38 protein-coding genes and 1 tRNA gene (1 of these 39 only partly in view) are annotated in these 57671 nt (G+C 41.2%); 18 read left to right on the plus strand and 21 right to left on the minus strand.

Going from position 1 to position 57671, the window contains the following annotated elements; all coding sequences use genetic code 11:
• Together JMX96_RS10595 and JMX96_RS10600 are read left to right on the plus strand one after the other, a co-directional pair.
• Positions 1–317, plus strand: the 3' end of a protein-coding gene (locus JMX96_RS10595; protein ID WP_201568973.1) for a sterol desaturase family protein. Its footprint begins 655 nt before the window's first position; only the last 317 of its 972 coding nucleotides appear in the window; the start codon falls outside the window, past its left edge; the stop codon is at positions 315–317.
• A 239-nt stretch (positions 318–556) separates the two neighbouring features.
• Positions 557–2233, plus strand: a complete 1677-nt coding sequence (locus JMX96_RS10600; protein ID WP_201568974.1) for a DUF3482 domain-containing protein — start codon at positions 557–559, stop codon at positions 2231–2233.
• Between the two features lie 25 nt (positions 2234–2258).
• Here JMX96_RS10600 and JMX96_RS10605 read toward each other — a convergent pair whose 3' ends face one another.
• The 3 genes from JMX96_RS10605 to JMX96_RS10615 form a co-directional block, all read right to left on the minus strand.
• Complete coding sequence (locus JMX96_RS10605) at positions 2259–3275, minus strand: ArsA family ATPase (protein WP_201568975.1); 1017 nt, start codon at positions 3273–3275, stop codon at positions 2259–2261.
• A 72-nt stretch (positions 3276–3347) separates the two neighbouring features.
• The gene (locus JMX96_RS10610) at positions 3348–3659 is read right to left on the minus strand and encodes a cory-CC-star protein (protein WP_201568976.1); all 312 of its coding nucleotides are present in this window, start codon (positions 3657–3659) and stop codon (positions 3348–3350) included.
• Positions 3660–3774: 115 nt separating this feature from the next.
• Complete coding sequence (locus JMX96_RS10615; protein WP_191113583.1) at positions 3775–5457, minus strand: carbon starvation protein A; 1683 nt, start codon at positions 5455–5457, stop codon at positions 3775–3777.
• A 302-nt stretch (positions 5458–5759) separates the two neighbouring features.
• Here JMX96_RS10615 and JMX96_RS10620 point away from each other — a divergent pair, with 302 nt between their 5' ends.
• Both JMX96_RS10620 and JMX96_RS10625 read left to right on the plus strand, forming a co-directional pair.
• Positions 5760–6428 carry a hypothetical protein gene (locus JMX96_RS10620; RefSeq protein WP_160021771.1) on the plus strand — a complete coding sequence of 223 codons (669 nt, stop codon included), beginning with the start codon at positions 5760–5762 and terminating at the stop codon, positions 6426–6428.
• Between the two features lie 102 nt (positions 6429–6530).
• The gene (locus JMX96_RS10625) at positions 6531–7094 is read left to right on the plus strand and encodes a hypoxanthine-guanine phosphoribosyltransferase (RefSeq protein WP_057760160.1); all 564 of its coding nucleotides are present in this window, start codon (positions 6531–6533) and stop codon (positions 7092–7094) included.
• A gap of 106 nt (positions 7095–7200) precedes the next feature.
• Here the strand turns inward: JMX96_RS10625 and recD are convergent, their stop codons facing one another.
• From recD to JMX96_RS10640, 3 genes are all read right to left on the minus strand, one after another.
• Entirely contained in the window at positions 7201–9411 is a 2211-nt protein-coding gene (gene recD, locus JMX96_RS10630) for an exodeoxyribonuclease V subunit alpha (protein ID WP_201568977.1), read from the minus strand.
• Between the two features lie 74 nt (positions 9412–9485).
• On the minus strand, positions 9486–14009 hold the full coding sequence (locus tag JMX96_RS10635; RefSeq protein WP_201568978.1) for a UvrD-helicase domain-containing protein: 4524 nt from the start codon (positions 14007–14009) through the stop codon (positions 9486–9488).
• Between the two features lie 248 nt (positions 14010–14257).
• On the minus strand, positions 14258–18817 hold the full coding sequence (locus tag JMX96_RS10640) for an exodeoxyribonuclease V subunit gamma (RefSeq protein ID WP_201568979.1): 4560 nt from the start codon (positions 18815–18817) through the stop codon (positions 14258–14260).
• 440 nt (positions 18818–19257) lie between these two features.
• On the opposite strand from JMX96_RS10640, the gene JMX96_RS10645 reads away from it, so the two are divergent.
• The 9 genes from JMX96_RS10645 (at position 19258) to JMX96_RS10685 (ending at position 27580) form a co-directional block, all read left to right on the plus strand.
• On the plus strand, positions 19258–19785 hold the full coding sequence (locus tag JMX96_RS10645; protein ID WP_201568980.1) for a hypothetical protein: 528 nt from the start codon (positions 19258–19260) through the stop codon (positions 19783–19785).
• A gap of 66 nt (positions 19786–19851) precedes the next feature.
• On the plus strand, positions 19852–20658 hold the full coding sequence (locus JMX96_RS10650) for a hypothetical protein (protein ID WP_201568981.1): 807 nt from the start codon (positions 19852–19854) through the stop codon (positions 20656–20658).
• 73 nt (positions 20659–20731) lie between these two features.
• A tRNA-Arg gene (locus tag JMX96_RS10655) sits at positions 20732–20807 on the plus strand.
• A gap of 213 nt (positions 20808–21020) precedes the next feature.
• On the plus strand, positions 21021–22487 hold the full coding sequence (locus JMX96_RS10660) for a tyrosine-type recombinase/integrase (protein ID WP_201568982.1): 1467 nt from the start codon (positions 21021–21023) through the stop codon (positions 22485–22487).
• Positions 22488–22655: 168 nt separating this feature from the next.
• The gene (locus JMX96_RS10665) at positions 22656–23669 is read left to right on the plus strand and encodes a hypothetical protein (protein WP_201568983.1); all 1014 of its coding nucleotides are present in this window, start codon (positions 22656–22658) and stop codon (positions 23667–23669) included.
• A 136-nt stretch (positions 23670–23805) separates the two neighbouring features.
• Positions 23806–24090 carry a helix-turn-helix transcriptional regulator gene (locus JMX96_RS10670; RefSeq protein ID WP_201568984.1) on the plus strand — a complete coding sequence of 95 codons (285 nt, stop codon included), beginning with the start codon at positions 23806–23808 and terminating at the stop codon, positions 24088–24090.
• Positions 24087–24365, plus strand: a complete 279-nt coding sequence (locus tag JMX96_RS10675; protein WP_201568985.1) for a hypothetical protein — start codon at positions 24087–24089, stop codon at positions 24363–24365. Before JMX96_RS10670 ends, JMX96_RS10675 begins: the two co-directional genes overlap by 4 nt.
• Positions 24358–24732 carry a hypothetical protein gene (locus JMX96_RS10680; RefSeq protein WP_201568986.1) on the plus strand — a complete coding sequence of 125 codons (375 nt, stop codon included), beginning with the start codon at positions 24358–24360 and terminating at the stop codon, positions 24730–24732. Before JMX96_RS10675 ends, JMX96_RS10680 begins: the two co-directional genes overlap by 8 nt.
• A 106-nt stretch (positions 24733–24838) precedes the next feature.
• Positions 24839–27580, plus strand: coding sequence for a DUF927 domain-containing protein (locus tag JMX96_RS10685; RefSeq protein WP_201568987.1), 2742 nt, complete (start codon positions 24839–24841; stop codon positions 27578–27580).
• A 593-nt stretch (positions 27581–28173) separates the two neighbouring features.
• On the opposite strand, the gene JMX96_RS10690 is transcribed toward JMX96_RS10685, so the two are convergent.
• From JMX96_RS10690 to JMX96_RS10715, 6 genes are all read right to left on the minus strand, one after another.
• Entirely contained in the window at positions 28174–29424 is a 1251-nt protein-coding gene (locus JMX96_RS10690) for a hypothetical protein (protein WP_201568988.1), read from the minus strand.
• A 28-nt stretch (positions 29425–29452) separates the two neighbouring features.
• Positions 29453–32725, minus strand: a complete 3273-nt coding sequence (locus JMX96_RS10695) for a type I restriction endonuclease subunit R (protein WP_201568989.1) — start codon at positions 32723–32725, stop codon at positions 29453–29455.
• A gap of 162 nt (positions 32726–32887) precedes the next feature.
• Positions 32888–34054, minus strand: a complete 1167-nt coding sequence (locus tag JMX96_RS10700; protein WP_201568990.1) for a tetratricopeptide repeat protein — start codon at positions 34052–34054, stop codon at positions 32888–32890.
• Positions 34055–34163: 109 nt separating this feature from the next.
• Positions 34164–35090, minus strand: coding sequence for a hypothetical protein (locus JMX96_RS10705; protein WP_201568991.1), 927 nt, complete (start codon positions 35088–35090; stop codon positions 34164–34166).
• A 236-nt stretch (positions 35091–35326) separates the two neighbouring features.
• The gene (locus tag JMX96_RS10710) at positions 35327–35467 is read right to left on the minus strand and encodes a hypothetical protein (RefSeq protein WP_201568992.1); all 141 of its coding nucleotides are present in this window, start codon (positions 35465–35467) and stop codon (positions 35327–35329) included.
• 66 nt (positions 35468–35533) lie between these two features.
• Positions 35534–36301 carry a hypothetical protein gene (locus tag JMX96_RS10715; RefSeq protein ID WP_201568993.1) on the minus strand — a complete coding sequence of 256 codons (768 nt, stop codon included), beginning with the start codon at positions 36299–36301 and terminating at the stop codon, positions 35534–35536.
• 346 nt (positions 36302–36647) lie between these two features.
• Here JMX96_RS10715 and JMX96_RS10720 point away from each other — a divergent pair, with 346 nt between their 5' ends.
• Positions 36648–37373, plus strand: coding sequence for a hypothetical protein (locus JMX96_RS10720; RefSeq protein ID WP_201568994.1), 726 nt, complete (start codon positions 36648–36650; stop codon positions 37371–37373).
• Between the two features lie 173 nt (positions 37374–37546).
• Positions 37547–38278, plus strand: a complete 732-nt coding sequence (locus JMX96_RS10725) for a hypothetical protein (protein WP_201568995.1) — start codon at positions 37547–37549, stop codon at positions 38276–38278.
• 48 nt (positions 38279–38326) lie between these two features.
• Here JMX96_RS10725 and JMX96_RS10730 read toward each other — a convergent pair whose 3' ends face one another.
• The 4 genes from JMX96_RS10730 to JMX96_RS10745 form a co-directional block, all read right to left on the minus strand.
• A complete protein-coding gene (locus JMX96_RS10730) occupies positions 38327–38578 on the minus strand; it encodes a hypothetical protein (protein ID WP_201568996.1) in 252 nt (83 codons plus the stop codon).
• A gap of 82 nt (positions 38579–38660) precedes the next feature.
• A complete protein-coding gene (locus JMX96_RS10735) occupies positions 38661–40010 on the minus strand; it encodes an FRG domain-containing protein (RefSeq protein WP_201568997.1) in 1350 nt (449 codons plus the stop codon).
• 11 nt (positions 40011–40021) lie between these two features.
• Complete coding sequence (locus JMX96_RS10740) at positions 40022–41389, minus strand: restriction endonuclease subunit S (RefSeq protein ID WP_201568998.1); 1368 nt, start codon at positions 41387–41389, stop codon at positions 40022–40024.
• Positions 41389–43782, minus strand: a complete 2394-nt coding sequence (locus JMX96_RS10745) for a type I restriction-modification system subunit M (RefSeq protein ID WP_201568999.1) — start codon at positions 43780–43782, stop codon at positions 41389–41391. The genes JMX96_RS10740 and JMX96_RS10745 overlap by 1 nt, the downstream gene beginning before the upstream one ends.
• A 325-nt stretch (positions 43783–44107) precedes the next feature.
• Between JMX96_RS10745 and JMX96_RS10750 the strand changes: the two genes are divergently transcribed.
• The 3 genes from JMX96_RS10750 to JMX96_RS10760 all read left to right on the plus strand — a co-directional run bounded on the left by JMX96_RS10750 (position 44108) and on the right by JMX96_RS10760 (position 48076).
• Entirely contained in the window at positions 44108–45688 is a 1581-nt protein-coding gene (locus tag JMX96_RS10750) for an AAA family ATPase (protein WP_201569000.1), read from the plus strand.
• A complete protein-coding gene (locus tag JMX96_RS10755) occupies positions 45685–46548 on the plus strand; it encodes an HNH endonuclease (protein ID WP_201569001.1) in 864 nt (287 codons plus the stop codon). Before JMX96_RS10750 ends, JMX96_RS10755 begins: the two co-directional genes overlap by 4 nt.
• A gap of 706 nt (positions 46549–47254) precedes the next feature.
• Positions 47255–48076, plus strand: coding sequence for an alpha/beta fold hydrolase (locus tag JMX96_RS10760; protein WP_201569002.1), 822 nt, complete (start codon positions 47255–47257; stop codon positions 48074–48076).
• Between the two features lie 490 nt (positions 48077–48566).
• On the opposite strand, the gene JMX96_RS10765 is transcribed toward JMX96_RS10760, so the two are convergent.
• The 5 genes from JMX96_RS10765 to JMX96_RS10785 form a co-directional block, all read right to left on the minus strand.
• Positions 48567–50225 (minus strand): GMC family oxidoreductase, encoded by a 1659-nt coding sequence (locus JMX96_RS10765; protein ID WP_201569003.1) that lies wholly within the window; start codon positions 50223–50225, stop codon positions 48567–48569.
• A 222-nt stretch (positions 50226–50447) separates the two neighbouring features.
• On the minus strand, positions 50448–51872 hold the full coding sequence (locus JMX96_RS10770; RefSeq protein WP_201569004.1) for an aldehyde dehydrogenase family protein: 1425 nt from the start codon (positions 51870–51872) through the stop codon (positions 50448–50450).
• 164 nt (positions 51873–52036) lie between these two features.
• Entirely contained in the window at positions 52037–54379 is a 2343-nt protein-coding gene (gene tynA / locus JMX96_RS10775) for a primary-amine oxidase (RefSeq protein WP_201569005.1), read from the minus strand.
• Positions 54380–54808: 429 nt separating this feature from the next.
• Positions 54809–56416: a benzoylformate decarboxylase gene (gene mdlC / locus JMX96_RS10780; RefSeq protein WP_227677026.1), complete on the minus strand. Its 1608-nt coding sequence runs from the start codon at positions 56414–56416 to the stop codon at positions 54809–54811.
• A 123-nt stretch (positions 56417–56539) separates the two neighbouring features.
• Positions 56540–57586, minus strand: a complete 1047-nt coding sequence (locus JMX96_RS10785; protein WP_201569113.1) for a TRAP transporter substrate-binding protein — start codon at positions 57584–57586, stop codon at positions 56540–56542.
• Between the last annotated feature and the right edge of the window lie 85 nt (positions 57587–57671).

Below are 57671 nucleotides of genomic sequence, written 5' to 3' on the forward strand. Positions count from 1 at the left end.
TAGGAAAATTTCCAAAATGGATTGAGTATGTTTTTGATACCCCATCCAATCACCGCGCCCACCATGGCACCAATAATGAATATATTGACCAAAATTACGGCGGCGTGCTCATTATTTTTGATCGCTGGTTTGGCACTTATGTAGAAGAAGATACCGCCAATAACCCCGTCCAATATGGTGCCGTTGGTGAAGCCAGTCATGACAATATCGTCAGCCTGATATTTGGGGTTTTTTACCGTATGTGGCAGCGGTTTTTTCGTGCCAAAGGGCTTAAGAAAAAGCTAAAGGTACTGCTGCGTCCACCAAGTGCTGTCTAATATAGTCAATTCTCTATACATTGGATACGATGTCAGTCTCGCTTAGCCTACTATTTGTAGTGCTTTCACTCGTCTTCCTTGTATCTAATGTATATTGAACCGACTAGAGCATGATTACAAATGCGTGGACTACGATTTATGATATGACAATACGCATTCATAACCAATACCCAATCAGATTTGTTTTACAATAAATGGCTACTGTGTGTTGTTACCATCAATAAATATAAGACGTTACTATGAATAATGACAATAAAAATAATCATGAGAATGATAAGCCTGCAGGTCTCTTTGCGGACAAAGCTTATGAGCCAGCCCCTGATGTCTCAAGTATTCCTTCAGACAACACCTCAAAATCCACAGTAGCTAAGTCAATAGCTACTCAGGATAATCAACCTGTATCAACCGATACATCAGCAACGACAGCACCAGTGTCAAGGATGGCAAAGAAAACCATTGCCAGTGGTGAACCGCTCAAATTAGCCGTCGTTGGTCATACCAATACGGGTAAAACCTCTATACTGCGCACTTTATTGCGAGACGTATATTTCGGTGAAGTCAAAAACGAAGCGGCGACCACGCGTCACGTCGAGCAAGCACAGCTGACAGACAGTCGCACTGGTGAGGTGCTGGTAGCACTATACGATACGCCTGGTCTGGAAGATGCTTCAGGGCTTATGGACTGGCTAGAGGATAATACTGCCAGTCGTCGTGATGGTATTGAGCGCCTGCAGCAGTTTTTGGCGGCGGATGTCGCTCAAGGTGCAGACAGTTATGACTTGCCCTATGATTATAGTCAAGAAGCCAAAGTAATTCGTCAGCTGCTGACAAGTGATATGGCCATTTATGTGGTAGATGCTCGTGAGCCTGTATTGGGTAAATACAAAGATGAGCTAGCGATTTTGTCTTGGGCTGCGATTCCTGTGATGCCTGTTTTTAATTTCACGGACAGTCAGAATGCCAATATCGACGATTGGCAGACGATGCTGGCAAGACGCAATCTGCATATCTCAACGCGTTTCGATTCGGTCGCGTTTGAGTTTGAAGATGAGATGCGTCTATGGAAAAACCTAGCCACCATGCTTACTCACTCTGAAATGCTTGAGCAGCTGATGCAACGACGGACGGAAGACTGGGCGCAGCTCTATGATGAGGCCAACATCATCATAGCTGATTTTTTATTGAATGTTGCTGCCTTTGTACGCGAGATCAATGAAGATGACGACCCACTTCCTGTCTTAGAACAAATGCAAGAAGCGGTCAGGCAAAGTGAGCGTGCGATGCAGCACAATCTCCTTAACCTTTATAAGTTTTATGACAATGCGGTTGCAGCAACACCGCTTGAACTACAAGCCTATCAACAAGACCCATTCGACCCTGAGCTTCTCAAAAGCTACGGCATTCGTACCACTTCTGGGGCAGCAGCTGGTGCGCTTCTAGGACTAGGTATCGATGCAGCAGCCCTAGGTATGACTCTGGGATTGGGTGCCGCTATAGGTGGTATTGCAGGCGGGCTGCTATCGAATACCAGCAGTATTGCCGATAGGATTACTGGGGTAAAACGCTTGTATATTGATCCTGCAACGTTAACATTGCTAGCCACGCGAGCATTAGACTTGCTAACTGCCCTACGTCATCGTGGTCATGCTGCTACAGACGCCACTCAGTTATTATATAAGGGCGAAAATAGCAGTCTTGGAACGTCGTTAACTGACGACGGTGACCATGCAGATGAAGACAATAATCCAATTACTGTATGGCCAGCACACAAATTACCAAGCGAACTCAAAAAAGCACGTGGTAAACCACAATGGTCGTCGCTTAGTAGCGGCAAGTCTGAACAAGCTCAGTTATTACGCACAGACATGGCATGGTCTCTATCAGGTAAGTTACAGTCGTATAAGCGTGAGTCATAAATTACTAGCGAACTATCTATGCACCCTATGCACTTAACAACGCACTCAATGCATCAGTACCGCGTACATCTGTCTGTTGCAGATAGATCGGATACAGCGGGTACTTGGTAAAGCTTTGTTCGATATCCTGCAGCAGATGTTGCTGACGCTCAGCGCGGCGGCGCCAAAACTCATCCGACTGCGCAGTTGATATCAGCTGATTAATGACGATTGCTGCTGGCATGAGCTTACTATCTTCCAATTGCTCGATAGCGCGTTTGGTTTCAGCCAATGGCAAGACATCAGCGGTCATCACCAACACAATCGCTGTTTGTGTACGGTCATGTAGTAGCAACCCTGCTTGGTGGAACAGTTGCTTGCGCTTTTCTAATACAGATACAGCTTGCTCCCAGCGATCTGATTTCTTTGCTGCAAATGGATTGGCTACATCGTTCTTTTGAGCGCCGTTTTTCTGATTGTGACTGTCCAAATGGTTTGCCACGGAGCGCAACTTAGACTGTCGTCGCTGCTGTGCAAGCAGCCCATCCGTCCACGCGCCCATCATTTCTGGTAAGACCAACAATCGCAAAGTATGACCTGTCGGTGCGGTATCAAAGATGATGTGTTCATACCCAGCATCTGCCGCTTCGACTAAATGGTGACACATAGATTCGAGCATCGCGGCTTCTTGGGCACCTGGTGCCGACTTAGATAGCCTCAGATGCTCACGAATTTTTGGCATCATATCTGGGTTGGCATAAGCTTTAATTGTACGTTCAACTTGAGCAAAATGTTCATCGACAATCACATCAGGATTTAACTCAATCGCATCTAGATAAGGTGATATCACCGTTGTCTCATTATTGAGTCGTACATTCAATACATCGCCCAAACTATGTGCCGGATCGGTTGAGACAATTAAGGTTTTTTGCTGCTGGCTTGCATAGTAGCTCGCTAGTGCAGCAGCAGTGGTGGTCTTCCCTACACCACCTTTGCCGCCGATAAATATAATCGGTTGTGTCTCTAACTGCTCTACCAATCCATGTAAAGGGTGTAATGCCATATCGTTATCTCGTATTTTGTCTCATTATCTAATAAATATTTAGCTACTGTTTATACAGTCAATCCACTACTGTTAGCAGCAACCAACGTGGTCAAATGGACATCTATCCATTCCCATACGTGTATGCCACTCATGAAAGTTCTCTAAAAATAGAGGTTGCAACTCTAATGTATAAAAGCTGGCGGGATTATCAATCCCCAAACTCTCAGCAAACATAAGCAACATAAAAAAATCTTCTTCATCACGTGCCGCGCGTGCCATCGTCTGACGATAAGGCGCATGATAAAACTCATTTAATCCACTCTTAAACCGTTGCCACCATGGTTGAGTGTTCTCTAGTGGTTGAACATTTTCTATATCATTCGATGTGTTTTTATTTTCCATAATGTGCTCGTATTTTACTTAATTCTTATGATCTATCATGCCTATATGATACAAAAAACGCCAGCAATTGCTGCTAGCGTTTTTTATTAAACAGATACTCAATATGGTTTAACGTTTAAACCTCACCGTTTTTGCCTTTATGTAGTGACCACTCTTTGCGTAGTACAGACAAACTCTCAAACGTCACTAAAATAGTTGCGATTAAGATAATTATATCCATAATAATAAGTAGCCAATTACCATCAGTAAAGAAGGTTTTGAGCTGAATCAATAGGGCAAAGACAGTCATAACCAACAAGAACGACAATGGTGCTAAGGTGTACCAAACTGGCTTGCCTTTACGTAATAAGATAATGGTAACGATCATCAAAGTTAAGGCAGCCATTAACTGGTTGGTTGTACCAAATAGCGGCCAAATAATCATACCACCCGCGCCATCGATACCACCAGCACCGAACGCTAATAACAAACAGCTTCCGACAGCAAGTAACGTTGCAACAACACTCTTATTGAGTACGGGTAAATTATAAAATTCACCAAATTCTTGGAAGATATAACGTTGTAAACGTACGCCAGTATCCATCGTCGTACCTGCAAACAATGCGGCCATTACCGTAAGCATTGTCTGTGATAGCACCATGTCGATGCCAACGCCGGCATTCAAGATGGTCGCACCGCCGTCGATGAACGCACCGATAGAGCCATCACCGAACTTTTGGTAGACCGCTTGCCAATCACCAAGAGTCGCAAAACCTGCGGTTGCTGCAAGGATTGCTCCAAGCGCTAGCATACCCTCACCCAATGCACCGAAGTAACCAACGAAACGAACGTCTTCTTCTTTATCAATCTGCTTAGAAGTGGTCCCTGTTGCAACCAAACCATGGAAACCTGATATGGCACCACAAGCAATTGTCACAAACAATAATGGTAGAAGTGACGGTGTATCCGCTGGTAATGCAGTGTTAACGGCTGGCGCGACAATATTAGGCGTGCCGATAAAAATAGCGGCATATAATAAAATCAAACCGACAAATAACTGTAAGCCATTAATATAATCACGAGGTTGAAGTAGCATCCATACAGGCAACAACGATGCAATCGCCGCATAGGCGAACAAGATCAAGATCCATACTGCGTTATCAGGCAAACCCATGACGGTTTCAGGTAACACAATCGGGAACATAGGGCCAAGATAGATAAGCCCGTACAAGGCAGTTACCCCGATAATGGACACCCAGACCAGATTCATATTGTAGCGATAGATACACTGCCCGATGATGAAGGCAACCACTAATGCACCCCAAACGGGCAATACCGCAGATGGCGTCTTAATCATCATATTGGCAATAGCTACGCCAAATACAGCATTAACCATCAGTAGTAATAAGAAAATGACAACCATCATCAAGCTGCGGACACGTGTGCCCATGACAGTACCAGCGATAGAGCCAATCGACTGCCCTCTATTGCGCATACTTGCCCAAATAGCAGACATATCATGTACACCAGCCATAAAGATAGTACCTACCACTACCCAAATAATGGCAGGCACCCAGCCCCAAATAACAGCAATTGCAGGACCGATAATTGGTGCAGCCCCTGCCACTGACGTGAAGTGATGCCCCCACAATACATACTTATTGGTGGGAACATAATCGATCCCATCTTTCATCGTATGTGCGGGTGTAGGACGGCTGTTGTCCAATGCTAAAATTTTGGTGGCGATAAATTTTGAATAAAACACGTAGCCGCAGAGCATAGCGGCAACGGCGAATAGTAGTACGATAGCACTATTCATCTCATCTCTCCCTAGACAAGTAGTCAATAGCCTTATAAGTTCAAGCTTTTTGAATTAAAATATGAAAAATATGCTAAATTAGTGTGCGATGAGTGACTCAGCTCATCTATCGTTTAGGTAAATTCTAGCAATTTGCAAAATTATTACCAATCAACAAAGTCATTTATCTTATAACTAGGGCATGTCACTAATCAGCATTTGGTGTGATGAGCCTGAGACTGAAACTTTGTTTAAATAATAACCGATTTGGTGATCAATGTAACGCAAGTAAGACATAAAAAACAACAAATAAAGGAAGCGCAATGGCACATTATTTTGGATTCGTACCCTCAGATAAACTAAAAGCTTTAATCAGTGAGGCCGAACAAGTCGTTGCTTCAAATGAGAATGTAGAGTACTACCCTTATCGCGATGCTCTTACGCATCAGACAGCGCGCGATCTTACTGATAATTTATTGGTTGGTTTGGTAGATATTATTCCTAACCCTGAGCGCCAAGCCTCTATGCGTAAAATTGTTGGAACGATTGAACGCGCAACAGATACTTTGCTTAATATCTTACTGGGTAAAGAAAACAACAAAGACGTGTTACCAAGCTTTCATTTTCTAAGAGATCACGCAACCTTTATTGATAATGAAGGCATTAAACGTGTGGGCTTTAAACTGTCAGAAAAAGATGCGAATACCATCACTGAAGGGTTTGCTGCTATCACGCCTGAGCATGTAGATAGAGCCAAATTTAAAACGGCACTTGAAACCATGAACGAAGAAACATTGACCCACTTCATCAGTCGTTATGCTGAGACATTAAAGCTAGGTATGATCAAACGTAAGTCAGTTCCAGTTGCCAAATCGGCAATTGATAAAGGCATGAGTATGGCACTTAATAAGCTATTACCTGACCTACCAAATGACTCATTGAATAGATTGGCCAATTATTACCGTCCATTTATTATAGAAAAGCCAGAATAACCCCAAAAGTTGGATTAATTTTGTCCCAAAAGTCATATGACGTTGGGCAAATTCACTAAAATTTGCTAAAATAAGCGGCACTTTTTACCAAAGGCGCACCCGATGACCCAAATCAGTAACCAAGAAATTGAAAAAACCTTACGCAACTCAGAGTGCCTTATCAGCAGTATCGAAGTAGCTGCTGCTTATGAGCGTTTGGCCGCTCAGCTCAATCTACATTATGCTGGTCTAAACCCAATTGTTATGGTCGTGATGAACGGCGGATTGATTCCAGCTGGTCAACTACTGACACACCTTACGTTCTACCATCGTATGCATTATATCCATGCGACCCGTTATCGTGATAACGAAGGTACTAATGAGCTTGATTGGAAATTCAAGCCTGATGTTAGTATCGAAGGTGAGCACGTATTGTTAATTGACGACATCTTTGACGAAGGTATTACCCTAAAAGCAGTTGTTGAAGAACTAAGTAAAGAAAAGCCTTTATCACTTGAGTCTTGTGTCTTGCTTAATAAGCAACATGATCGCAAAGTTGCAGATTTTGACGTAGATTTTGTGGGTATTGATGTTGCAGATCGTTATGTTTACGGTTGTGGTATGGATTTCCATGGTTACTTGCGTCACCTGCCAGGTATCTATGCAATCAAAGAAGACAAAGTTTAATTCTTAGACTTAATTGATTAAAATAGTTAAATCCTAAAAAAGCATCCAAATTGGATGCTTTTTTATTGCACTGACTTATTGCGCCGATAACAACTTGAATGAATCGTTAAAACTGTAATGCCAAACCAGTATGGCGTTCAGTTGGTGTTTGAACCGCTTTTTCTAAAGCGTGTTTGGTACTATATATCGTTACCTGCTTCTTAGCACGAGTCACTGCCGTATAGATAAGCTCTTTGCTCAGCAATCTTGCATGGCTGTTATCGAAAGTAATAGCAACATGATCAAATTCGGATCCTTGTGACTTATGAATAGTCATTGCATATGCCGTGGCTATCACCTCTTCATTTAGCAAATTAACAGCTATCCCTTGTGTCTTATTTTCAAAGAATACCTCTAATTGGCTCCTTTCATCTGATGTTTGTAAGCAGAAACCAATATCCCCATTAAATAATCCAAGCTCATAGTTATTTTGTAGCACCATAACAGGACGTCCATGGAACCACGTGTTTTGACCCAATGGTAACTTCAACTCAGCAAGATGCCATTGAGTGAGGTAGTTATTGATATAGTGGTCGCCCCATTCACCATTATGGCCAGCAGTTAAGATTCTAAATTGATTAAATACTTCCATTAACGAAGTGGTAGTATTTTTAACTGATTCTGGCACGGATTTTTCTATCGGATTCTTTAGTATATTTTTAACTTTATTTATGTATGATTGGTAATTACTGGAGATTCTTGAAATAATTTTATTCTTGCTTAGGCTATTTTCTATCTTGTTATTTGATACGGACTCTGCTTGTAACGTATTAACATATTGAAAACTCAAAGCAGCGTCTTGCCTTAATAATTGCCAAATAGCTTGAAGATTTGTCTCTGCTTTATTGATTTGAGTGGCCAGTTTACCGATACCTGACTCGGCGCTAAATCGGCGGCTCTCTGTTAGCTCTGCGTGTATGGGTTGCAATAGTGGAATACGGCATAGATCACCCAATACTGCTCCTGCATCGACGGCTGCTAACTGATTAGCATCGCCTAATAATATCAGCCTAGCACCTGGCTTTACCGCGCTCACAAGGTAATTGGCCAACTCGACTCCGAGCATAGATGCCTCATCAACGATGATAATATCTTCACCGAGTGGGTTGTTGGCATCGTAGCGCGGTCTACCCGTTCGACCGATACCTAGTAGACGATGGATGGTTTTTGCCTCTTGCAACTGCAACTCTACATTTGCGTCATCTAAAGCCGCCTGTAGAGATTCTTGCATACGTTGGGCTGCCTTACCCGTTGGTGCTGCTAATGCTAGGCTAGCACTGTCTGTACTAAACCTAATATGTTCAGACTCATCTCCCCTACTCTTTGTCGCCTGTTGTAACGCGATAACTAACTGAGCAACGGTGTAGGTTTTACCTGTCCCTGGGCCACCAGTAATGATACTAAATGCATTATTGTTCGCCACATTGATAGCGGCTATCTGTTGGTCATTTAAGTTCTCAGGCATGGTAATGTCCAAAGGCACTATCTGCTGATTCAAAATATGATTGATATGCTGTGCTAAGTTAAATTCTGCTTGCCATGTGCGGTGTAGCCAAAATGTGATTTTCGAACCTTGGGTCTCTTTATTCTTAGTTATGTTATAAATAATTGGCTGATTATTCTTGCTTAGGCTATTTTGATTGTTGTTACAATTAGTGTCCGCATTAACATTAGCAAATAAAGCATGCTCATGGATTGAATGAACGAAAGTATTTAAGTCGCTATTTTTAAAGCGCTGGTATAACGTAGTTATCGCATCAAAACGTTTGATCAACGTCTCTTTTTCATGATTACTCAGTGCTAGCTGCGCCCACAGGTAATCTCGCTGACCAAACAAAGTATCTAGTAATACAAATAGCGATGTCTCCGTTATAGTGTCATCGTCTAGTTGCGTGTTTGGTTGCGTTTTTATCTGAGTATCAATCAGCGCAAAAATTGGTGTTGCCAGTATCTCTAGTAAGTTCTGCTGCCATGCATATAGTTTGACCAACTCACCATTAATTTGCCCTTGTAGCGGCGTTTCATGATCGGCTGTATCGACAGTTAATACAGTATGCCCTTCTTCCAAATGAGCCGCTAAAATAACGAATAGAGCCGTAAATAAATCGCTATCTTTTGACTTGCCGATTCTTCTATTTTCATCGTTTGTCTTTGCATCTGTTGCGTCATATGCTACATGTGTTTGCTGACGGCGCAGCAAAATATAATCGCTGATGTTACTGGCCCAGCTCTCTTGTAAGCTAATGGCTGACTTGCTCTTATTGTTATTATGACTCATCGTATATTTATCTCTTTTTAATCTGATTAACTGCTATAACAATTTTTATCTATCTAATTGCTATATAAGGTTTATTAATCCGGCAGGCCAAACAAGGCATCTAGACCTTTAATGAATGCAATGGGAATATCCCAAGTAACCAGTCCATAACAACTTTTATCGCTCAAGTTATCGTGATTAGACTGAACCACATCTTGCGATGTAGGCATAGTAGTTGCCTGAGCATTCGGGTCATACACACCGCGTAAAAATACGTACTCTACAGCGCCTAAATATTTATCTTCGTTACCCGTATAATCACCGATTCTCATAGCAAGGAACCGATGCAATGCTACCTGATAGATTGCTGCTTGTAGCCAGTATCCCGCTTTAGACATTGCTTTCTTGAGGGTATCTTCATTGTAATCGCTTAGGCTATTTCCTAGAAAGTTACTCTTATAATCGACCACATAATACTTGCCAGCATGCTCATACACCAAGTCAATCTCACCACGCAAATAACGATACAAATTTGCTTTGTTTTGTGGCACTAGAGTGACGTGTTTATCGGTCTCGTCAGGTAAATACTGTTGGAAAAGCTTACTAATATCCTGTGCTTTAAAATTCTCTGACAATCCCATGTTGAACTCTAACTCGGCAAATCGCTTACCTTTATCAAGAGCAATCAAGGGTTGATTGGAAGCCAACAGTGGCGCATGCAGCACCTCTTCAATCCAATTAACTAATGCCTCATGCTTGGTTGTATCTATTGACTCAAGATCAAACCCATCACTATTTCTTTGTTTTTTGCCTTGTGATCTGCGGCTCTGCTGTTCCGCACTGCTATATATCAGCGGCAACTGATAGCTACTAATCGCTCTATCAATAACCTGAGGCCACTGGGCTTTATTGTTAAAGTCTATTTGTTCAAATATCTCATGCAAAAATGTACCAGCATTGGCACCTTTCACAAAGGTAAAACGGATATCATCTTCTGACTTGAGGCTTAGCTCACTGTCTTGTTCGAGAGACTCTTTACTATTCAGTGAAGAGAGGTCTGAAACAGAAGACTCTGTCATATCAATGTCTATCGCATCATCAATACGCTCATCCACTATCGCCATTGCTTGTGTAGATTCATCTAGCTGCCGCGCCAAAGCGGTAAAGCTGGTCTTAGCCCAACCGTAAAAATAATTGGTTTTCATCACCTCAGCAAATGGCGCGTACTCAATAGCCTCTGTCGTAGGCTTATGAGCATTTGACTTGGTAGCAGCCATCTGAACACTGTCATTTATACCTGCTGAGTTAGCATTGTTGTTTGCGTAATTATTGTCATAGAACTCATTAACTTTATGACCTCTAAGCATGCCTACAATACCTTTGAGCCTGTCAGGTAGCTCGAACTTTGCTTCTGGCGATTCAAACCAATAAAACACTGGCTTTAGCTCAAACCCTGTTTTGTTACTCGGATCTCGTAGCACAACATAAAGCTGCTCACTGGCTCGAGTAAATGCCACATAGCCAAGCCGTCTTATCTCATCAAAACCTTCTTGTGTCTCGATATCCGTATAGTAACCCTCATCCGTGGCAGAGCCTTTCAATGGTGAGAAGCGGCGCTGATTACCCGATTGATTATCTGTCGTCTGCTGTATTAACACTGAGGGCGCTTGTTGCGCGTTATATAAATACAGCCCATAGTCTTCCTTATTGCCAGACTTCCTACTGGCATCACCCATTCCCAATACATAGACAATAGGGAACTCAAGCCCTTTTGACTTATGAATGGTCATCAGTTGCACGCCAGATTCTGTCGGTAGCGGATATTGCTTAGCCCAATCACTGTTGGGTGCTGTATCTATCTGCTGTCTGAACCACGCCAACAACTCATACTCACCCATTCCTAAACCATACTGCGCCAAGATATCCATCACATGACGCAAGTCCATGATATGGCGATCGCCTTCTGGATGAGCAGCTAGGGCTTGCCAAACGCCTTGCGGCTGCACAGGGCTTTTATCTAATAAATAATGTAGCGCCGATAAGATGCCAAAGTGCTGCCAACGCTGTGCCCCTTCTTTTAGATAGGTAATAAAGTCTTGATAGCTCTTTTTAATATCAGTAGCTTCATTGGCTGGGAGGTCTTTCGAATTAGACTTATTTGAATGGGCGCTTGGTGTACTGCTACCCTCGGTAATACCTGACTCATGATCCGTCATCATGGCTTTGATGTTTTTGATACTCAGTCCATATAGGTGGCTGGTCAATACCCGATTAATCATGTCATGACGATATGGGTATAGCATGGCACTCAACAATGCGGCCACATCTTCTGCCATAGTCGTCTCAAAGATACTGACATCACTAGTAGTCAAAGTCGGCACATTAAGTTTCACCAGCTCATCTTCGACCCTTTTCAGATCTTTTTTGGCACGTGCCAGCACCCCAATATCACTGGGCTGAATCAGCTTACCTTTGAGCGTCTGACCACTACTGAGCAAAGTGGCTATATGGCGAGCTGTGATTTCATGCTCATCATAATCAAACTCTTTGTCCTTGTCATAAGGCAGGTGTAATAAGCTCACTGGCTGAGCAGAAAGCACCTCTGTCACCAGTACATCATCTAAACTATTTGACTCATTAAACCAAGATAGCTGATATTCTGGTTTTGCTGCTTTGATATGTTGGTAATGAATCCCAGCACCCAGCTGCGACAGCTTATTCTCAGCAGTTGTTGCACTCGCCATACCAAACCAGCAATTCAATGCGTTAATCACACCGGCATTAGAACGGCGATTGATATCAAGCGTCCAAAGCGCACTTTTATCAAACTGGGCTTTCATGTAGTTATAGTTGGCCACATCACCGCCACGAAACCCATAAATAGCCTGTTTGGGATCACCAACCAATAGCAGAAACTCATGATTGGCCTTCCTAGTAGTTGACGGCTTATCATTATCTGACTGTTTACGCTTATTCTTTGGCAAATAAATGCTTTCAATCATAGTGGCTTGCTCGCCATTGATATCTTGCGACTCATCAATCAACGCCACTGGGTAATGATGACGAATATAACGCGCCAGCTTATCCCCTTGGCGACCAGTTAGCGCTTGGTTTAAGCGTACCATTTGTAGACTAAAAGTCGTCTCGCCGCGCTCTTCCAAAATGACTGGCAGCCTACTACGTACAGCCAGCACAATATGACGGTTAAGATTGGCTAAGACCAACAATATATGCTGATTTAAACTGTCTAGCATGTCTAAGAGAGCCATTAACTTGCTAATGCTCTCTAGCTCAAAAAGCGTCTGATGCTCTTTTTCTTTATTCTTATTAAAGTTCTTAATTTTGCCATCTTCATCGGGATATCTAGAATCCTGCAATGATGTCAGAATCTTGTTTTCGCTCTCATTTAAATAGCTATTAAAGGTCAGCTGATACTGCGATATCTTTTGATGCACCTCAATAATGGCATCAAACTGTTTGGTTAAATTAGAACCACCACGGAACCCTTGAGACTTTCTATAGTCAGGATTTAAATAAGGCTGAATATCAGCTAAATCTAACTGAGAAAACTCATTGATTAGCTTTTCGTATGCATCAAAATCAAAGCTTTTCTCATGCCTTATCTCATCAATCGGCGCAGAGATAAAATTAAGCGAGCGAGTTACGTATTTCTTATGATCGCCAACTGCAGTCAGCTTACCTTGCTGATCCATTAGCGCGTAAAGTTTAGGCTGCTCATAATACAAACGGCTCTGAAACTGACGCAGCTCATCATGAACAATGCTATCGGTAACTTGTTCAATACTGCTATCTTCAATAATGCCCATGCCCTGCTGGTGACCAGTCTCGCTACTGTACTCCGTCAACCATTTTTGCGCCAAGCTATCGAGCGTGCCTACGAATAGCTTATCTAGGGTGGTTAGTACTAATGCGGTACGCCTGATAGCTTCCGCCATTGGGTAACTGTACACGTGATCCAGCAAATAACTGACGAGATGCAAGTTAATAGGATCTTGCATGATACCGTCTAAGCGCACATATTTGGCCTGATTCACCAGCCAATCTTCACGGTCTTTCTTTGCCTGTTTACGTTTCTCTGCTGCCGCTTGCTTATCAGCAGCAAGGTCTTGATTTAAATCGTCAATATCTGTTTCAATGTTTGCATCAGTACTTGAATCATTGCCTGCTTGTGCGTCTTTATTACCCTCAGGCATGACTTGCAGTATATTGGGATAGAGACTCTCTTTATTGCTAGTATCAGCACTTAGGCTATTGACCCATTGTAATAGCTGATAAAAATCTACCAAACGATCATGGATACGCTGACGCATTTCGGCAGCGGCAGCTCGAGTAAAAGTCGTGGCAATGATCTGCTCTGGTGCACGTCGCGCTTCAATCAGTAGACGCAGTACAATACCAGTCAGAGTCCAAGTCTTACCAGTACCAGCTGAGGCTTCAATTAGGTGCTTGCCCGTTAGGTCAACGTCAACTGCCGGTATGACATCAGCTTTACGTTCAGGTATAGCAGCCGAGTAAGGCAGCTCATCTGAAGGTTCATCGAATAAGTTCGGTTGTGTCGACGAGTCAATGGTATTGGTTGGGTCGGTAAAGTCTGTCATATGGGCGCATACTTTTAATTATTATTTATTAGGGCGTGTCTTCAATTCACTTGATAGTTATCTAAATGGGCTAAAAACAGCTAAATTTTGCCAAACATCGTCAAATAGCTGGTTAATATCCCGATATTATCGGCACTATTTTCCTCGTTTGACGGCAATTTATCTCATTTTTATCACCATTTTTGAAATGAAGACACGCCCTAGAACAAAATAGCAAAAATTAATTAGAGGCTGCTCTAGATAATGAGCTAACCATCTAAGTCAGTTAACGCATTAAACATCGGCTCATACAGTGGCTGAGCTAATGTAGTCAACGCTGCTGACAAAGCCTTAAACGCATCTTGGTCACGTAGTACATATTGCCAAATAGCATGCTGAGAGCAAGTATCATATACCGTGTCTGAGTTGTAGTTAGGTCTTAACCAGTCTGAGAAGTCGGCACGTTTTGGCCAATAGCTATTACCGTCACCTTCTTCAGGCTTTAGATACTTATCAAGGTAATTAAGTGCATATTCTGGTAGTAACGTAATAGGCACTTGACCCGTTAACTTGCCAAAAACAGCCCATTTTATCAACTCAATGACTGCGTCTTCATAGACAATTGGGCTTAGTTTAAATGCGATTACATCTTTATAGTTACCAACTTGTGAGCTGGCCTTATTAAAGCGCCAAATACTCACGCCATCATTTAATACCACTTGCTCGGCAGTGGTACGTCTGGCCACTTGCCAATACAAATGTGACAACCAAAACTTGAGTAAATGCCTAGGACTGGCAGAATTGGGCAGTATATTTAACCATTGCTTAGGCGATTGCTGAGCATAAGGTACACCCGCCTGAATAACTGATATGGGTGCTAATATTGGTACTGAGCCTTTTATCTTAATGGATTTTGGCAACAGCTTAAGCAGTGTCTCTATACCCTCTATATTCGTCTGATTACTTGACTCGTTGTCAGTGCTACTCAGTATATTTTTTAGCTCTATTTGAACGGGATGCTCGGCAATTGGCGTCAGTAGCTGTAATACACTGCTGCTATCTGCCTTACTCTCGTTGAGAATACTGCTTTCGTCAAAGCCATTAGCCATTAACTGCTCTTTAAACTCTAAACATTGCTGTTGCAGTTTCTTCTGTTGATTGGGTAATGTAGTTTGGCGAGCGACACCAGCAGGCATAATTTTTTGATACATCAGGATTGGCGTAGTGGTTTCATCCGCTGCACTCTTATTATTCTCATCAGTAACCAACTGTTTAATCAAATGATCTTTGATTTGATAGGTAGTTAAACTGTCTAAAAATAAGGGCTCTTGATGTGATAGTGCTTCTTCACCTTGTACCACATGTACCTTTTGAGATCGTAAGAATGCTTTGGCAGGATGGCGCACTTGGTAAGACAATACCCCTTCAATATCAATCTCTCCGATGTTAAATATGTTATCAGATAACTCTTGGATGAGCGCCTCTGTCATGCTACTGACATCGCTAGGAGCATCAACAACTGTGTCGAACCCCAACAATTCAGCCAATGCAGACAAGGTTTGATTGTCTACTTGACCTAGCTGACCCAAGCCTTGACCCAACACCTGAGCGATTGACTCATACTGCGCCTTCGTAGGTAAGCCCACCAACTCTTTATGCTCACTAGATACTCGACCTTTTAATGTGTCAAACACCGCTTGCCAAAGCGGTGCAGGCGGAAACTGTTTTTTCTGAGCCAGTTTGGTTTTGCGCATGGCTATATTTAGTAAAGTATCCAGCTCATCAATCATATCGACAGGGCTGGAATCCTGAGCATTGATAGTAATGTTGGCATTAACGTTGGCATTAGCATTGTCATCAATATCAGGAGACGCTTGCTCAAAAACATTAGCACCTTCAATTTCTGTCTCAAACAGACTCTCATGAAAAGGCAGTGCAGGATGCTCAGTCACTAACCACTGCTTAATCAATTTAGGTAAGTAACGCTTGAGGCTCTCGGTGGTGGGATCAATATTCTCAAGTAATGTCTCAAGCGAGTTCACCTGCCATTGCACCTCGCCTTGTAGGAATTGCAATAGCTCGCTCACTGGGTTGGCTGGCAGATGCTCATGGGTGTCCGTCAAGCTTTGGCCGTTGTAGAACATCCAACATGCACTGCGCGCGCACAGTAGCGCATCTAAAAATGCACCGTTGTCATCATCTTCACTAACTCTGTCACCACGGCGTGCATTGGTCGCTTTCATCAAATCATAGCGGTTATCTCGGTCACGCCCAGGAAACTCAGAGAGATCCATATTGAGCATCACCACCAGCTCAAATGGCACGTTTCTTAGTGCACCAAACCGACCAAAAGTAATCACCCCAGTTGGCTCGGCACTGACCTGCTGACTTTCAAGCTCGTTTTCGATACTGTCTAGCATAAAGCTCAGCTTGAGCGGCAATTGCTCCACACCTGCCAGCCTCTGCTCCACTTCTCTGTTGTCGACATCACCACTAGCGTACTGCCTATAGTGACGATTGGCTCGCAGACTTGATTTAAAACCATTCATCGCGTTGTAAATGGCGCGCATGGTACGTGTTTGGTCTACATCACCAAAGTAGCGATGGATAACTTGTGTCTCAATCTGATCGAGCCAATCTTCCGCTTTCATTTTTTGTGTATGGTCATCACGACGCGCAACTAAGCCCGTGTAAATACGACAAAGTGCTTCAACGATCAGCGCATCATTTAGGCTGACTTGTGGCAATGGCAAGGTCATTTCTGGTAAAGCTGTACTTGGCCATTCATCGTCACTTAGAGCATATAAGCAGTCGCTCAACTCAGCCTCTGGCATGACCAGACCTAGGGTCAGTCTGTCTAATGCCTGTGCAAAGCTAAAGCGATAGTCGTAATCATTACTGTCTAAAGTTTGCTTAAGATGCAGCTCGTCAAAACCGCGAATAAAGCCCGCCTCTACCAATAAATCACAGCCACGGCTCATTTGCTCATGAGTCAGTCCAAAGCTTTCAAATAAAGGCGGTAACATGAGCCAGTCTAAGACTTCAGCTGCTTCAAAACGGGCGCTATGGCTACCCAATAGCTTGTAAAAACCGATAATCGCTTCCCATAACTGGCGAATGTCGGCATCAACAACACCAGTCACTTTAGCAGGCAAAGTCAAACCGTCTTGACCTTTACCATTGACGAAGATAGACCCAATCAATGCATGATGACGTTCAACATCAGGTAGCAGTACAACAATGTCGGAGATATGGCGTTTCTTCTCACCAGATTTGATAGGTTCATTTAGCCAACGGCCAATCATAATACGCAATACTTCAAGTTGACGCTGCAAACTATGACACGAATGTATGCTTAGGCTATTATCTTGGGAAGAGATTTCCCAAAAACGGTCTTTCTCAAAGCGCTTATTTTCTAATGCTTCATCTTCATACCAAGCCGTTTCTGGCTTAGCTTCATCAAAGCTTGGCTCTAGTTGCTTACTTACCGCTTGTGAGACTGTAGCGGCTGTTGCTTGCTGGGTAGATTGCTCATCAAGCATCAATACATCATTTTGCAAACGTTTTAATAAGCTCAGGTTACCTTGGGCATCTTGAGTACTGACAGCGTCATCAGCAGCATCTATGCTTTCATAATCGTAATGACCGAGCACATTATCTACACCCTTATCAAAGTTATCTTGCCATTCGACTAGCGCATCGTCGTACTGCTCATTACCAGACAAGTTAGCAAGCATTGCAAACGCATCGCGCGACTGCTTGCCCAAACGTGATAGCAAACTGTGACCATAATCACGCAAAAACACACTTTCAGGATTGATAATCTGCTGACGCTGTAACCATGATTTATCAACGATATCGGCCCAAAACAGCTTTGATGGATTGTAATGCAATAGCGTGATATTCATGTATTGCGACAAGCGCTGTAGAAAGTCTAACTCGGTCTGTGGCAGTTGCTGAATGGTAAATATACGCAGTACTTTGGGCAACTGATCGCGCTCATTCGCCTTGTTACCTTTTAAAGCCGACCAAAACGCACGCTCCAGTGCCACACGGTGTAAATGAACATCAGCAAACAAATGTGACCATAAGAATCTTTGGGCGATTTCTAGCTCAACATAATGCTCGACCAACCACTCAGGTGTGCCGCGCGCATACTTATCAAAGCGCAGAGATAAGGCGTCTTTATCTGCTATCAACTCACTTACGCTCAACGGCTTGTTTTGCGACCATAATGCCAACCAATCCTCACGGTGAGTCAAATAGCGGTTAAACACTCTTGCCAAATCGCTTGCCAGCTGCCAAATACGGGCATCTTGTTGCGCCTTATCCTGTCGCACATTGTCTTTTAGCACACTGCCTTGCTGTAAATTATCCTGTTGTACATTATCTTGTTGAGCAATTGCCTGTGGGTCATCAATCAAAGATGCCAGTAATGGATGAACCGGATGCTTCTCATCTTTAACAATCGACTCTTGATAGTAAGTCAAATACCCAAACAATCGCCATTGCATCACCGTTGGTGACAACACCGCCACTTCGGGTACATTCAAGGTTTGCGCTTCAGGGTTTTGCGCTAGTAAAGAAGCGTTATGGCGAGTTAGCACATCTTGCATCAATGTCCATTGATACTGACCCCAGAATTTAGTACGCACCAAGGTACTAATACCAGCACGGCTAGCAATAGTTTTGTCCAACCAATCACCCAATACCATTGACGGTACAATGACAATAAAAGGCTCAAAAACAGGCTGATCCTTGGACTGGTATTGTACAAGCAATTGATCAACGAGGTTTTCGGTACGGTGCGACTGAATGATAGTGAACATAGACAATAATCTGATTGCAATAAAGGTGAGGTATTAGGATTAATAAAAAAGGCTTCACTTGTAGATGAGATGTCTGTATCCAATGTCAAAAATGCTATGAAACGTCCAGACAAAACAAAAATCGATACTCATCAATCCATGTTTGATGGTCGTTACTATGATGCATTTCTGCTAGCATGAGGGCCATAAACAAAAACAACTATAGTAGCAAATTCTACATATCCATTGATAACGTTGACTTGCCAAATTTGCTATCAGTGTGCCATTGATGGTTATCGTTTACTAGTGTAGATGCCGATATTATAATAAGCTTGCGACATTTAGTGTCGTTTTATACTATCATTCCTATTTACAATGAAATAATCTCATTGCGGTTTTTAAATTGGCCTTTACAACCTGTATCTAAATAATACTTTCTATTGACGGGATTACTTAATATTATGCCATTGCGTCCCATTGATGCCATTTTTGTCCATCCAAAACAACGCTTATACGTCGTGTATTATCGCGGTGAGTTGTGGCAACTGCCACGTATGAAAATCGATGACAGATCATGGCAAAACAGACGACCATATACGGATGATAGCAGCTCACTTTATTTGAGCATCCATCAAGCTATCAGCGACCCTATCCTTGCGCAGAAATTGAGAACGCTAGATCTACCTGTAGCAGTACGTGGTAGCACGTTGCCGCGTTTTGAAGCATGGTGGGAGGCACATGGGTTTAGATGGTTAAAAGACAGATTGTTAACCGGTGAATCGCCGTTAGCAGCGCATCAAACTACTACATCTGCTGCCAAGGTATTAAACGACCAACCTGATTCTCTAATAAATCGCCAAACCAATAATCATACTGATGAAAGTAGTGAAGTTAATGAAGAACAAGTATCTACCCCTTCTGCAGACACGGATATCTTTGCAGACATGTTGGCTGAATTAACCGATGAAGTACTAGAACAAAAGCTTTAAAAACTAGATACCACCTTATATATAAACTTTGCTATGAATCAACTAATAATAAAAGAGCAGTAATATATGAAAGACTACAAACTACTGCTGGCTGGGCTAATCTTACTGCTGCTCACAATCTTTATCGCGGTCTTCATTTGGTTGTGGACCAGTAATCGAAAAAACACAGACCCATTGCCAATCATGGCAAGTGAAAGTGAAGCAGACCCTAGTACGAAAGGTGATGAATCAAGAGAGATTGCTGACAGTGTTTTATACATTCGAGCAGAAGAGAAGTTACAGATACCTTTGGACGATATCATTGTAAGCTTTGAATCTCGTTATCCGCACGTGCAAGTGTTAGCGAGTTATGTACCCTCTAACGACCTTCTTACAGTACCAAGTAGTGGTTCTATCAAAGACAAACTCTCTGACTTTGTCTTTGATACAGATATAATTATTACCAATGACGATAGCCTGTCTACAGAACGGGTATCACTCTTACAGTCAGAATTGCAACAGGCACAAGATAGAAATGGTCAAAGTCAAAAAAGCATTGATAGTGCTAGTATAAATGACGCTTCTGATAAAAATAGTGATAATAGTACGCATAATAAAGATAAAGAGATACACACTCTAAATCCCTTTAACTATGCTCTAAAAGATGAACAAGCGCTTGAGGGTGTCATTCTGACAGACGATACAACTGCTATTAGCTTCCGTAATTTTTTACTATCGAGCACAGGTCAAGATATACTAAAAAAATATGATTATGAGAATATCAGTGGTTATAAGAACAGTGTAAATGACTTATTTAAACCAACCTCACAGGCAAAAACTGCATCAGGTGATCATGCTGTAGATGTCACTGATGCGCTTAGCAATGGTGAGTAAGGATAAATTGTCTTTATTTATCTTTTGTTGATTGCTTTTATGACTGCTTTTTTCTACAATGTCACTCCATAATGCGCCTATAGCTCAACAGGATAGAGCAGTTGCCTCCTAAGCGATCGATCCGAGTTCGAGTCTTGGTGGGCGCACCAATTATTGTATTTAGACATAACCCCGCATTACCCCAATCCGCTACAGCCCCCGAATTGACTTACATTACGTCTTCCTGCATCACTTGTCATTACCTAGCAGCACCACTACACTGTTGTTAAATATGTTGTTAAATATTCAACAAGAGCATTATTTGTTGTTAAATTCTCTTAGGTTTTGTTGTTAAAACCTCTCAACGCCTTTAAGGCCAAGTCATGACAAAGAGAAAAGACTACCAGTTGACGGATGCTGGCGTAAAATCTATTGCCAAACAATCACCACCTAGTAAAATTACACGTCACGGTGACGGGAATAATTTATATCTAATACAACATCCAAACGGTTCCCTATTTTGGCAAATGGCTTATCGCTATCAATCTAATAAAGACCTCAAACCTAAGCAAAAAACCTATCAGATAGGTATATACAAACCAGCCAAGCTAGATATAGATTCCTCCTTCAAACCAGAAGTATCGTTAAAACAAGCACGATTGGCACGTGATAAAGCTAAATCATCACTTGACGACGGTATTGATCCTACCGACCAAAAAAACCATCATAAAAATAACTTTGAGCAGAAAGATTTATTTAAAATTATTGCTAACAGTTATATCAATGAAAAGTCAGAAACCACGCCCAAGAATATTCAAAAGCTGCATACCTATTTAGACAAGCATGTCTCACCACATATAGGTGACTATCCTATAAATGCTATTACTGCTCAGGATGTTATTAAAACTGGATTAGCAATTCAAACGTATTTTGAAAAGCAAGGTAAGTGGACGACTGACACAACACACAAGTGCGTGGCGTTTATCAGTTCGGTTTTTGAGTATGCTATCAACACGCTAGGTTATGATCTTATCAATATTGCTCATGGACGCAGTAGAGCGCTAAGACCTCATAAGGCTGAGCGCATGAAAGCAGTGGAGCAACACCAATTCCCTGAGCTACTACGTAATATTGATCAATACAGTGTAGATAATCCAAATGCTCATGAACAGACCGTCGCTGGCATGCAATTAATGACGCTGTGCTTTGTTAGAACAAAAGAGTTGAGGTTTTTTGAATGGTCAGAGATTGATTATCATAAAAGTGTTTGGCGAGTGCCAGCGCACAAGATGAAGATGCGTCAGGATCACATTATCCCCCTATCACCACAAGCTATGGCTATTATCGAGCGTATGCGTCCCTTAACTGAGCGGACAGGCTATGTTTTCTACAACTTTGAGCGCAGTAATCCATATAGCGAAGTATGGTTTAATCAAGCACTAAAGCGCATGGGCTATACAGGTGATCCCTACCCTAAAATGACGGGGCACGGATTTAGACAGCTTGCGAGCACAGGATTGTATGAGCTGCAGTTTCCAGAAAACATTATTGAAGTCCAGTTAGCCCACCTTGAACAATCCAGTGTTAAAAAACGGTATGACCTCTCAGCCCACTTAGCAGAACGTCAAATTATGATGAACCGTTGGGCAGACCACTTAGACGACTTGCGAGCTGGAAAAGCGGTTAGCTTTGACCTTTTAACACCTAGTGAGGTATCGAGCGAGATAAGCAGTCGCAGGGTACAAGCCACAGATATAGAATTACAGGATAAAGAAACGTTAATAAAGGGCTTACAAGCGCAAGGGATATTACCTGACTTATTGGCTCAGCTCGCCAGCCAAATGACCTAACATCACATCGTCAGCATCACCCTGACATATAAAAATTGATAGCGTTATACGCTGTCATTACAAATGTAGGGCTAGGATTAATTATCCAAATATCAGCCGTTTTCACACGCCTTAGGCTGGCATGCCTTACATCTACTTCACCTAAAGGGTGTGCTTAAAGGTGGGATCGTGTTATCTCTAAATATAGAACGAGCCGATTATTATTCCTTAGATGATGCATGTAGTTATTTAAGTCTAAAGCATAAAGTTACGAATATAACTGCAAGAAAACTCTTAAAAAAGATCATAAGCTATCAGATACCTGTCTATATCTATGCAAGAGGTTTTAATATCATAGGCGACTTTGAGACAAATATTCCTGAGGTCAAAGATGAAGAAATAGAAGATGTAGTTGTAAGAGAAACTTTGACCAATAAAGTCACACATCAAACAGAGGAATATCTATCTGCACTTTGTGAGAGTGGATATATGTTCCTGCAACTAGATCCTAGCGTTATTGACTTGATGCCATTAAACAGCAATGTCAGAACTGATATCGATACAGAAGAATCCTTTTTATTTATTGGCGCTTTGAATATTTTAGATTTATATAAAAATAGTAGAACTTTAGATTATCTTCAGACATATATTGAAAAACACTTTGGTTACTACGTCAATAAAGTGCTCGCTCTATATCCAAGAGCAGACTATATGGACAAAAATTCCAAAGAAGATGTTTTAGACGAGTTAAATCGAATAAGACCTCGAACTATAAACCAGTTTGAAGACTTTGATGCTGACAGAGGTGATTTGTATTTCGATATAACTCCTGATGACCTAATAATTTTACATAGAGATTTATCGGAATTAGAAGAGAAGCTCGTTAACGATGTAGCACCAAATACTGGTAGAGATACAGCTATACCAATTGCAAAGCTTCAAAAATCTTTACCTCGAAAAGGAGTGGGAGTAAGAAAGTTAGAAGCAAAAAGGGCTGCTTGGCTCTTAGCACAAGCATTGTGGGAAGACGAACCGCAAAATGAAAAAACTAGAATTGCAGATATGGCCTTCAAGGTATATGCAATAATGAATACGTCCGATTTAAAAGATCAGCTACCGAATCACGCGATAAGCTTAAAAGAATGGATAGCAGATAATGCACCAAAGAAAGCACGCCAAGGTGGTAGACCAAAACTTACTTAATTAATGTATAGCAACCTAGGTTTATCTATATAAACCTAGGTTGCTATATTTTTTTTGATCTTTAACATGCCTATCATTCATCTCATAGCAACCAGCCATTACCGGCAATTACTCTAACCGCTATGAGGTAAATATTATGAAACTCACTGATCAATATTTAAGAATGGCAGACCTTGCTAACCAATCGGAACGCATCGCCAAGATCTATACGACACAATCAGGGCAACAACGAACTGTGTCTGCTAAAAACGCGACACGCGGTATCGTCGGTTTCTCTGCTAAACATATCTACCACCTAATCAGTCAAAATCAATTTCCAGCACCCATTAAAATTGGCCGTGCTAGCCTATGGCTTTTATCTGATATTAACGGCTGGATAGATTCTCACGCCGCGATTAGTAATGACGAGGTGACAGTATGAGTCAATCTCTTAAAGTATTAGAATCCCACCTCCTCACACGCCATGGTCAAATGCTGTCAGTAGCAAACGACCACATTCAAGACTATTCCAACGATTGTGACAGGATAGCCGATACACTGAATCTCATTAAAGTGGATGATCCAGAATCAAAGGCTTTAATAGTAGCTATAAGATCTGCCTTATTCATTATCAGCGAACACGCCAGCGATTTGAGCGCAGAGATCATAGTACAGCTTATCTCACGACCTGCAGTGGAGAAGTCAAACCATGAGTAGCAATGACTATAAAAATAAGCTAGAAGCTCTCAGCAACTTACCTGATGATACCTTGTCTATCGGTCAAAATAGCCAGCGTGAAATAATCGATACAACTACCGACAACGACACAGAGGTCGTTGTGATATCAGCACACGATCTATCAGATATTGCCTGTGATATCGAAGGCGTGGTCACTATATTGAATGATATTGGGCATCTGCTAGCACTTGTTCACTACGCCAAGATACCACCACATACCGTTGTAACCATGTCACGTTTAACAAATGACTCTGTCAATACATGGATAAATCTATTAAATGCCAGATTAAAGAAAACCAATCAAATCTTAGCATTGGCTCATTACGACAAGGAGGTAGCACAGTGAGAAGCTACCCACCAAAGCAAAGCCATAAGCATGCCAAGCGTAAGAGCTTCTACAGAAAATATCAAGCTACACGCAAGCCGAACCAGTCGCCAGCAAGGGGTAAAAGATGACCCCTACACCACAAACGATAGACAATAAAAAAGCCCATGCTGACAACATGGGCGCTGATACTCTCTTACAAGGTTGCAAGCCAGCTACAGAGAAACAACTAGCAAACTGTCCATTCTTAACCAAGCTATGCAGCATGATAGAACCTGAACGACTGCTATTTTCTACAGACGACACCACTATATATCATGGTGATGATATTGGCAAAACCGAAGCGACCGCTGGCACGATAGCTATAGAAGTCACCGACAGACAAAAGCAACCCGTAGGCGCGGTATTCTACACACCAAACAGCAAAGCAAAGCCCATTGTTGTTGATCCTACAGGGTATGGCGCTATCGTCATTGGTGATACGAACAAAGCTAATGAAGTGCTAGCATTTGATAATTTAGATAACGGTATTGATACTTATTCGTGCCTGATGGCTAGTGACAAGACTATTATTATCAGCCCTCAAAAGACAAAGCAATGCTTTAAAAAAATGGTGCAGCATTGGAGCAGCGGATCACAGGTCATCATACCGATGACCATAGATAACAAAGGGATGATAAATTTACTCTCAGGTGTGAATGCTAGGGCATTGGTTACTGTGGCTGATATGGTCACGATGCTACATGCTAATAATAGCTATGAGGCAATACTGGCAGCTGATGACACCCAGCTAATCAATTTAAAAGATACCACTTACTATCCTGAATGGCGCGACGACAAAGCACCTCAACTGAATACGCCTATGGTCTGTGATGATGGGCGTTTTGAGCTATACCATGATGGGCTGTTTTTCGTAAAGTACGATGACAGCGATCCTAGCAATATTTTATATAAGCAAAAAATGTTTGTTTGTTCTCCCATAGAGATTATTGCTAAGACACGGGACACAAGCAGCGCTACATGGGGGCGGTTACTGCAATGGCATGATGATGACAGCGTGTTACATACATGGTCAATGCCGTTAGCTTTACTGCAAGGTGATGCCCGTGAGTATCGCCGTGAGCTTGCCAGTCAAGGATTAAGCATTACTACTAGTGGCAAGCAGCGCAACTACTTAGACACTTATATTCAGGACTACCCTATTCACAAACGAGCATTATGCGTGGATAAGTTGGGCTGGCATGAGGAGCAATACATATTACCTAATGGCGCTATCGGTAGTGATAGTAAAGAACTGATTGTCTATCAGTCTGCAAATAGCATTAACAGCACCCTAGCCCAGCAAGGAGAGCTAGCCCAATGGCGTGATGAGTTATGCAGGCCACTAGCAGAACAAAGCCGTTTTGTTTTCTCCATTGCTTGCGCATTTGCTGGTCAATTACTCGCGCTATTAGAATCTGACGGGGGTGGTTTCCACCTTTTAGGCTCATCAAGCATGGGTAAATCTTTATCGCTTAAGTTGGCTGCTAGTGTGTGGGGTAATCCTGACAGGTACGTTAAGACATGGCGCAGCACTGACAATGCCCTAGAGGGCACAGCAAGCGAGCATAACGACAGCTTCTTGCCCCTCGATGAGATCAGCGAATGCGCTCCCAAAATAGTAGGCAAAGCCGTTTATATGCTAGGTAATGGTCACGGCAAAGGTAGAAGTACGACTACAGGACACAACCGCATAGCCAAAGAATGGCGCATTATTTTTTTATCCAATGGTGAAGAGTCGCTGCAAAACATCATGGCGCAAGCAGGACAGAAAACCAATGCAGGTATTGAGGTTCGGGTAGCACATATAGACGCTGACGCTGGTAAAGGCTTAAAGACTTTTGATAGTTTGGTATTGGCACCCACAGGTGCAGCGCAAGCCGATAAGATCAACGAGCTATCACACGCTTATCATGGTGTGGCTGGCATAGCATGGCTAGAACATATTACTATTGACAAGGCTGCGACCACAGCCACCGCCAAGCAGTTGGTAGATGACTTTATGAGCCAATACACAGAACTTGCTCCACAAGCACACAGAGTGGCTAAACGATTCGCTATTGTGGCTGCCGCTGGTGAGATGGCAACTCAGGCAGACATCACAGGCTGGCAAGCAGGACAAGCAACCACAGCCGTTATGACATGCCTTGATAATTGGCTTGATAACTATGGGCGTGATGGTGAGCATGAGCAGCGCCAGATCATCAAACATATTCAGACGTTTATTGAACAGCATGGATCAAGTCGTTTTGAGCCGCGCCATAGTCACCGATGCCCAGACTTTGAGCCTAAAACTTCTAACCGTGTAGGCTATCGCAATACTAATACAGGTGACTATTATTTCTTAATGAACACCTTTGAAAAGGAAGTCTGCCCACCTTTCAATGCTAAAAAAGTCTTGCAAGTTTTGGATGATGCCAATCTTTTAATGCGTAATCAAGGAGATCGTAAAGCATATAAATCACCAAAAACACTTTTTCTAGAGCGTGACCCCTTCTATGCAGTTACAGGTAATATCTTAAGTTATGACATCAATAGAACTACTGGGACAGTGGAGACAAACGGGACAGACCATACAACGAAAGAGCTAAAGACCGTCCCAAGTATCAAAGTCTTATTGGGACAGGTGGGACAAAGTAAATATAAACCTGCTAATTTGTCCCATTCGTCCCAAGCCCTAAAAAGTACTGGGACAGCCACGAATCCAGTAATCAGAGTCGCTGTCCCGTTGTCCCAAGTGTCCCACACTGAAAAGGCAGTTACAGCAGCTAATGTTATTTCTGAGCCAGATAACGAGATACCACCATTTGGTAGGATAGCCAATTATTGATAGCTGACAACTATCTCGACGACTGAAATACTGAAAGGCATACGTTAATACGCATGCCTTTCTTACTGTTTGTACTCTGATGACAGCAAAGAAAAATATTGGAACCAAAACAGCCAAATTGTGGAAATTTGGAACCAAAACACGCCTGTTTTCTCTTTGGTTCCAACATAAAAAACCACTCTTAGCCCAGTCATGGAAAGTGATTCAGCTCGGAACCAGAAATAATTTTGGAACCAAAAAAAAGCTGGAAAAATGGAACCACCTTGGTACGATTAGAGCGAGAAAACGCCTCTCAAACCAATTTATCTTAAGCTACAACTAATAATTAAATGACCTGTACATTTTTGACTAAAAAAAGCACTTTTGGGGGAGATTCAATTTTTGTTAACCGTTATGATATTGGTTATAGACAGTAAGCAACTGGCTATATGAAATAAACTAAACCTTTAATGGAGTAACAACTATGAAAGTTTATATGAATAATGGCGGTCAAGGTGCAGGCTGGCCGAGCACAACAGGCAACCCATCAGGTGGTGGTCGCGATAATAATCCATCAGGAAAATAGGTAGTTAGCTGATAATTACTAGCTATACTCAAGCCACATGTTCAATACGTGTGGCTTGCTTCTTTAAATAATCTGGCCATTCGACCCGTGGATTGTTTACATGCTCACTGATCATCTTCTCGTACTTAGCCGTCATTGATTCCCACAATCCATAATACTCATCACAGATAAAACAATGTTGCTCTTTGGTCTGCTTGTTGAGCTTATCCGTGTGTTCATAAATACTTTGAAAGAAAGCATATATGAACCAAGTCATACCTTCGGCAGTAGGAGGAAGTCCACCAAGTTCATTTATATCTTCATTTTTTACATATCTGACAAACGATTTCTGGAAATTAACTAATGCTTTGTCAGGCTCATCTTCTAGAGACTCTTCCATACCCAACAACCAATAAAACTCTTCAAGACTAATCCAGTTTCTCTTACTATCACGTTCGCTTTTTCTATCTAAAAAACTATACAGCTGACCATCTTCATCATCCGTTCTCCAATTAATCTCATTTCTAAGACCATAATGACCTTTTGGCATTTCCTTAGGCTTTGGATTTTTACGGACTTGTTTAGTTTTCTCGCCACTATAGAAATAAAGGTCGGTTAATATAAAATGTATGAATGAGCGTGATGTACAAGTGAACGGATTACCATTTTTGTCGGTTAGCTTGTATTTTTTAATTGCTGTGTCATATGCCCATTTATCTGGATCTCGTTTATGCATGAACAACCAGCCCAGACTAATCGGCATAATATCTTTTGAATAAAAAGCTGCATGAACCAGAGCATCAAGGTTAGCGATAAAACTAAGCACTATAAACGAATAGAAATCCCTTACTGGCATGTTTATATTAAGCGCCTCATCTTCATAGTTAAAAGTCTTAAGTAAGTAAGTCTTAAAATTTACAATAAGCTTACTATTAAATTTCTGACTCAAACAGTCATCTACAATCTTGGCATGCTCAAGTAAGTGGGTTGATTTTTCAGTACCAAGCAGCGTACGTACTAATGACTCATAAGGATGTTTGGATAGCTCTCCTTCTTCTAAGTTTATATCTTCTGGTTTAATACTTCCTTCTTCCTGCGTTGTAGCTATATTATCAAATATATCTGCGATCTGTACTTTCTTCTTTCTAGGTATCTTAGACAGTTTTTTGGTCAACTTTCTCATTAAAGCTTTGCCTTCAGGTAAGCCTTTCCTCAAAAGAAGCAAGGACGGAAACATACTGAAGTTATAACGCAACTTCTCATCTTCAGTATCACAAAGGTTAATATTCTTATCTGTCATGCCATTTACCCTTTATTCTCTGTATAACCTATCCTGAAACCTCATTACCCAACTTCGTATCAAGCATCAACCTGATAAACTTCTTAAACTGATTCGGGTTAGACAGTAGATGCATGGTCATGTTTTCAAACGTACCTTTGGCATCAAACATAGCGTCCTCGGCAGCATTGGGATAACCACCTAGCATAATCTGATCAACACTGTTATTAGTGAACTGCTTGACCACGATCTCGTTTTCAGTGACTTTATCCCAAATGGTATTCATAAAGTTCACTTTGTCTTTATCAGTAAAATCCTCACCAGCAAAGACTTCATTCAATCTCTCAATAATCTGTGATAGCAGCGCTTCTTGTTTGTCCTTAGGCGTGGCCGTGCCCGCTCCACTGCCACCATCTAATTGATATTCAGACTTGCCCTCTTGCAGTTTTAAGTCTTGTTGATGCAGCTTTGAGACACGGTAATGACTCATAACAATATTACTTAGATCAACATCATCTTCATTGTCTACGCTTTCACGTAGTAGTGGCTGTAGGTTACGCGCGTATAGGCTCAGTTTCTCTAGCTCTTTATCATCATAGTCCACGATTTGCGACATAAACTCATACTGGCGGGTAAAGGTGCCTAAGTCCTTTTTAAAGATTTCCAGCGCGTCTTGATCGGTCTTAAAACCTTTGTAGTCATTCTCAGCATTGGTCATCAGTACCACATCGCCCGTGGCCTTGGTACGCTCTAACATCACCTTGGCATGCTGTGCTTGTTCACGTGCTAGCTTATAGCGTTTTTGCCAACGCTCAACCGCTGGCTTGCAGATATTGCTAATGGCCGCGTTAGACTTGTTCTTGCTGTAGAAGGCCTCAACGAATTGCTCTACCTCATGCCATAAGAAAATACCGCTGGCACGTAGCTTCTCGTAAAGATCAAACACCTGATCAGGGTCAGACACATCTGCTAAGGTTGCAGTCTCATAGTATGGTTGGAAGGCTTCGAGAATATCGTTAGGATCATTGAAAAAGTCGAGCACAAACGTACCGCTCTCTGCTTTGCCCTTATAGGTACGGTTCAGCCGTGAAAGCGTCTGTACGCAGTCCACGCCTGTTAGCTTCTTATCCACGTACATGGCGCACAGTTTGGGCTGGTCAAAGCCTGTCTGGAACTTATTAGCCACCAGCATCACTTGATAGTCATCACTGTCAAAAGCTTTACGCAGATCGCGGCCTTTTAACCCGATATTCATATTGTGCTCGGTGAACTTCTCGCCAAGTAATGCGCCGCTATCAGGATCATTGTCATTAAAGGTGACTTCACCTGAGAACGCGACCATGGCATTGATGTTTCTATAACCGTAATCAGCAATATAGTTATCAAAGGCGATCTTATAGCGTACCGCCTCTTTACGTGAGCCTGTCACTACCATGGCTTTGGCTTGGCCGCCTAATAAGCCTTTAATATTGTCATTAAAGTGCTCAATGATGATCTTAACCTTCTGCGCGATATTGTGCTCATGGAGTCGCACCCAGTTATTAAGCTTAATCTTGGCGCGGCGGGCATCGACCTCATCATCAGCGGCGGCCAGCTTTTGCTTAAGCTGATAGACCACTTTATAGTTGGTGTAGTTCTTGAGCACATCTAAAATAAAACCCTCTTCAATGGCTTGACGCATGGAATAAACATGATAAGCGGCTGGCAGGTTATCGCTAGCAGCTGGCAAGTCAGGATTGGGCAAGCGTCCGAATAACTCGATGGTTTTCGGTTTAGGCGTGGCAGTAAAGGCATAGTAGCTGAGGTTGGGACTGCTACGGCGTGAGGCTAACGTAGCGTCCAGTATATCTTCGCTAGATAGCGGCGCGTCATTCTCAGTAGTATTATGCTCTATATCGCCTGAGACCAATACTTCTTTGAGCTGGCGTGCGGTAGAGCCTGTCTGTGATGAATGTGCTTCATCGGCGATGATGGCATAGCGGCGCGACTTAAGCACACTTGAGTCTTCAATCGCTTTGAGCACAAACGGAAAGGTTTGAATTGTCACGATAATGATCGGCTGTGAGTTTACCAATGCAGCCGCAAGCTGTTCAGACTTTGAGCCATCGCTCTCTTTTCTATTGATCTTACCGACTACGCCATCGGCATGTTCAAACTGATAGATGGTGTCCTGCAATTGGTCATCAAGTACGGTACGGTCGGTGATAACAATGACTGAATGAAACTGCTTATCGCCGTCACTGTTATATAAGGTGGATAGCTGATGGGCAGTCCATGCGATAGAGTTAGACTTACCCGATCCTGCACTATGCTGAATGAGGTACTTTTGACCAGCGCCTTCAGTAATAGCAGCATTAACCAACTTGGTCACCACATCCCACTGATGATAGCGCGGGAACATCATGGTTTCTTTCTTAGACTTGCGCCCAATAGCGTCCTCTTCCTCATCGATCTGCAAGTGCATAAAGTGGCCGAGGATGGCGAGTAAGTTCTCTGGCGTGAGTACTTCATTCCATAGATAGTCAGTAGCATATTGGCTGAGATCGTCAGGGGTATCATTACCCGCGCCGCCGTCACTGGTGCCTTTGTTAAATGGCAAGAAATAAGTACTGTCACCTGCCAGCCTAGTGGTCATATAGACTTCATATTGACTGACCGCAAAGTGAACCAGTGCGCCGCGCTTAAACGTCAGTAGCGGCTCAGGCTTCTTAGTATCAGGGTCTTTAGGCAGGCGTGTCCTCTTATACTGAGTAATAGCATTTTGTACCGCTTGCTTAAACTCAGACTTTAGCTCCATCGTTGTGACGGGCAAGCCATTGACGAACAGCACCACATCGATACGGTTACGCTTAGCGACTTTACCATCAGTACTTTCTTTGACGCTGGTATGAGGGCTATATACCACCTCGGGAACCACACGGCAGATTTTGGTCTCATAGCGTGCCATGATCTCAGGGTTTAGGTTATGCTCAGGCTTGAACTGGCATAGTGAGAAACGCGCGTTACGAATCTTTAGGCCATGACGTAATACGCCAAGCGTCCCATAGGTGCGTGAGGCTTTATCGGTAGCGTGCTCATCGGCCTTGTTGAGCTGCTTAACCAATGCGGTGATGAAATGGCGCTCAGAATCGATAGGAAAGGTACGGCAAAACTTCTCCCACTCCTGCGGCTGGGTTGTCTGCACAAAGTCCAGCACGTCTTGCTCATACAGCGCCGTTTCTGCCTGATAGCCGCTGGCATGACCCAACTGCCAGCCATTTTCTTGCATTTGGCTGACGATATCGGCTTGGAAAACAGACTCATAGGTAGCGCTTTGGCTCATAGTTAATCCATTAAAATTTATTATTTTTATACAATTGATGAGTTTAAAATCGTCCTATCCTTCAGAGACCAAACAAGCATTAGACACCATTGGTTACTAAATATAAGTGCTATTATTATCATCAGTAATAGTAACTAACATGAATGTTATTTTGAAGATAAGTTAGTTAACTGAACTAATGCTTTGACTAATCATACATCCCTGTGCTTTGCCATTACTACAAGTTTCGTTACGACGCATATTTTGGCTCTTGCTAGATACTAACTTAAAATTACTTTGAGCAGTAGCATTACCCTGATCAGCAGCTTTTTGATACCATTCCTTTGCCTTATTAGAATCTTGATTTACCCCTAACCCATTCTCGTACATAGAACCTAAATTATTTTGAGCTAAAACGTTTCCTTGGCTTGCAGATTTATGAAATAGATCGAAAGCTTTAGTCAAATCTTGATCGACCCCATGAGCTGTGTAGTATGCTGATGCAAGACTAAACTGGCCTCCTGAGTTATCCTGAGCCACAGATTTTTTATACAGTCTTATTGCATCAGTGTAACTCTGTGGCACTCCTAAACCCAATTCATACATTAGTCCAAGATTGTTTTGAGCTAATGCGCCTTCTTGATCTACTGACTTTTGAAACCACTCCACTGCCTTTCTATAGTCTTGAGAAGTGCCTTGACCCTTTAGATACATTAGTCCAAGATTATTTTGTGCTAAGACGTCACCCTGAATAGCTGCTCTTTGATACCATTCAACTGCTTTGATGTAGTCTTGTGCAATGCCTATGCCTTTCTCATAGTTGACACCGAGATTGTACTGAGCCGTTGCATCACCTTGCATGGCTGCTTTTTGATACCACAGATTGGCTTTAATATGATCTTGTTCAACTCCTTTGCCTTGAGCATATAAGTCGGCAAGATTTTTTTGCGCCAATGCATTCCCTTGATTGGCAGCTTTTAGGTACAGCTTTGCAGCCTGACTGTAATCTTGCGCAACTCCAGTTCCCATTTCATGCATAAACCCAAGTATATTTTGAGCTGAAGGCTCGCCTTGATCAGCAGCCTTCTTATACCATCTAGAAGCTTGAACATAATCTTGAGTAATGCCCGTCCCTTGATAGTAGATTGTGCCAAGACTAACTTGGGAAGCAACCTCTCCTTGATTAGCCGCTTTTTTGTACCACTCTAATGCTTGGCTATAGTTTTGCTCAACTCCCTTACCAACATAATAGGCAGAGGCAAGCTCATATTGACTAAACCTATCACCTTGCATGGCTAAGTATTGGATGCTACTAATATCCTTAGCTATAGCAGATAAAGATAGGCTCAACGCTAGTCCTAGCGCTATTGTCTTACAAGCAGGAGTCTGTTTGATTAGGGATAGTGTCATCGTACTTCCTTATGCTGCATAAAATATGCCCACCACTGACTATCTAAACTTACTCAGGAGCCATATGTAAAAACTCATTTTTTATTGACCTAACCAAACGATCAAATTCATCGCTAGAAAAAACGAATTTTTCTAGATGACTCCAACCTTGAAATCCTAAGTCGCCGTCGTCAACAAAACTATGAATATCATCTTCTAGCAAGAAAACTATGTCAGGCAGCGTCAAATTAGATAATTCACTTACTATTTTGTTCTGTAACTCATCTATGGACATTTCATATAAAAAGTGATCATTACCGACATAGATTAAATAACCCAAATATTCGAAGAGACTATTAAACCCTTCCTCTGCGGCATCAAGGCTAAGATACTTGTCTTTAAGTTTGGTCAGTAATGCTTCAACATATTCACTTTTAGAGGTTAAGTTAGATAGCTCTCCTAAGCTATAAATAAAGTCATTAGCTCCCTCAGTCAGTTCTTCAATTTGGTCGTACTGCGTATGCTTAGTTAACTCAATATCCTCATAACTTGTTCTTATGTCTGAAAATATTTCAGCTAAGCTAATAGACATTCGAGCTGTATATCTCAATTGCTCTGTTGCTATGCGGTCATCATTATTACTCTCAACATAGCTTAAAAGAGCATCTTGAATATGATGAAAAAAGGCCTGAATGAAAAAGTAATCAAACTCCATAATATAATTACGATTGATACTTTCTACCAAAAATTCATCATTATCTAGAATCTTAGAAAGTAGCCTTGCATAAGCCCATTCTTCATTATTTTCATTGTTGAGGAGGCCACACTGTATATCTCTTAGTTTAGCTAAAACAGTAAATTCTAGTTGTGACAATTGGATATGCGGGCCATCATCCAATCGCTCTAACTTAGAACCATAACGACCACAATCAAAAAGATAAATATACTTTCTGAATTTTGTCATCACATCTTTATCTATTTCTTGATCTATTAGCATGGGCTTTTTTGACCTCCTTGACTTTCTACTTCCTAAACTCATTGTGCTCACCCCTTGACCTGCCTTATCTTAAGCCTTCGATTTGCTTAGCTTTATAAAACACTACTACTTAGCCGTTTGCCAGCCCCTCACATCAATCTTACCTGTAACGGCAGCAGAGATTAAAGCAGTGCGGCGTTCAGGGTCTGTACGGAAGAGCCAACCCTACTCTTGCAGCTAAGTTGTCTGTAAAAAACCTAGCACGTCTTGCTCATACAATGCCGTCTCAGCCGTATAGTCACTGCCATGACCCACAGTTGCCAGCCTTGCGCTTGTATCTGAGTGACAATATCAGTTTGGAAGACAGATTCGTAGGTGACATTGTGAGCGTTGGTCATACCAAGTCCATTTCTAAGTTACGGTATAACATCGTATACAATGCTCAGCAGATGGCAATACTAACCTTAGTCCTCGTCGCAAATCTCTTTAAAACTCTTACCAAATAACGCTTTATTCAGTTTTTGTGAGTCCGCAAATACAACGTCTGAATCAACACGATAGGCTGTATTAACAAGACAGTTATTAAAGTGATATGAAATCAGATCTTTGTGAGCATAGAAAGAGGCGTTAGTTGCTTTCTCCTCTTGATAACGATCCATTGCGAGCTTTCTTTGAGATTTGATTAAGTCTGGATCATCTGCATAATCCTTTGCTTGTTCCTTAATGTTCTCTTCAACGGCCTTACGCCACCTGTTTTGTATCGCGCTTTCACTTTGCAATAACGGCTCGATATAGGTTTTACATATTGGCGGGCTTTTTTTGATCGCTTCTGCTGGATCAACGTAAGCCAAAAGCACTAACTTATTTGTGGTGTATTCACCCTCAATGCTCTTAAGCAGGTCTTGCTTGTATGTCTGCGCTTGAGGCACAACCTTAAGCTTTTCAACGTCGTTTTTGACTTGGGCATACTCTTTATCCAAGGCATCTACATCTCCGTAAGACAGCTGCTTCATTTCAGTGACACTCTGAGGGGTACTAAGAATCTCTAAATTTAAAGTGCTTAGCTGATTCATAACATAGTGTGAATTTTCAATTTGCTTTGCTGTGTATTTTTTACTGTCGAAGTCGCCTTGCATCCTGCAATAACCATCTTCCCATTTGTAAATTTGTGCTTGGGCGATAGTGGTCATTGCCATTGAGGCAACTATAAGAGCTGTGGTCAATCCTTTCATGTGTAAATATCCTTTTAGCTAGGCTCATCTTGAGTAAAAAACCCAACTATTGTACTATTATTATTCTTATGCTTGCTAGCCCTGCGTCTGCATTTGGCTGACGATATCAGCTTGAAAGACAGACTTGTATGTGACGTTATGTGCGTTAGTCATATTAAATCCATTTAAATCTGTTGCTGTTTTAAAGGCAAGAAGGTTTTTGATTTATTGGCATATGTGTTGAAGCAGACTCTATCATTAGCTATAGTATTTTGAATGCTAATCGATATGACGCAGACCATTCGGATGCTTAGATCACCTTTTATTGATTCATTCGTTTTTCTTTCTCCAAAACATGGAACTTTTAATGCGTAACTTTAGTATTAATTATCACGACTGTAGAATCATATTTTTAGATCTAGAATTTTATGTTCCAGAGTCTAGCAGAAGAACTAAAGGGTTGAGCTACAACCCTTGGGATTCAGATTGCAAGTTACTAGGGGGTTCTTTTTTTGTCGCTAATCCCACAAAAGACTTTGAAAACTCTTTAGATATTGATTCAGACCAAATTCAATCATTTTGGCTATGGAATTATGACTCCGAAAAAGCGCTATTGATCGATATTTTCAATCTATTAAAACAAGTCAGCCAAGACGCTAAAGCAGGTAATGATGGTAGAGTCTCTGCAACCTTATGCGGTATAGGTATCATATCTTCTGACATTCCTGTGATATTTGATCTATTAAAAAGGTACGAGCTATTATCAAATGCAGAAGCTTTTTATTTCCAAACAGAATTTCGCGTTATAGATGTTTCAAACTTAGCTATACCTACCTTCAATCATAGTTCTATGTTTGCATATCCAAAAACAAAAAAAGATCTCTTGTTAAAGTACATATCAGGCAAAAAATTTGAGAGTGGCACAGCGGTTTGGAATCTGTATGAAAAAGAGCAGTATAACGAAATAGAATACCGAACTAATGATGAAATCAGCTGTACGCACAAGATATATTCAGAAATTTTAAACAACTACAAGCTTTTCAAACGTTTAGAAAAGGAGGATAAGCGCAATAAGTATAAAGAGAACAACTAACTACTCAGACGCAACCCAGCCCTGCACATCAATCTTACCCGTAACGGCAGCAGAGATTAAAGCAGTGCGGCGTTCCTGCATGTAACGATACCCAATATTGAAACGGTATAGCGTTCTTGCATAAGTTATATAGTGTATATTCCTATTCATACTTTATTTGATGAGACTGCTTTATGGATTTGACGTACATACCCGATGAAATGAAGCCTCTAGCAATTATAGTTATAATCATTGTTGCTTTCGTACCTTTTCTTAAATTTCTTAAAGATATCTATATTGATTTTGAGATGTCTAAGTTTAAACAAATAATCAATACGAAAAGCTACGAAGATGGATTAAGTGATGAGATGAAAGCCAGTCTTATAGACGCAAGAGATGGAGCTGTCTTCAAAAAGATATACGGCTTGAATCTTAGTAAAAAATATAGAGATATTGCCTTACAAATAGAGCGTCAACCTGAGATTAATATTGATTGTGAAGATATAAAGCGAGCTAAACATCACTTAGACTTCAAAGATAACAATATTATTGTAAATTATAGGCCTTGGTTAATTTTTAAGCGGAAGTTAGCTAATATCTTGGGATTCGTATATTTCTTGACTGGTATGCTTTTAATACTGAGCTTAATTATAATAGTATTGCTAGAATTTTCTGGGTATCTTTCAAATATAAAAGTAGGAGCTCAAGATATTATTTTTTGGGTTTTTATAGGGTTTGTATATTTAGCTGTTGCCTACGATCAGATTAAAGAGCGAGAAGCCTTAAAAGCAGTTATCAAGATTCTACTTCAATCTGAAAAAACACCTAACTTGATTAGTATCAATGATAACTGGAAGGGTAAAGACTTTCTTAAAAGATTAGGGTTTAAATTTAAATCGCTAGACGAAATAAACTTTGAGCAGTAAACCACAGTTAATCTGATACCATAAAAACACTGATTTCTGATCGAGATACTAAGCGTAGAGAACCTTTAGCCCACTACGCAGTACGCCCAAAGTGCCATAGGTACACGATGCTCTATCGGCAGAATGCTCATTGGCCTTCGCTAGCTGTTTAACCAATGCGGTGATGAAGTGACGCTCTGAATCTATAGGAAAGGTGCGGCAGAACTTCTCCCATTCCTTTGGCTGGGTAGTCTTCACAAAATACAGCGTGTCTTGCTCATATAGCGCCGTTTCTGCCTGATAGCCGCTGGCATGACTCAATTACCAGCCTTGCAATTGTATTTGACTGACAATGTTCGCTTGAAAGACAGATTTGTAAGTAGTATCAGTTATAAAAATTATATTAAATCTTTCTAAATTTATTAGAAATATATTTAGCTGAATTTTCTAAGTATGGAAATAAAGTACTTTCATTTATATTCAACAAGTCCAGCTCTCTAATTATTTCTTCTTTATACTTATCTTGTATTAAATAATGGATAATATTAAAACCAAATTCCTCTCCATCTATTAATTCTGCATCTAGGCCAAACATCAAAAAAGCTCCAGACTGTGCATTAATTCTAAGATTTGTTATTTTTCCCTTTATGCAAATTATTTCTTTTATACTACTTTCTTTTATTCTCTCTTTAAAATATGGCTTATCGCTTTTAATAAAGTCATATAGCTTATCCATTGTTTGATTAAAATTAGGCTCAGTAGTACCCGCACTAAGTATTTCTTTATCTTTATTTTTTAGCTTACAAAGGTTAGCTATACAAGTTGCAGTATCAGAATCAAAATATTTAATTTTATCCTTAGGAACCTTGATGGAAATTACATCACCTGTTGTTTCCTCCACACCTTTACAAGCAAAGTACAACGCTATTAATGGATTCGTTGAAATATCTAATAATCTTGTGGGTAAAGAAAAATGTTGCATACGTACAAGTCTATCAAAAGTACTGCCATCACCTCTAAATTCATCGTAGTTCTGTGTTAGCAACTCATTATAGGTGGTATTTTCATCCTCCAAATAGAGAAAACTACCGTTTTCTTTCTTTCTAAGTATTGATGGCTCTAATTTATACTTAGAGTTTGAATGACCTCTATAGAAGTTTATGAAATCTTTATTATGCTCTTTACTAAATATTTTTTGAATAAAATCAGTTACGCTCTCAATATTCTCTGTATTATTATGAATAGTTAATCTAGCACTTAAAACTCCAAAAGATGAAAATAAATGTTCTTTAATATGAATTCTCTGTACAAAACTATCTAGATAATCTTTAAGAATTTTTCTGCTATTACCTGGTAGATTTGACTCAGAATATTTTAATAAGTCGTTTAAGCTACCTTCTTTTAATGCCCAGTGTGTTCTGGTAATTTCCTGCTGTCTTATATCCAATTTATCTACGAGAGACTCAATATCTGAATATTTAAAACAATTGTTATTAAAGATCTTAAATTTTATTTCGTAATACCTCCCATTTAAAGCGACAGTAGAAATTCGACATAAGTATATATCAGGGTTTTTACCTTCTTTCATGATAAGACATGGATACCCATATATAACCTCAATATTATCTTTGAATTTTTCTATAACAGATTCTTTTGTGTATTCTAGAAAACGAGTAGTTGCAATTTCTACAACTCCATTTTCAAACCATGATTCATCTTCATATCCAATAACTATTAAGTTATACAATGTCATATCCTTTTGATTTAAATTGATGGTTTCTTTACTAACTCATTTGTCCCTTGCCAGCCCCTCACATCAATCTTGCCCGTGACAGCCGCAGATATTAAAGCGGTGCGGCGCTCTCGCATAAGTTGTATTTGCTCATTTGCTTTCACCTCAATTGCTCTGTAATGCTCTAACATACTATCTAAATAAATCACGATTTTCTCTTGCTCATTGTGCGAAGGAAAAGCGCCCTTAACAGTACCAACTCTATCTATATTCAAATTTGCTTGAGAGCTTTGAGTCGATGTTTGCTCAAATGCAGGTAAAGCTGCTAAAAAACTATATCTTAAGAATTCAACATCGATACCTGTATAAGGTTTAAAACCAATAACACTGTCTGGTGCGTATGCTTCAAAACCTAAAATTGCTGTATCACCAATATTTGCAGCAATCGCCATCATTAAAGTACCCGCTGGAAATAACTGGCTTACGCTTTTACCTTTTTCATTTAAGGTTTGCGAGTATGACGCTATAATTTTTCCCGCACGTGCCACATCGCCAGTCTGAATAAAAGGGTATTCACCGTCATAAAAAGCGGGGTCGTTACGCGGTCTATGACCAAATTTGCCACGATAAATTTTAGACGCGTGTCTATAACTCTTAACATTCCAATGTTCAGGCACTTCCCCCAACCACTCAACGCCCGAATCTTTCATTGGTGCGTCAGGGTTTAAGCCTTTAGTCACTGCATGACTGATCACCGCTTGGCGCTTTTCTTTTAACAGTTGAATTAGGATTTGCTGCTTCTCAATTAGGGTATCGATTTGGGCGGTTTCGTGATCGAGGAAGTTAGCGATTTGGGTTTGTTCATTAATATCAGGAACAGCTATCGGATACGTATTAATGGTTTCAGCAGGAACACGCCGCAATCCTCCTGCACCTGTCATAGCAGCTGTAGCTACACTAATAAATATGGTTTCTAATAAACGATAGAATAGGTAACGGTTATTAACCTTGTCATTAACTCGTAAAACGAATATTTCAGACGATCCAAAACCAACCCCATTGATAAGGTCTTTAGCTATAGTAGTATTATTATTTTCAAAGCACGGAGTCACTTTTGCAACTAGAATATCTTCATTTTCAAAATAGGTATAACCGTCATAAACGTCTTTGATGACTTTTTTTTCATCTAAAACAAGACTATTGAACTTAAGCTTTTCCATTGGCACAAAACTACATTCATCCGACATTAAATCTTGAGATAGCGTAGATTTTTTTGGATTAAGAATTGCTAGATGTTTTATAGGTACAACTTCCCAATGAGTAGGAATCTCCCCCAACCATTCAACCCCAGAATCCTTATACTCTCCATATTGCTGATACTTCATTACCAATTCAGCCATTACGAATGCACCTCACCCAATAACTGCATAATCTCGCTACTAACCGCATCTAAGTCCGCATCAATCTCAGCTAGCGGACGTGGTGGCTCATACACATAGAAATGACGGTTAAACGGTATCTCAAAGCCCACAATGCCTATCTCTTCATCGATGGCATCTGTCTTATCGGGATTAATCCACGCATCAGGCACATGCGGCTGCACTTCACGGGCAAAGTAGCCCTCAATCAGTGCGGTGGTGCTCATGTCTGGATTGAGTGGCACGTTTTCATAATCACGCAGGTCGCTATCAGGCTGGAACTCGACGATTTTAGCGGGCTTATCCGCGTGTGGCTGATAGCGAAACGCGCCGTATAGCGGGCCTTCGGTCTTGATGATTTTTTTGATGACAGGCGCGGCCTCAGGGTTTTTCCATGTCACAGCGTTTAAGATCTGTTTTTTGTCCTTAGCCGATAAATTCAATCCAGTATCCTTAATTGCTTGATTAAACCTTAACTCAAACTGGTTAAAATCATTAAACTGCTTAGTACCAATGGCATGTCGCAGAACATGAGCGGCTTCCATAGTTTCTAACTGATCCAGCCATAACTTTTGGCTTAATACTTCTTTGATTTGCTTCTCTTTCAACTCACTAAAGTCCGCCTTTATCATCGCACGGGCTTCGATATGTATATCACTATCTTGTGTACCAAAATAACCGTAGTGTGACTCTAGACTAGTATCATGGCTCACATCAGCCCAATTCCATTCTTCGAAAAACTTTTCGTATAGGGCTCGCATGACCAAATCATAGGTGCGCTCAGCATAACGTAATGATTCAATAGCCTTATCGCTAAGCTGCGCTGACAATCGCAGTGGACGCTCAATAGTGATACGGCGATAGCCAAACTCATGAGTGGCAAATATCTTACTGGCAAAGGTCTTGGCAGGCTCAGTCTTAGGATTGACAGACTGACGGCCACGGTTAGACTTCACCTCTTCTGGCTTATCTAGCACGCGCGCATCGACTACCTCAAAGTCACCAAAGCTACGGATAATGGTCTTGATATCATCATCGCTCATCTCATTACGCTTTGAGCCAAGTGATTTACGCATCTTGCCGTATAGGTTACTGCCATCAATCAATTGCACGCGACCTTTACGCTCAGGCGCTTTCTTATTGCTTAATACCCATACATAGGTAGCGATACCCGTGTTGTAGAACATATCGGTAGGTAGGGCGATGATAGCCTCTAGTAGATCGGCCTCAAGGATATAACGGCGAATCTCACTCTCGCCACTCCCTGCGCCGCCCGTGAATAGCGGTGACCCATTTAAGATAATACCGATACGGCTGCCTTGGTTGCTGCTGCTATCCGTATCTTTGGTATTATCAGTGATCGGACGCATCTTGCTAATCAGATGCATCAGGAACAATAGCGAGCCATCAGACACGCGCGGCAAGCCAGCCCCAAAACGACCGTCAAAGCCTTTTTGCTCGTGCTCGTCTTTGATCTCACCTGATATCTTTTTCCAATCTACCCCAAACGGCGGATTAGACAGCATGTAGTCAAACTTCTCAGCGACCAGCTGATCACTAGACAAAGTATTGCCCAGCTTAATGTTATTCACCTCTTGCCCTTTGATCAGCATATCAGCTTTACAGATGGCATAAGACTCAGGGTTGAGCTCTTGCCCATAGGTTCGCATCACCGCATCAGGGTTCAGCTCTAGTACGTATTCCATACCAGATGATAGGAAGCCGCCCGTACCTGCTGTCGGGTCATAAATGGTGCGAATGATACCGTCTTTGGTCAGTGCGTCATCATCTTCCATAAATACCAGTGACGTGGTCAGGCGCACGATATCGCGCGGGGTAAAATGCTCCCCTGCGGTTTCGTTTGAGCTTTCAGCAAAGCGGCGGATTAACTCTTCAAAGACAAAGCCCATTTCATGGTTAGATATCTTCTCAGGACTTAGATCAGTAGTGGCAAACATCCGCACCACTTTATATAGCAAGTTCGCATCGGCCAGTTGCCCGACAAACTCTTCAAACTTAAAGTGCTCAAATATCTCACGTGCGTCTTTAGAGAAGGATTGCACGTAAGTATTGAGGTTATCCTTGATGTCGCTTTGACCCATCTTGCTGAGATCCATCGGCGAGGTATTGTAAAACGGTCGCTTGCTGGCACGAATGATGAACTTCTCTTGCGCTTCCTCTGGCAAACCTTTCTCAGCGATACGCTCACTCTCGGCAACCACAGCAGCTTTGGTGTCTGCTAATACGCACTCTAGGCGGCGCAGTAGTGTGAATGGCAGGATGATGCGGCCGTATTGAGATTGCTTAAAGTCACCACGCAATAGATCAGCGACAGACCAGATGAAAGCCGCTGTTTGAGAGAAGTTTTTGGTCATGGGAGTATCTTTTGGTTGTTGAGCAGGAATAGAATTTTTGAATTGAATGTCAGTGATGAGGCGATACCTATCCTAGACAAAATATAACCATCATAAGGGTATTCGACATTACTCGGCAAGTGTGAATGTGAGATTTACTGAGATATAGGCTTTCGAACTACAAAATATTAAAGGGTTCATAAAATAGCTTTTAGGATTAAGTATCCCTTTCAAGCACCTATAAGTTAATATATACAAAATAATAATTAGATTTTATAAGTAATTATAGATAAAACTTAATTTCATTTTGGTAATTTCTGAATACTGATAAAAAGGAAGCTACATAGTGGCAATAACATTTATAAAGTTAGTTGATGGCATCTACTTACCTGACCAAGCTCAAAACACTGCTTATTTACAACCTAATAACTGGGATGATTTTGATTATAAAACGCTATTTAGCCTTGTGATTTTTGACGCCAAAGGTAATAAGCACCATATTGGCAATGTAAAAATTGGTTTTGTTGGACAGTATACAGGCTGGACCAGTGAAAAAATATCATCTCCCTTCACTACACTGCTAGATAACTTTTACTCTTTAGGTCAGGATGCTGATTATTATAAAAACCTTGTAGAAAAGCTTTCTACTGAAATGGTAAGTGAAGTTCTAACAGCATTAGGCGACGTTTCATATCTACCAGAACGTTTAGTTATTGCTGAAGATGAACAGGCTTTTAATACATCATTATTAAGGTCAGTCCGCCGCCTCACTATAGAACAGCAATTTCGAAGAATTCTACGTGGTGAGGCAGCTTTAACAAAATACAATTTCTTCTATAAAAAGTCATCTAATGAACGTTATTCTGGTATTCAAGTAGATTTTAAAGTGAAGCCTAATACTAAGCCTTCATCTAACATTCATATATTGATTGGTCGCAATGGTGTAGGTAAAACAACTCTGCTTAACAATATGGTTGATGCACTTCTTCCTAACAGAGGTCCGCGAAAAGAAACTGGTTTTTTTGCTGTTGAATCTATATTTGAAGAGGAACTTATAATACCAAAAGACTATTTCGCTGGAGTTGTTTCTGTAAGTTTTAGTGCATTTGATCCTTTTACTCCACCTTATGACCAAGTTGATGCAAGTGTTGGCACGCAGTATTACTACGTTGGGTTAAAGAAACGTTTGAAACAACAAGATCAATGGGGATTAAAAAGCATAAAAGATTTATGCCGAGATTTTACCAATAGTTTGCAACTATGCTTTGCACTCGATGCTAAACGGGGGAGATGGATTGAAGCTATTAGAAAATTAGAATCTGATGCCAATTTCGCTGAAATGAAATTACGATCCCTCATTAATGTATATGCTGAAGATGCATCAGATGACAAACACCGGTTTTCTCAAGAAGCTACAGGTCTATTTGGAAGGATGAGCTCAGGCCATGCTATTGTACTTTTGACTATTACAAAACTGGTTGAAACTGTTGAAGAGAAGACCTTAGTCCTATTAGATGAGCCAGAAAGCCATTTGCATCCACCATTACTTTCTGCATTCACTAGGGCCCTATCTGACTTACTTGTTAATCGTAATGGCGTAGCTATTATTGCCACCCATTCGCCAGTAGTATTACAGGAAGTTCCTAAATCATGCGTTTCTATCCTAAGAAGAACACGACTTATCTCAAATGTTGATAGACCTGAGTGTGAAACTTTTGCCGAAAATGTGGGAATCTTGACGCGTGAAGTGTTCGGATTAGAAGTGTCTAAGTCTGGTTTTCATAATTTACTAGAGACCTCTGTAAGTGAAGGTAAGAGTTATGAACAAATAGAACGTGAATACAATTATCAATTAGGTTTTGAAGGTAAAGTTATATTACGCTCATTAATTTTAGCTAGGGACTCAGAAGTGGAGACTAAAAGATGAGAGTTATAGTTGCTCCTCTTGAAGATCCAAAAGAGGTTTATCAAGTTTGTGTTCATAGCATTGCAAATGAATGTTTACGCAATCGACTAACTGCACTGGAAAACGATATCTGTGTAGCAGCATCAGATTATAAGCAAAAAGCTAAAACTAAAAAGCTCTATACTATTCCTCCTAACAACTGTGAAAATGAAGAAATTGCTTTAGGTCAGGTTACAAAAAAAGAGCTAATAAACGTATATAGCAGCCATATGGTTGGTAAGGAAAAGCCTGCAAGAAAAGCATATTATGACTTATTACTATCACGAGCTCCATCAGGTAAATGTCCATTTTGTGGCTTTGGTCAAGTCTGGACTTTAGATCATTATCTACCTAAAACTACATACCCTCAGTTATCAGTTGTACCTTCTAACTTAGTTCCATCCTGCAGGGATTGTAATACCGGAAAGAGTACTTTTATCGCCACCACAGAAAATACTCAAAGCTTACATCCCTACTTCGACCATCAAATTATTACTAATGAGCAATGGTTATTTGCAAAGGTTATTGAAACGTCTCCAGCAACAATCCAATTTTATGTCAAAGCTCCTATTGACTGGGATGAAATTTCTAAAGCGAGAGTTCATTCACACTTCAAAGACTTTAAATTGGAATTACGATACTCATTAGAAGCGAGTGACCAGCTTGGATGTCTTAGAGATACTCTTTCTCAATATAGAGATCTATTAGGTACAATGGCTGTAAAACAGCATCTGTTTATCGAAAGTCAAACCCACATTCGAAAACACATGAATTCATGGCAAACAGCTATGTTTCAAGCTCTTTCTGTTAGTGATTGGTATTGTGATGGGGGTTTCCAATAATAAAAAAATGTTTATTGATTGTTTCTATGCTCAGCCGATAATATTTTTGTAATCAATATCTACCTATTTTTATAATGGAACTATTACTGTAACGACAATTAAATGTTGTTAAATTTGTTGTTAAAATTAATTATAAAATTACTGTATAGTTTGATATTAAAGACTCTTAGGCTTATAGCCTACTCTTGGTGGGCGCACCATCAAATATAATTTTAAGTACCGATTAACCCTTGTATGCCACGCGCTGCAAGGGTTTTTTATTATCTAATACACGGTAATTAACGATTAAAAACGGTTGAGCTACAAACCTATAACGGCTGAAGTCATAATGCTTTTGTTATTAATGTATGATTAATAACACTTTCATCAGGTTGATTTCTCTAACCTCAGTAAGACCTTCATTACAACAGTCTTTGGTACAGTCGCGTTATTTCAATAAATCCATTTCATTAGGCTTTTGAATAAGCGAGCAGAAGAAATAGTGTGATGAGATTAAGCTTCTCATAAATAAAGATCCGTAATCAATTAATGCTATTGTTGATAGCCGTGTTGCCGTTGATCACTGAGACCGCATACTTACTGAAGAATTCCTTAATATTACTATTATAACGTTGGGGCAGTTACTGCCTTATCTTAGCTGACAAAAACTGTCTCTTTTCCGTAGAACGATTTCACGATTATTAATATTCATCTTTAGGAGGATGCTATGAGCACTCAAATAACAGAAAATTATACCTACATTGATGGGCATAAGATTGCATTTCTAGAACAAGGTTCAGGTAGTCCAATAATCCTGCTGCACGGGATTCCAACCAATAGCCTCATGTGGCGAAATATTATTCCACAACTTGCAAAAACACATCGGGTCATCGCCCCTGACCTTCTCAACTATGGGAAATCTGCAAAACCAAAAAGCGCAGATGTGTCCATTAATGCGCAAAGCAACATGATTGTAAAACTCATGGATGTCATAGGTGCGCGGCAAGCAGATATTGTTGGACATGATATTGGTGGAGGCGTTGCTCAGTTGATAGCTGTCAATTATCCAGAGAAAGTTCGAAAGCTGATTTTGATAGATAGCATCTGCTTCGATTCATGGCCTATCCCAGATTTTGAGCCGCTACAGGAACCTGGTGCTGAGTCAGAGATGAGTCTAGTGGACTTTTTGAGCATGATGCGAGGTTTCCTACCAAAAGGTGTATATGATAAGAGTGTCATGACTGATGAGCTTATTGAGATGTATCTTGAACCTTGGTCAACTGAAGATGGCAAGCATGCCTTCTTTCGCAATCTCAGACGGTTGAATAAGGAATATACTCAGGCCATTACTGACGAACTTAGCAACCTTCCACATCAGACGTTCATTATGTGGGGTGATAAAGACCCTTTCCAAAAACCGGAATATGCACCAAAGCTGGCAGAAGCGATTCCAAACGCAGAGCTTGTCTGGATTAAAGATGTCGCTCATTGGTTAATTGATGAGAAACCTGATGAAATTGGTGAGCATATCAATCAGTTTCTAAGCTAAAAACGAGTGCTACAGAGACACATAACACAGCGCTGCATCGAACAAAAATGCTATATTACTATTCGATGCAGAATTTTTATTGTACCGTTCGCCATTACAGAGAACTAACCGTAAATATATGTAGAAATGGACTCTCAACAATTCCACGAAATATAGCTTGGTATAAAAAACCATTGAGCCCACAGCTTACTCTGAGTAAGCACACCAGTTAAAATATGAGTAGTAATTATTTAAACCCTTGTAAGCCTCGAGCAACAAGGATTCTTTATTGCCTTTTAACAACTATAATCATTAATTGCTTACTGTCTTAATTGCCATATTGCCCAAAATTGATAAAGCCTCTTAAGCTTAATATTTCATAGCTTGAAAGGCTTTTTCGATAACATGCTTTTATCTAGGTAAGGCGCTTAATATTGGGGTTAGATTTATTTTTAAAGGCTGAAAAATATTAATATGGAGTTCAATTTGGATATCTGACTCCATACATAGTTTATGTGTTGTCCTCTTTAATCATGTCAGCTGCCTTCTCTGCTACCATAATTGTGGGTGCATTTGTATTACCAGCCATAACGAACGGGAAAATAGAGGCATCTACCACACGCAGTCTTTTAACACCTCGAACCTTTAATCGTGGTGTCACCACTGCCAAACCATCATTTCCCATTTTACAGGTGCCATTCTGGTGATGGTAACTTACAACTGACGAACGCACATACTCTGCAATTTGTTCATCTGTTTTAACATCTTCACCTGGATATATTTCTCGACCACGCCATTCTTTTAAGGCTGGTTGGTTTGCGATATTGCGCATTTGTTTAATCGAAGTCACTAATGTATCGACATCATATTGTGTATCAAGTACATTTGGATCGATATTCATCTTATCATCAGGATTAGAACTGTTTAGTGTAATCCTACCGCGTGAGGTCGGTCTAACTCCTGCAGCTACTAGAGAGAATGCATTTTGAACGGAACTATCTTGACCAGGTGCGTAATAAGGAACATGGAAAAAAAGTGGCTGCATATCGGCCCCTGGTAGAGCTGTCTGAGTTTTTGCAAACATATGAGCATGCAATACTTGAATAGACATGTCACTTGGTGGCGGGAGCTCTTTCTTTCCTTCGTATATTACAGGGCTTAAGTTATGATCGTGGAGGTTTTCACCTACACCGGGGCTATCGACAACCACATTAATACCAAGCTTTTCTAACTCTGATTTTGACCCAATGCCTGATAGCATCAAAATACGAGGAGATTCAATAGCACCGCCACATACAATCACTTCTTTTTTAGCTTTGACTGTTTTGATAGTGCCTTCTTGACGATATGTAACACCTGTTGCTACACCCTTTGTTATATTTACTTTGTGGACACGTGAGTTAGTTATTAATGATAAATTAGGACGGTTGAGAGCTGGCCGTAAGAAAGCGACTGCTGTGGAGTGTCTCTTCCCATCTTTCGTATTTAAATCAGTATAACTGACCCCTTCTTGTGTCTCCCCATTGCTGTCATCATTAAAAGAGATACCAGACTCTATAGCAGCATCAACTATCGCTTTCGTTACCGGATGAGGAGTAAAATCTGCAGTAACATGAAGTAGCCCGTTACCGCCATGATAGACACTTGGACCACGTGAGTAATTTTCTGACTTTTTGAAATATGGTAGTACATCGTTATAAGACCACCCATCACAACCTAATTCATTTGCCCAATGATCATAATCAGATGCATTACCTCGCACATAAATCATGGCATTTAATGAAGATGACCCACCCACTGTTTTACCACGTGGCCAATTTAAGATACGATTGTGTGCATTTTTTTGCGGTATAGTTTTATAGTCCCAATCATATTCGGTACCCCATAGCTCAATTAAACGCATGGGTGTTGATATCATTTCACTATTATCGGGACCTCCTGCTTCAATAATAAGTACCTGACTACCGTCTTCAGTTAGACGATTCGCAAGTACGCAGCCTGCTGAACCTGCGCCAATAATCACATAATCGAATTCTTTACTATGGCTATCTATAGGATTAATACTTGCACCTATAGCACCTTTAGATAACATAAGTACACCTGAAGCAACTGCGGTGTATCCTAAAAAATTGCGACGTGAAATACCTTTTGATTTATTCTTAGTAGACATGAAAACTCCTTTTTACTGTCAACTATATTCTTTTGTTTTAGATGAGCCTATTTCAATTAAAATAACTAACCATCTTCAGATAACTGATTTTTTCTACTAACAACCATGTAATCTGGGGCTTTTAGCATCTCTAAAGATAAGTACTCACTACCTGTTCTACTTCAGCCATATTTTTTGCATTTACTAGCGGTCACTAGATACTTATTATGTAATAAATATCTATTAAGATTTAAAAACCTGCATCGTCTGTATAGAGGTAAACTCTTTGAGACCAGCTTCTCCAAACTCAATACCAAACCCAGAGTCTTTAACACCACCGAATGGTGCATCGGGTTGAACCATGGCATGATTATTGATCCACACAGTGCCACAGTCTAAACGTGAGCCGATACTCTGTGCTTTTTCGATGTCTGTTGACCAGACTGAACCACCAAGTCCAACAGATAAGCGGTTGGCACTGGCAATCGCCTCTTCGATATCGCTAAACTTAATAATCGGTAGAATCGGTCCAAACTGTTCTTCATCAACCAATCTTGCGCCATCATTGATGTTGTTCACCAACGTTATGGGATAAAAATAGCCGGTCTCGTCTACTACTTCACCGCCACATAGGAAGTTTGCACCGCGCTCTTTGGCATCTTGAGCAAGAGCTTTGACAATATTCAATTGTGCCTCATTTTGTAGAGGTCCAAAGTCGGTGTCTTCATCAAGCCCATTACCTGTCTTCATACTTTTGGCAATCGTGGTCAAGGCTGCACACAACTCATCATGCACGGATTCATGCACATATAGTCGTTTTAAGGCGGCACACGTTTGGCCATTATTGATAAAAGAGGTTGCAAAAATCTTACCCGCGATGGCTTCAATATCAGCATCCGCCAGTACAATACCAGCGTCATTGCCACCTAACTCAAGCGTCAAACGTTTTAAAGTCACGGCAGCGCTTTTCATAATGGCTTTGCCTGTTGGGGTTGAGCCTGTAAATACAATCTTTTGAATATCCACATGTGCAGACATCGCCGCACCAATATCACCTTTGCCAGTTACCACATTCAATACGCCTGCTGGCAAAATATCTTTAGCAATCTCACCAAAGCATAGTACGGTCAATGGGGTCATCTCAGACGGTTTCATGACGACGGTATTACCAGTGAGCAAAGCAGGAATGATGTGCCAAATGCCGATAAGTAAGGGATAATTCCATGGGGTAATCGAGCCCACAACGCCCAGTGGCTTACGATGTAACTCTATCCTAGCCAAGTCATTGTCTTGGATAGTTTCTGGTTCTAACGCCATGCTAGCAGTCGCACGTATCCAAGCCAATGCACCACCCAACTCAAAGCCTGCACCCAAATCGGCAAAACCTTTTTTGGGTTTGCCCTGCTCTTTGGTCAGCATCGTCATAAGCATATCAGCACGAGTTTCAACCGCATCAGCAAGCTGCATTAAGTGGTCACGGCGCTCTGCATAGGTGAGTGCTGACCAACTAGGGAACGCTGCTTTGGCTGCTGCGACTGCTTCATCTAATTGAGCCACACTGGCCTTTGGACAGCAGGCAATAACAGATTTATCAGCAGGGTTGATGACATCAAAACAATCGGTAGTGGCAACGCTTTTACCGCCGATAATTAAATTAAAAGATTCCATTATTCATCCTCTTATTGTTAGGATCTATTGTCTATAGAATTGACCCGCATGATTTAAAAATAGTAGATTTAAACAATTGGCTTTAATAACGCTAAAAATAATGGGCCTTAATGCAACAATATGAGTGCCACATTAAAGCCCATTATTTTAAAAACACGTCAGGTTTACTTACTATTGTCTTTACTTTGATTAAGATTTAACGAAGGGGTTTCATCAAAGAAGTTCCATGGTTTAAGCAGAATATTCACCCACTCTGTTGGCATAATAGGCCATTCTTCAGCCCGGGCTATATGCGTAGTGCCCGTGGTTAGCCAAACCACCAAATCTTTATTATGAATGTTTTCGTCATCTGCAACGAAGGATCCTAGCCCCGTATCTTTATCAGAACGATTAGGATAAGTACCCTCTGGATATAACTCATTCGTATTATATTTTGTCACCCAAATTTGTTTATCCATAAAATTGAGACGCTTAAATAACCATTCATCATCTGCAAAATTAGCACCTTTCGCAATGGGATGAGTGGCGCCTGCAAATGGAATCATTTGATAAGAAACTGGATTGCCCATACGGTTTTCTTTACTGGCATTACTGATTAAACGCACAGTAGTAGGGTCAAAATTTTCTTTCGCTTTTGTTTCTGTTAATACTGTCGTCTCACGAGTCTCCATTGCACTGGTACGCGGGCCACTGCGCACATTGGGTACGACTACTGGCTCTATACGTTTGATGTTGTTGGTCTCGCCATCAACATCCATATCCAAGCGGAAATTATAGATATGCTGATGCGTGGTGCCAACGATGTTGTGGTCTATCAGTGTGCCATAACGTGTGTCTTCTTTAGCACTTGGGTCATGCATGGTTTTGGTAATAACACCTTTGACCGCTTCGATACCAGTAGCGCCAGCATTGATACCAATGGTACCGTTTGGCTGAAGTACCCAGTCAAAAATATAGTCATAGTTGCCGATGGTGCTGATCCAGCGTACAACTAGCTCACGACGCTCAGTACTGACATTTTTTTGTCCCATTTCTTGGTGTTTAAACTCAGGGCCTGCATAACGTTCAAACACGGCAATGGCATTCGGAATGGTATAAGGATTACCTTCGTAATCTGCAAGCACCGCATCAAGGAGCACCGCATTTTCTGGTGCATCAACATTTCTTTCTAGTGGGGAAGTTAAGGTGCCCATACCATATTCGCCAGAATCTAGATAAGATTTAAAATACCAACCCATATCAGGGTCACCATAAGGGACTACCATGCCACCTAAATTGCCTTGATACATGATTTTACGGTCTACACCTTTGTCTTTAAAAGTAACGGTACTGAGCTGTAAACCTGTACGACTGTCTAGACCGATATGGAACTTCCAATTGTTCCACTCAACGTTTCGACCAGTGATGGTATAGTTTTTTCCTTCTGGTTCAATAATGTTTAATGGTTTATTGGTCACAGCCTTTTTATCGCGACCATCAATTGGACGTGGGGTCATAGGTACCGGAATAACACCACCTTCTTCGATTTTAATAATCTTGCTCTTATCTAAATCGACCACGGCTACTAAATTTTCGATCGGATGTGCCCAATAGTTACCATCGCCGACATCTAGGTAAGAGACAATTTTTAGAATCCTCTGTTGCTTGTCTAACAGACCATCTTCTCCCCCAAAATACCCAACGGTCAACGGTGTGCCCACCACTTTGGTCACATCGTCTACCCCATGTTTTTTCAGTGCGGCTTTATACTCTGGGCTAGTTTGAATGATGTCTTGTATGGCCATAAAGTCATCGACCAGTACCATGCCAAAAGTGTTCTCTAAAACTTTCCAGCTTGTCAGCGTGTTTTTGCTTAAATCGACTTCCCCTTCAATGACCGTATTGCCTTTTAAGATGGTAAACGTTGCCACGCGGTCGCTTGTATAAGGTTTTCTATCAATCACGTTACGCCACACGGCATCTTTGTCGGGTTGCTTTAGACGAATATCAGCAAACCGTGAGTTTTTTTGTTCAGGTTTGGCTTTACGAATAATGGCTGTGACTTCGTTAATCTCGTCACTACTCAATACATTCAAGGGATGCGGGCTTTGCTCTATTTTGAATGTTTGATCCAAATTGGATTGGAGTATTTCATTGGCCAAGGTGTCAGGCACCAAAGCTTGTCCATCTTTCATGACCAGTGGGTTAGTGATCTTTAAAGGCTTTCCATTCACCATGGCAGTTGCGCTATTGGGTTTGATTTGTACACGTGTAGAGTTTTTGGTGACGGTATACATATCAGCGTAGCTGTCGTAGCTGACCTCTGCCCCTGCTGTGGTCATAGCTGCCTCAATCGGCACCATATGTACCTCTCCGCCATGTGCCAGTGCCTGTCCACTATAAATAAAAGCCAAGCTGGCGACCAATGCTGTTAGAGTAGATGACAATGAGGTATGCTGGCGAGGGTTTTTACTGATTGTAGCGTTGACTTTCTGTTGATGGCTTGAGAGTGAGCAAAAATGTCTCATGGATAACTTCCTTGTTATTGTGGATGGATATAGGCTTTATTTTTTGTAATAGCCGCTAAATATTGATATCTAATATTATATTTAACGTTTCTATCATCAGTATTATTAACCGATGATTGTAGGTTTTCTACTCGTTGACAGACGGCTGTTAATAACCCTCTTCATAATGCTGAACACAATCGTTATAAACAAAACTTTAGTTCATTAGAATTTTCAAATAATACTGTAACAGTATTTACATAGTTAAACAATAGTTCACTATAAAGTTGTAGTATATCAGTGATTTGGGGGATTTTATTGTCCATAATAGCAACGCTAATATATTTGATAATGCCAAACTAAATTAGAATTTCCATACCCATAAAATACTGATAGATACTCAGATATGCCCACATATAACAATAGGTGATCATATCTGAGAATGGGGCGCTAAATATCACCTGTATTTGGGTCAACAATGACTTCTAACAGATAACAGCCCGATGCATTGACCGCTTTATGAATTGCTTCGGGTAGGTTTTCGTGCTCTTTAATACAAGCACCTTCACAACCCATACTATTGGCCACTTGCACAAAGTCAATATTGGGCAAGTCAAGCCCTGGTACAGACTGACTCTTCATAATTTTACCGAATGAATGCATGGCACCATATCCAAAATTGTTTAGCACAATAAATGTCACAGGTAAATTCAACTGCGCGGCCGTCCAAACAGCCTGAATAGAATACATAGAAGATCCATCACCAATTAAGCACACAACCCGTTTATTAGTGGATAACGCGACTCCTACTGATGCCGGTAACGCATAGCCAAGACCACCACTAGACATCGTAAAAAAGCCCTGCGCTTGTGTAATGGGCAAAAAACGTTGAATGACAGACCGGTGAGAAGGCGCTTCTTCGACGATAATAGAGTCAGATGGTCGTGCATGCGACAGCAGATCAATGGCATACTCCACTGAAATGGGGGTCGCTCCAGTTACCTTGGGTGCAGCAGGACGCAGCGGCGTGACAAATTTGTCACTCTGGGAGTCAGATAGAGGAAGGATTTTATCCAACATGGCACTAATACTGTGGTTGATTGAACCAAATAAAGTGGTGGTTGCAGAGGCAAATGCCGCATATTTTGGATCATCGGTAATTTGATATATTTTGACTGCTGAATCAAATATCGTCACATCTCCTGCAATGTGTAACGTAAACACAGGGGCACCAATCACCAGAATCACATCATATCCAAACAGTTTTTCTGACAGCTGTGCAGGAAGCGCAGGTAGAAACCCTGCAAACTGAGGGTGGTCTTCTGGAAAACTGGCTCGACTCGAATACGGTGCTGCCCAAACATGTGCTTGTAACCGCTCAGCCAGTTTAACAGCAGTATTAAATGCATCCTGCCTATCGACATCTGCACCAACAACTATGGCTAAATTTTGACTGTTTTTGAGTACCTCTAACAGCTGATCAATGGCTGCTGCCGTTGGTATAGTGCCCTCAATCACTTTTGAGTAATGAGGCATATAGGTCGTTTTGTCCCAATCATCAGAGGGTATCGATACAAAGGTTGGACCACGTGGATGCTGCATCGCAATATGATACGCTTGAGCGATTGCCAATGGTACATCCTCAGGACGCGCAGGCTCGATGCTCCATTTAACGTACGGTTTTGGAAAGTCGGCAGCGTGATCTGCGCCAAGATAAGGCGCAAATGGTAAGATGCTACGAGATTGCTGGCCTGCCGTTATGACTAAAGGTGTGTGATTTCGATATGCTGTGAATATATTTCCTAATGCATGGCCAACCCCTACTGCTGAGTGCAGATTGACAAAAGCGGCATTGCCAGATGCTTGAGCATAGCCATCGGCCATCGCCACAACAGATGACTCTTGTAAGGCCAATATATATTCAAAATCTTCAGGAAAGTTATTCAAAAAATTAAGCTCAGTAGAGCCGGGATTACCAAACACTGTCGTCATATTAAGTTCACGCATCAAACGAAACGTCACTTGTTGTACAGTATCTGTATGCTGCATAGAAGACATAAAAGACATCCTTGTCACTAATTGCTTATTGCTAAGCGTTGATTGTCAAAATTGTTAATACTAAGGTCTGTTTAATATTAGACTGCTTTACAGTCCCTACTATCGGAGCAAGTGACCTAGCTATTAAGACTGACAAGCGGCACTGGCTTTTATAGTTTTTTGATAAGCTGTTTGAGCGTCCAAACCCAGCTTGGCAAGATCTGTTAAATATTTTTGTGTGCCCGCTTCTAAAGGATTTTTCCATTCAGGGTTTTCTAGTGGATTGGGAATATCTATGATTGAATCACCCTTAGCTTTGGCTTCAGCCATATACCTTGCATCATCTTCATCGAACACCTTGCCCGCTATTTTGGCCATCGCCGCACCCGAATTATTATCGATGACTTTTTTAAGATCGTCTGGCAAGCTTTCATATTTATCTTTATTCATGGTCACAACAATCGGCGAGCTATAAAAAGGGATATTGGTATGGATGTTGGTTATCTCTGTCAACTTAAAGGAACCCATAGCATCCCAAGGCAAGCTTATACCGTCCAATACACCGCGCTGCAAAGAGGTATAAAGATCAGTCACTGGCAACCCCACTGGCGTACCACCCGCTGCGTCAATGATATTGCCCGTTATTGCTGAAGGACCTCGAATACGCATCCCGGTTAAGTCATCTGGTGTGCGAATCGGCTTGTCAACCGTGTGAAAACCACCAGGGCCGGTACCCATCATGAACAACACATGAGTGTCTTCATACTCACTTGCAATCACACCATCGTCATATAGATTATGGAGCATACAGTTTAGTTGTGTTGCCGAGTTTGACAGCCCTGGTAACTCAGTAATTTGAGTCAATGGAAAGCGGCCATTGGTATAGCCTTGGAGCGTAGAACCAATATCGACCACACCATTGGCAACTGCATCATAGGTTGCGTTTGGTTTACTGAGTGTTGCAGAAGGAAATATCTCAATTTTAATTTTCCCTTTAGATTCTGCCTCTACTTTTTTTGCCCAGTATTCAAATATTTCTGTGTTTGTGGTCGAGGTGGCTGGCCAAAAATGTGAGAAGCGCAGAGTGGTGACTTCTTGAGCACTTTGAGTGGTGCTGTCATCTGATGGTGAACAAGCCGTCATACCCACTAGAGCCGCCAACACTAAGCTGATTGAAAAGGTTTTACTCATCATGAATTCCTTTTTTTGATGGTAGACAATTATTGTGATAGATAAATAGGCATAGCTTCCAATCTATGCCGCTCTCATATGTCTG

Source organism: Psychrobacter sp. JCM 18900 (genome assembly GCF_904846625.1).
In the GTDB taxonomy this organism is placed as follows: Bacteria; Pseudomonadota; Gammaproteobacteria; order Pseudomonadales; family Moraxellaceae; genus Psychrobacter.

What these genes read in the sequence shown, in the direction of transcription:
- JMX96_RS10605 (WP_201568975.1), bottom strand. Translation starts at nt 3,275, where the DNA reads ATGGCATTACACCCTTTACATGGATTGGTAGAGCAGTTAGAGACACAA.
- JMX96_RS10660 (WP_201568982.1), top strand. Translation starts at nt 21,021, where the DNA reads ATGACAAAGAGAAAAGACTACCAGTTGACGGATGCTGGCGTAAAATCT.
- JMX96_RS10600 (WP_201568974.1), top strand. Translation starts at nt 557, where the DNA reads ATGAATAATGACAATAAAAATAATCATGAGAATGATAAGCCTGCAGGT.
- JMX96_RS10735 (WP_201568997.1), bottom strand. Translation starts at nt 40,010, where the DNA reads ATGACATTGTATAACTTAATAGTTATTGGATATGAAGATGAATCATGG.
- JMX96_RS10690 (WP_201568988.1), bottom strand. Translation starts at nt 29,424, where the DNA reads ATGACAGATAAGAATATTAACCTTTGTGATACTGAAGATGAGAAGTTG.
- JMX96_RS10640 (WP_201568979.1), bottom strand. Translation starts at nt 18,817, where the DNA reads ATGTTCACTATCATTCAGTCGCACCGTACCGAAAACCTCGTTGATCAA.
- JMX96_RS10645 (WP_201568980.1), top strand. Translation starts at nt 19,258, where the DNA reads ATGCCATTGCGTCCCATTGATGCCATTTTTGTCCATCCAAAACAACGC.
- JMX96_RS10745 (WP_201568999.1), bottom strand. Translation starts at nt 43,782, where the DNA reads ATGACCAAAAACTTCTCTCAAACAGCGGCTTTCATCTGGTCTGTCGCT.
- JMX96_RS10685 (WP_201568987.1), top strand. Translation starts at nt 24,839, where the DNA reads ATGACCCCTACACCACAAACGATAGACAATAAAAAAGCCCATGCTGAC.
- JMX96_RS10620 (WP_160021771.1), top strand. Translation starts at nt 5,760, where the DNA reads ATGGCACATTATTTTGGATTCGTACCCTCAGATAAACTAAAAGCTTTA.
- JMX96_RS10725 (WP_201568995.1), top strand. Translation starts at nt 37,547, where the DNA reads ATGGATTTGACGTACATACCCGATGAAATGAAGCCTCTAGCAATTATA.
- JMX96_RS10720 (WP_201568994.1), top strand. Translation starts at nt 36,648, where the DNA reads ATGCGTAACTTTAGTATTAATTATCACGACTGTAGAATCATATTTTTA.
- JMX96_RS10785 (WP_201569113.1), bottom strand. Translation starts at nt 57,586, where the DNA reads ATGAGTAAAACCTTTTCAATCAGCTTAGTGTTGGCGGCTCTAGTGGGT.
- JMX96_RS10610 (WP_201568976.1), bottom strand. Translation starts at nt 3,659, where the DNA reads ATGGAAAATAAAAACACATCGAATGATATAGAAAATGTTCAACCACTA.
- JMX96_RS10705 (WP_201568991.1), bottom strand. Translation starts at nt 35,090, where the DNA reads ATGCTAATAGATCAAGAAATAGATAAAGATGTGATGACAAAATTCAGA.
- JMX96_RS10715 (WP_201568993.1), bottom strand. Translation starts at nt 36,301, where the DNA reads ATGAAAGGATTGACCACAGCTCTTATAGTTGCCTCAATGGCAATGACC.
- JMX96_RS10695 (WP_201568989.1), bottom strand. Translation starts at nt 32,725, where the DNA reads ATGAGCCAAAGCGCTACCTATGAGTCTGTTTTCCAAGCCGATATCGTC.
- JMX96_RS10670 (WP_201568984.1), top strand. Translation starts at nt 23,806, where the DNA reads ATGAAACTCACTGATCAATATTTAAGAATGGCAGACCTTGCTAACCAA.
- JMX96_RS10755 (WP_201569001.1), top strand. Translation starts at nt 45,685, where the DNA reads ATGAGAGTTATAGTTGCTCCTCTTGAAGATCCAAAAGAGGTTTATCAA.
- JMX96_RS10675 (WP_201568985.1), top strand. Translation starts at nt 24,087, where the DNA reads ATGAGTCAATCTCTTAAAGTATTAGAATCCCACCTCCTCACACGCCAT.
- JMX96_RS10740 (WP_201568998.1), bottom strand. Translation starts at nt 41,389, where the DNA reads ATGGCTGAATTGGTAATGAAGTATCAGCAATATGGAGAGTATAAGGAT.
- JMX96_RS10710 (WP_201568992.1), bottom strand. Translation starts at nt 35,467, where the DNA reads ATGACCAACGCTCACAATGTCACCTACGAATCTGTCTTCCAAACTGAT.
- JMX96_RS10765 (WP_201569003.1), bottom strand. Translation starts at nt 50,225, where the DNA reads ATGTCTACTAAGAATAAATCAAAAGGTATTTCACGTCGCAATTTTTTA.
- JMX96_RS10615 (WP_191113583.1), bottom strand. Translation starts at nt 5,457, where the DNA reads ATGAATAGTGCTATCGTACTACTATTCGCCGTTGCCGCTATGCTCTGC.
- JMX96_RS10760 (WP_201569002.1), top strand. Translation starts at nt 47,255, where the DNA reads ATGAGCACTCAAATAACAGAAAATTATACCTACATTGATGGGCATAAG.
- JMX96_RS10635 (WP_201568978.1), bottom strand. Translation starts at nt 14,009, where the DNA reads ATGACAGACTTTACCGACCCAACCAATACCATTGACTCGTCGACACAA.
- tynA (WP_201569005.1), bottom strand. Translation starts at nt 54,379, where the DNA reads ATGAGACATTTTTGCTCACTCTCAAGCCATCAACAGAAAGTCAACGCT.
- JMX96_RS10770 (WP_201569004.1), bottom strand. Translation starts at nt 51,872, where the DNA reads ATGGAATCTTTTAATTTAATTATCGGCGGTAAAAGCGTTGCCACTACC.
- JMX96_RS10625 (WP_057760160.1), top strand. Translation starts at nt 6,531, where the DNA reads ATGACCCAAATCAGTAACCAAGAAATTGAAAAAACCTTACGCAACTCA.
- JMX96_RS10680 (WP_201568986.1), top strand. Translation starts at nt 24,358, where the DNA reads ATGAGTAGCAATGACTATAAAAATAAGCTAGAAGCTCTCAGCAACTTA.
- mdlC (WP_227677026.1), bottom strand. Translation starts at nt 56,416, where the DNA reads ATGTCTTCTATGCAGCATACAGATACTGTACAACAAGTGACGTTTCGT.
- recD (WP_201568977.1), bottom strand. Translation starts at nt 9,411, where the DNA reads ATGAGTCATAATAACAATAAGAGCAAGTCAGCCATTAGCTTACAAGAG.
- JMX96_RS10650 (WP_201568981.1), top strand. Translation starts at nt 19,852, where the DNA reads ATGAAAGACTACAAACTACTGCTGGCTGGGCTAATCTTACTGCTGCTC.